The sequence below is a fragment of the Streptomyces sp. AC555_RSS877 genome (assembly GCF_019049245.1).
Taxonomy (GTDB): domain Bacteria; phylum Actinomycetota; class Actinomycetes; order Streptomycetales; family Streptomycetaceae; genus Streptomyces.
Genome location: NZ_JAGMUK010000005.1, coordinates 113,414 through 171,084 on the forward strand (window position 1 = coordinate 113,414; position 57,671 = coordinate 171,084).

The window sequence follows — 57,671 nt, forward strand, 5'->3', positions numbered from 1 at the left end:
CCTTCATCTCGCCCGCGGCCTTGTTGGTGAAGGTGATCGCGAGGATCTGGCCCGGATGCACGTTCCGCTCGCCCAGGAGGTGGGCGATGCGGTGGGTGAGCACGCGGGTCTTGCCGGAGCCGGCGCCGGCCACGATGAGCAGCGGGGTGCCGTGGTGCACGACCGCGGCGCGCTGGTTCTCGTTCAGCCCGTCCAGGAGCGCGGCCGCGTCCACCACCGGGCGCGGGGCGCCGTCACGGTAGTACGCGTCCCGGTCCGGCGGCACGTCGAACTTCCCGCCGAACAGATCGTCCGGAACCGGCTCCGGTACGTGATCGTCCTCGGGGGGTGGCGGGTGTTCCTCCTCGTGGGCCCGGGGGGCCTGGAGGTTCGCCAGGAAGCTGTCGTCAAAGAGGCTGCTCATCGCTCTCCGAGTCTAGGGCGCCCCACTGACAGCCCGCCGCCGCCCCGAGAACATCGCCTGATTCGGCGGGCGCAGTGGCAGAAAAGCTTGCGGAGTGGGCGGGACAGGCGACTCACCGTCCGCAAAGGTGTCATTACGGTCCGCGATCGGGGCGGCCAAACCAACGGACCTGTATACCGCAGCAGACCACTCCGGATTGGTCACGGTATACGGCAGCCTGACCCAAGGTCACGAAAATGTATCGGGCATATCGAACATCAACCTTCACAGGGGCCACACCAGTTGGCTACCGTGCCGAGCAGGCCGTACGACCCCCTCCGGCGAACGTCGCCGGGCCGCGCGGCCTCCGCCGAGTCCGACGCGCCGCCGCGCGCCCGGAGCCGGGGACCCACCGACCTTGGGGTGAATCGGCCCGCATCCCCACCGGGAAGGGCCGTAGGGCAAACCTTCCAGCCACCCGCCCGAACCCGACAGCTAACTCGGTAGGCGGAACGTGGAAGGAGTCGCCTCCCTTGGCGTCGCACCGCAAGTCGCGTCCTTCGGGCACGCGCGTAGCAGGCATACGGACCCCCGCCCTCGCCACGGCCGCCCTCACCTCCGTGGCCCTGCTGTCCCAGACGGCCAACGCCGCCCCGTCGGCCGACGACAAACCGAGCCTCGAAGAGGTCGAGAAGAAGGTCGACGACCTGTACCGGCAGGCCGAGTCGGCGACCGACAAGTACAACGCGGCCGAGGAGAAGACCGCCAAGCAGCGCAAGCGCGTCGACACCCTCCTCGACGACGTCGCCAAGCGCACGCAGAGCCTCAACGAGGCGCGGGAGGAACTCGGTTCCTTTGCCGCCGCCCAGTACCGCAGCGGCGCCTCCACGCCCGACACGGCGACCTTCCTGCTCGCGGACTCCCCGCAGGACTACTTCGACCAGACCCAGTTGATGGGCCGGCTGACCAATCGCCAGAAGGGCGCGGTCGACGACTACGTCACCGAGCAGTCCGCGACGATGAAGAAGCGCCAGGAGGCCACCGAGAGCCTTCGGACGCTCACCGAGTCGCAGGGCGAACTGAAGACCTCCAAGGCCACCGTCCAGAAGAAGCTCGCCGAAGCCCGCGCGCTGCTGTCCCAGCTGACCGCCGAGGAGAAGGCACGGCTCGCGGCGATCGAGCAGAAGAAGCAGCAGGAGGCCGCGGCCAAGGCGGCGGAGCTGGCGCGGCAGCAGGCGGCGGAGCAGAAGGCCCGGGAGGCGGCGGCGGCTCAGCGGGAGGCGAACGGCACCTCGTCGAGCTCGTCCCCCTCCGCCTCCCCCTCGACCTCCACCGCCACGGACCCCTCGTACGCCACCAAGGCCGAGAAGGCGCTCGCCTTCGCCCGCGCCCAGATCGGCAAGCCGTACGTCTGGGGCGCCACGGGCCCGGAGTCCTACGATTGCTCCGGCCTCACCCAGGCCGCCTGGAAGGCCGCCGACGTCGACATCCCGCGCGTCACCTACGACCAGGTCAACGCCGGCACCACGGTCTCCCTCTCCGCCGCCCAGCCCGGTGACCTGGTCTTCTTCTACGACGACGTCACCCATGTCGGCCTCTACATCGGCAACGGCATGATGATCCACGCCCCGAAGCCGGGCACGTACGTCCGCGAGGAGTCGATCTTCTACGACGGCGAGTCGTCCATCCACAGCGTGGTACGGCCGGCCTGACAGGACGCTCCGGGGGGCCGGCGGCCTATGCCGCCGGCCCGGGCCGAGGTCACGTCCACAGCACCGCGATGAAGATGTTCGCCGTCGTCAGCAGACCCACCAGCCCGAACAGCCCCTTCTCCACCTTCTCGTCGTCCCGCTTCACGTAGACGAGCCCGAGGATCACGATCAGCAGGGCCAGCTTCACGCCGATCTTGATGTTGTTGACGGGCTGGTCGTCGGCCTGGTTGAGGCCGACCAGGATGACGCCGGTGACCAGCATCGTCAGCGCGCCGTGCAGCATCGCCGGGACGAAGCGGGCGGTGCCCTGCCCCATCGCCTTCATCTGCGTGAGGAAGCCGCCGAGCAGCGAGGCGATGCCGATGATGTGCAGGCCGACGAAGAGATGGATGAGTACGTCCATGAGGCCGGAGCCTAATCAGGCCCTCGGGCGCCCTCCGACACCGCCCCATCCCAACCACCTCTCCCGACCCTGCCTCGCCTCGGCAGATCTTGCATATATGCGACCCATAGCACCCGATCGCCCTCACTGGTCCGAATTCGGCACATCGGTCATCGCTCTGCGTGAAGTCGACGGGGCCGACCGCGGATCACGGTCACATACGGTCACCCGGTGGTCAGCTCGGAGAACTTCCGCACATCGCGTTACCCCGCCGTCACGGTCAGGTTTAGCGTCCTCCCTCAGGTGACCGGCTCCCCACCGCCGCCCGGACCAGGGGCGGCAGTCGGCCACCACCGCCGAGAAGGTCCGGCGGCGGTCCGCTCCCCCTGTGCGGGTCGTCGCCGGACGCGTGACCGCTCGGGTGGCCGTACGTCCGCTCCGCTTGGCGTTCGTACGGACAAGGCGGTCGTACGAGTCGTACGGAAGGACGTGCAGTCCACGTGGCAGCGCACCGCAAGCCCCGGCAACGCTCGGCCGGCGGCACAAAGGCCCGGACGGCGGCGACGATCGCCCTCGCGGGCGCGGCGACCGCGACCGGCTTCGACGGGACCGGACACGCCGAGCCTCAGCTCACGCCGGCGCAGGTCAAGGCGAAGGTGGACAAGCTGTACCAGGAGGCGGAGGTCGCCACCGAGAAGTACAACGGCGCGAAGGAGAAGGCGGAGGCGGCCGAGTCGCGGCTGTCGAACCTGCGGGACGAGGCGGCGCGCAGGACGGAAACCCTCAATTCGTCCCGGGACGCGCTGGGTTCCATGGCCGCCGCCCAGTACCGCGACGGTGGCCTCGACCCCGCCCTGCAGCTCGCCCTCTCCGACGACCCCGACCAGTACCTGGACGGCGCCGAGTTCGCCGAACGGGCCGGAAACCGCCAGGCCTCGTCGGTAGCGCGCGTACGCGAACAACTGCGGGAGCTCGAGCAGCTGCGCGGCGCCGCCCACATCGAGCTCGCCTCACTGCAGTCCCGCCAGGCGGAGCTGAAACGCCACAAGAAGACGATCAACGGCAAGCTGGGCACCGCCCGACAGCTGCTGTCCCAGCTGCCCAAGGAGCAGCGCGCAGGGCTCGGCGAGGGGGACGCGGCCCGCGCCTCCCGCTCGTCGACAACCGCCCGGGACGGCCTGACGGCCCCAGGCTCAGCCACCGCTCAGGCCCCCAACTCCCGCGCCGCGGCCGCCGTCTCGTACGCCTACTCCAAGCTCGGCAGCCCCTACGTCTGGGGCGCGACCGGCCCGGACGCCTTCGACTGCTCGGGCCTCATGCAAGCCGCGTACCGATCCGCCGGCATCTCCCTCCCCCGCACCACCTACGCCCAGATCGACACCGGCACCCGCGTCTCCCGCTCCGAACTACTCCCCGGCGACCTGGTGTTCTTCTACTCCGCCATCAGTCACGTCGGCATGTACATCGGCGACGGGCAAATGGTCCACGCGCCCAACCCGTCGGCGCCGGTGCGGATCGCTCCGATCAGCGAGATGCCGTTTGCGGGGGCTACTCGGGTGGTGTGAGCGACCGGCGATCGAAATCGCCTTTCCGGCTCCCCCTCTTCGGCCCGGGAGGGTGGCGGTGGGCAGCTCGGGCGCGCTCACGGCAAAGCGGGCGCTACACCAGCCTCCGTGCCGTCGCCCACCGGGTCAGCTCATGTCGGTTGGAGAGCTGCAGCTTCCGCAGCACCGCCGACACATGGGACTCCACCGTCTTCACGGAGATGAAGAGCTGCTTGGCGATCTCCTTGTACGCGTACCCGCGCGCGATCAGCCGCAGCACCTCCCGCTCGCGCTGGGTGAGGCGGTCGAGGTCCTCGTCGACCGGGGGTGCGTCCGTGGAGGCGAAGGCGTCCAGGACGAAGCCGGCGAGCCTCGGGGAGAAGACCGCGTCGCCTTCCTGGACTCGGAAGATGGAGTTGATCAGGTCGGCGCCTGTGATCGTCTTCGTGACGTAGCCCCGCGCGCCGCCGCGGATCACGCCGATCACGTCCTCCGCCGCGTCCGACACGGACAGGGCGAGGAAACGCACCGGCTGCTCGGCGTCGGACATCAAGGGGGCGCAGCGGCGCAGGACTTCGACGCCGCCGCCGCCCGGCAGGTGGACGTCGAGGAGGACGACCTCGGGGCGGGTCGCGGTGATGACGGTGACCGCCTGGTCGACGTCCGCGGCCTCGCCGACGACCTCCACGCCGGTCTGCTCGGTCTGGCCGATCTCGGCCTGGACGCCCGTACGGAACATGCGGTGGTCGTCGACGAGGACCACGCGTACGTGGCGCCCGCCCGTGCCTCCGGCCGTCGTCTCCATGGGCTCCGCGTTCCCCTCGGTCGGGTCGCTCATCACGTCTTCTCCGCCCTCTCCATCTCCAGTTCGACCTCCGTGCCGCCGTCCGGCACCGCGCGCAGTCGCGCCGTGCCGCCGTTGCGCTCCATGCGGCCGATGATCGATTCTCTGACGCCCATGCGGTCGGCGGGTATCGAGTCGAGGTCGAAGCCGGGGCCGCGGTCCCGGACGGACACGAACACCGTCTTTCCCTCGACTTCGGCGAAGACCTGGACTGCGCCGCCCTCGCCACCGTACTTGGCGGCGTTCACCATCGCTTCGCGTGCGGCCTGCATCTGTGGCCCGATTTTCTCGTCGAGGGGGCAGTCGCCGACGACGACCACCTCTATCGGGACGCCGTGCTTGTCCTCGACCTCCGCTGCGTTGTGCCGCACCGCGTCGGCGAGGGTGGTGGGTTCGTCGGCCTCGTCCTTGCCGGTGCCCTCGGGCTTGTAGAGCCAGGTGCGCAGGTCGCGCTCCTGGGCGCGGGCGAGGCGGCGCACCTCGCTCGCGTTCTCCGCGTTGCGCTGGATCAGGGTCAGGGTGTGCAGCACCGAGTCGTGGACGTGGGCGGCGACCTCGGCACGCTCCTGGGCGCGGATGCGCATCAGGCGCTCCTCGGAGAGGTCCTGGGTCATGCGCACCAGATAGGGACCGGCCAGGAGAGTTATGCCGACGAGGACCGCGAGGGCCGCCTGCAGGACCGAGCCGAGATGGGCGGCGGAACCCTGCAGGACGAAGATGCCGGAGACTCCCGCGGTGACCAGCAGGACGCCGGCCACGCCACGCAGCAGGGTGAGTGTGCGCCTGCGGCGGCCGGCCTCGACCCAGCGGGCCCGGCGGGCGTTGTCCGCCTGGCGCCAGACGAGGGCGACGCCCGCGCCGACGAGGACGACCGGCCAGAGGTAGGCCTTGGCGCCGCTGCCGAGGTTCACGTTGCCAACGAAGACCATGGCCACGACGACCATGAGGAGCAGGGCGACGATCTGGCCCTTGTCCGGCCGGCGCGTGACGAGTCTGCGGCGGCCGTCCGCCGAGGTCTCGGTGGCGACGAGGGACGGGGGCCTCTGACCGCCGACGCCACCGACGCCGAGCGGTACGAAGAACCAGAACGCGGCATACAACAGGGCGCCGAGGCCGTCGGCCATGAACAGGCCGACGAAGACGAGCCGCACCCAGATCACCGGCAGACCGAGATGTCCGGCGAGCCCCCGCGCCACGCCACCGAGCCAGCGTCCGTCGCTGCTGCGGTAGAGCTTGCGCGGAGGCCGCGGTTCGACGAGTGGCGCTGCTGCGGCTTCCGGCATGCCACCGATGTTCACACGGCGCGAGGGCCGGGGCATCAGGGTTGTGCCCCGAGACTCCCCTGATCTTCGGCGGGCGGGCCCGTCGAACGCTTCCCCGGCGCCGGCTCAGGGCAGATATCAGGGTCCGGCCAGGGTCGTACCGACTGCCGCGGCGGCGGTGCGGCAGTCACCATGGACCCATGACCGATCACGAGCACGCCGCGACGGGTCCGGGACCCGGCTCCGGCCCGCGCCCCCTGCCGGGCGCCGGGCCGCAGGATGCCGTGCCCGCCGCGGATGCCGCACCCGCGGCGGGGCCGGATCCGCACGCGGACGCCCCGGCCGGCTCCGGCGAGGCCTCGCGCGCGCATGTGCGGGCGCAGGAGGAAACAGAGGCTTCCGCGGCCGGGCTGCCCCACAAGTTCCGGCGCGACCGGCCGCACAAGCTGCTGGCCGGCGTGTGTGCGGGATTGGGGCGGCAGTGCGACATGGATCCGGTGATCTTCCGGATCACCCTCGCGGTGCTCTCCGCGACGGGCGGCATAGGCCTCCTCTTCTACGGCTTCGCATGGCTCTTCGTCCCGTACGACGACGAGGACGAGAACGAGGTGCGCAAGCTGCTGACCGGCCGCGTGGACGGCCAGGCGCTGACGGCCGTGCTGTTCGCCCTGGTCGGTTGCGGGGTGTTCCTGACGCTGCTGAACAACGGCGGGGTGCTGACCTTCGCCGTCGTCCTCTCCCTGGTCCTCTCGGGCGCCGGGTACTGGTCGCGGCAGCGCGGCGCCCCCGACACCGATCCGCTGTCCGCCCAGGCCGTCGCCGACGCTCCGCCGGAGGCCCAGGCGCCGCCGGTGCCCGCCGCCTACCCGTCCTGGTGGCGCGACCCCATCGTCAAGGACGGCACGCACGTGGGCGGCACGGGCTATCTGTGGGGCCCCGAGGACTCCGGGGACCCCCGGGACCGGGACGTGGCGGCGGCCGTCAACATCGGCCTGGGCACCTCCTGGCGCACACGCGTGGACATACGCACCCCGTACACCCCGCCGCCCAAACCGCGCGGCCCTCGCTGGATCGGCGGCTGGGTGCTCCTGTTCGCCCTGCTCGCGGGCGGCCTCGGCACCCACCTGACGTGGGAGGACCACACCCTCGGCACCAGCCTGCAGACCGGCCTGGCCTGCGCGCTGATCGTCCTCGGCGTGGGCATAGCGATCAGCTCGTTCCTGGGACGCACGGGGGCGGGGTCGGTCTTCCTGGCGATCGTCACGGCGGGTCTGCTCGCCGGGGCGGCGGCCCTGCCCGGGGACATCAACACGCACTGGGAGCGCACGACGTGGCGGCCCGCCGCCGTGGCACAGGTCGAGCAGCAGTACGACCTCGGCACCGGCGTCGGCATCCTGGACCTGAGCCGGCTGGACCTGGCGAAGAGGCAGACGGTGGCCACACAGGCCGACGTGGGCATGGGGCGGCTGCTGATCATCGTGCCCGCGGACGTGACCGTGAAGGTGAGCATCGACGTGGGAGTGGGCGACATCCAGTTGCCGGGCGACGACGAGCAGGACGTGGACGTGGCACCGGGCAAGCACAAGGAGGTGACCCTGACACCGGCGGCCGGCGTCAAGGCCACCGGGACACTGGACCTCGATCTCAGGGTCGGCATCGGACAGGCGGAGGTGAGCCGTGCTACGTCATGAGTTCCAGCCCGGAAGGCTGGTCGCCGGATTCTTCCTGATCCTCGCGGGCGTCATCTACGCCGGTGACGCGGGCGGCACCTGGGAGACCCCGTGGTTCGTGGTCATCCCCGTCGTCGCCAGCGGCCTCTGTCTGGCGGGCGCGGTGGGAGTGCTGACCCGGGCCATACGCAGACGCCGCGCGGTGAGCCGTACGGCCCCTGCCGGGACGCAACCGGTGGAACCGCGCTGACGGGGACGGCGCGACAGGAACACCGCCCCGCCGTCAGCGGCAACCGGCGCCGGCCCCGCACACGCACACCCGCACCCGCACCCGCACCCGCACCTACCGGTAGTCCCCCACTCGCCGTCGTCGCCGTGCCTGTAGGGCCGTGTCGAGGGAGAGGACGGGGGCGCCGGCGAGGACGAGGGGGATCCAGGCCATCAGGTAGGGGAGGTCGTTGCCGTAGTAGTAGGGGTCGGAGGCCCAGCTGACGGTCAGCCACAGGCTGAGTGAGATCAGCGCGCCGCCGAGCGCGGCGAGGCGGGTGAGCAGGCCGATCAGGGTGCCGATGCCGACGGCGAGTTCACCGAAGGCGATGGCGTAGCCGAACCCGACGGGGTTCTCCAGGGACAGGTCGACCAGGGCCGGGATGGCCGAGGAGTCGCGCACGGTGCGCATCAGGTCGCCGACCGAGCCGGAACCGGAGTCCTGCATGAAGGCGCTGTCGGTGAGTTTGTCCAGGCCGGCGTAGATGAAGGTGACGCCGAGGAAGACACGGAGCGGAAGGAGGGCGTAGCGGCTGGCGGTGTCCCGCCAGTCCGGGCCGCCGTTGGCGTAGGGGGAGTGCCTGTCCGTACGGATGCCGTGAGTCATAGCTGCTAGCCGCCTCTCGCCCGCCGTGCCGTGACCCCTCAGGTGACGATACGTACGACAGGGAGGTCCCGCTCAATCCCGTCGTGACCGGTTGCGCCCCTGTCGCGACCAGTTTCTCCGACTTGACCTCGTTCGGCCATGCCCACGACACCGAACGGCCCATGAATAAAAAAGGCCGCTCCCCTGCCACGGCAGACCCGCACGGATCAGTCGGTCACATCGATCGCGTACCGGTTCGTCTCGACGCCCGCCGCCGTCACCACCTGGACGTCCACTCGGCCGGGCTCCACGTCCGCCGGGACCGGCACGGTCAGTACGGCGTCCGTGGGGTTGCTGAAGCCGCCGGTCACCGGGACCAGGGGGACATGCACGTTGACCGGGCCGATGCGGACGACCATCCGGGACAGCCGGTCCGCGCCCTGCGCTCCCGGCGGCACGAACGCGGCGCCGCGGATCTCGATGTCGTCGCCCGTGCGGATCGGCCCGTCCAGGTCGCCGGCCTCGCGGGCACGGACGACGGAGAGGATCACCGGCCGCCCGCCCTCCGCGTACTTCCCGGCGAGGTAGGTCGCGGCGGACACCAGGACCACCACCGCGAGACCCCACGGCAGGTCCGGCAACTGGTCGGGGCGCCGGGCCAGCCGTACGGCAGCGAACAGGAGGGCCACCGTGTTGATGACGACGTACTGGATGTCGGCGAAGGTGCCCCGGCCCGCGTCGTCCGTCAGCAGGTCGGCGGCACGCGGCCGGTCCGCCCGTACCTTCTGCAGCCGCTGCCCGAGCACGCGCAGCCCGACCACCCGCCGTACCAGGACGGCGATCGCGCACACCACGGCCAGGACGGTCACCACGCCGGCGGCACCGGCGAGCTCGAACCCGGAGATCAGCGCCTCGCGCTCGGGGTGTTCGGACGCCGCCGCCAGGCGGCCCACCAGCACGAGTACGGCGTACGCGACGAACAGCACCCAGCCGATCGCGACCGCCCGTGACGTGGAAAGGCGGTTGTCCTCGCCGATCAGTGGCGCCAGCGCCCCGCCGCGTGCCCGGTGGAACCACGAGGCCGCGGTCAGCGCGCCGGCCACCACCAGGGCGGCGAGCAGTCCGGCCGTGCGGGCCGAAGTCCAGCCCGCGCCGATGGCGGTGAGCGCCTGCACCAGCAGGAGCAGCAGGACCAGCGCCCACACCGTGCCCGCCGTACGGCGCCACAGCCGCGCCAGCCAGGCCTCGCCCTCGGCCCGGCCGCGTTCGGCGACGAGGTCCGCGGACTGGGTCAGTTCCTCCGAGACCCACTGCCGGGAGGCGGAGGCCGAGTGCGCCACCGCCGCCGGAAGTCCCTGTCCGGCCGCGAACTCGTCCCGCATCAGCAGGAATTCGGCGACCGCCCTACGGTGTCCCGCACGCGCCCCGTGGGGACAGTCCCCGCAGGTGCAGCCACCTCCGTGCGCGCTCCCGTGCGCGCCCGAGTCCGCGCTCTGTCTCGCCTCCTGCACCGCCACGCCCGATTCCCCGCCTTCCCCGCCATTTTGTGCCTCACTACACCCGTGCGATGAGAGCGAATTGTGCCCTACGGAACACGGTCCGTGCCGGGCAGGTCCGGTCAGGGCGGGGGAAGGGCGGTTCGCCGTGTTGACCCGGCTGCGAGAATTCGTCCATGGCCGAGATCATCCAGCGCGACGGGACCTGGGCCTTCGACGGGAGCACGGTCAGGATCACGCCGGGACTCCACCGCTCCGTGCCGCTGTTCCGGCAGACGTACGGCGAGATCGCCGTGCCCCTGGAGGCCATCGCTGGCGTCGCCTTCGAGCCCGAACGCAAGCGCGGCCGGCTGCGCATGCGGCTGCGCGAGGGCGCCGACCCGCTCCTGCGCGCGACCGGGGGCCGCCTGCCCGACCCGGCCGATCCGTACCGGCTGCTGGTGGAGGTGGACCGGGCGGGGGTAGCGGAGTACGTGGCCGAGGAGATCCGCCGGTCGCTGCTGCTGGACCAGATCCCCACGGAGCCGACCAAGGCATACCTCCTGCCAGGACCGCCGGTCCCGGTCTCGGTCCGCTCCTCCGACGGCATGGTCTCCTTCGACGGCACCCGGGTCCGCATCGACTGGGCCGACACGTCCGACCGGGTCAAACGGGCGACCGGTCCCCGCATCATCGACCTCGGCGATCTCGTCCAGGTCGAATGGCTGCCCAACTCCGGTTACGAGGACGGCTTCCTGCGCTTCCTGACCCGCGAGACCACGTTCTCCAAACTGCCGCCCGAGAAGGACCCCTACGCCCTGGACCTGTGGGGCAGCGCCCGCCGCGACCTGCTCACGGCCCTCGTCGCCACCGCGGTCACGGCCCGGCTGCCGCACCCCTCCGCCCGCGCGGCCGTCGAGAGCGGTGAGCAGGCCGCCCGGCGGCCGCTGACGGCGACCGTCCCGCCCCAGGCCGACCATCACGACGTACTCCTGCGGCGGCTGCGGGAGCTGGGCGAGCTGTACCGGGACGGGGTGCTCACGGACGAGGAGTTCGCGATGACGAAGGCCGCCGTCCTCCGAGGATTCTGACGCCCCCGGCTCGGCAGCCTCAGCTCAGCAGATCCGGCTCGCTGCGGCTGATGTCCTGCCACATCGGCTGGTAGTTGATCCACGCCACCAGGTCCCCGCCCAGCTGCTCCCGGGTGGCCACCGCCGCCTTGTGGTCGATCAGGACGGGCCGTCCGGCCGCCTTCGCGGTGAGCTGGACCTGGCAGGACCGTTCCAGGGACAGGAACCACCAGGCCGCCGCGTCCACCGAGTCGCCGACGGTCAGCAGCCCGTGGTTGCGCAGCACCAGCGCCTTGCGCGTGCCGAGGGCGGTGGCGATGCGGCGGCCCTCGTCGGCGTCGACGGCGACGCCGGTGTAGGCGTCGTACAGGGCGTGATCCTCGTAGAAGGCGCAGCTCTCCTGGGTGATCGGGTCCAGGAAGTCGCCCAGGGCCGACAGCGCGCGGCCGTGTACCGAGTGGCAGTGGGCGACCGCGACGACGTCGGGGCGGGCGGCGTGCACCTGGACGTGCACGGTGAAGGCGGCCTGGTTGACGTGGTAGCGGCCCTCGATGACCTGGCCGTCGGAGTTGGCGAGGACCAGGTCGCTCACGGTGACGTGCTTGAACGGTATCCCGAACGGATTGACCCAGAAGCAGTCGCTGTACTCCGGGTCGCGGGCGGTGATGTGTCCGGAGACCCCGTCCTCGAAGCCGAGCCGCCCGAAGATCCGCAGGGCGCCCGCGAGCCGTTCCTTGCGGTGCCGGCGTTCGTCGTCGACCGATTCGTGCATCGGTGGCATGGCGAACCGGAGCCGGTCGGTGGGGAGCGGCGGGGGTGGAGTGGGCCCGGCTTCGGGCGTCCCGTGCATGTGTCGTCCTCCGGCACTGGGTTGGTTTACGGGCGGAAGTTACCGTCGGTCAGCGCGGGAGAACAGCGCTGGTGGGTAAAGATGGCGCACCCGGGCCGATACCCGACAGAAGATGTCGCGTATCGCAGGAAGACTGGCTGTTATGAACTGGGCAGCTTTCTCCGCCGCGGAACCCGACCTGGCCAAGACCGTCGAAGAACGGTTCGGCGCCTACACCCACCACATCCTCGCGACCCTCCGCAAGGACGGATCGCCGCGCACCACCGGCCTGGAGGTGCGCTTCCTGAACGGCGAGCTGTGGCTGGGCATGATGCCGGGCTCGCTCAAGGCGCTCGACCTGCGCCGCGACCCGCGGTTCGCGCTCCAGGCGAACCCCGGGGAGGGCACCGGCATGGGCGGCGGCGACGTGCGGATCAGCGGACGGGCGATCGAGGTGGACGATCGGGAGGCCAAGGCCGGATACGTCGAAGAGGTGGAACCGCCGGAGCCGCTCCACCTCTTCCGCACCGAGCTGACGGAGGTCGTGCGGACCTCCGTCGAGGACGACACGTACCTGGTCGTCCAGGTCTGGACGCCCGGAGCGCCGGTGCGCACGCTCAGGCGGACGTAATCCCGGGTACTACTCCCACTCGATGGTGCCCGGGGGCTTGCTCGTCACATCGAGCACGACCCGGTTGACGTCCGCGACCTCGTTGGTGATCCGCGTCGAGATCTTCGCGAGGACGTCGTACGGCAGCCGCGACCAGTCGGCGGTCATGGCGTCCTCGGACGAGACGGGGCGCAGGACGATCGGGTGGCCATAGGTGCGGCCGTCGCCCTGGACGCCGACGCTGCGAACGTCCGCGAGCAGGACCACCGGGCACTGCCAGATGTCGCGGTCGAGGCCGGCGGCCGTCAGCTCCTCGCGGGCGATGGCGTCGGCGTCACGGAGCAGGTCGAGCCGCTCCTTGGTCACCTCGCCGACGATACGGATGCCCAGGCCGGGGCCGGGGAACGGCTGGCGCTGGACGATCTCGTCCGGCAGGCCGAGCTCCTGGCCGACCATCCGGACCTCGTCCTTGAACAGCATGCGCAGCGGCTCGATCAACTGGAACTCGAGGTCTTCCGGCAGCCCGCCCACGTTGTGGTGGGACTTGATGTTGGCGGTGCCGGTACCGCCACCGGACTCGACCACGTCGGGGTAGAGCGTGCCCTGGACGAGGAACTCCACCGCGGGCCCCTCGTCCGCGAGGATCTCCGCCTGCGCCTGCTCGAAGACCCGGATGAACTCCCGGCCGATGATCTTCCGCTTCTCCTCGGGGTCGCTGACCCCCTTGAGCGCGGTGAGGAAGCGCTCCTCGGCGTCCACGACCTTCAGCTGGACGCCGGTGGCCGCGACGAAGTCCTTCTCGACCTGCTCGGTCTCGCCCTTGCGCATCAGACCGTGGTCGACGTACACACAGGTCAGCTGGGAGCCGATGGCCTTCTGGACGAGGGCGGCGGCGACGGCGGAGTCCACGCCGCCGGACAGGCCGCAGACGGCGCGCTTGTCGCCGACCTGCTCGCGGATCGCGGCGACCTGCTCCTCGATCACGTTGCCCGTGGTCCAGGACGGGGTCAGGCCCGCACCCCGGTAGAGGAAGTGCTCCAGCACCTGTTGGCCGTGCGTGGTGTGCATGACCTCGGGGTGGTACTGGACGCCGTACAGCTTCTTCTCGTCGTTCTCGAAGGCGGCGACCGGGACGACCTCCGTGGAGGCCGTGACGGAGAAGCCCTCCGGGGCGGCGGAGCAGGCGTCGCCGTGCGACATCCACACCGACTGCTCGTCCGGGGTGCCCTCGAAGAGGGTGGAGGACGACCGGGAGACATGCAGCGGCGTACGGCCGTACTCACGGGCGCCGGTGTTGTCGACCGTGCCGCCGAGGGTCTGCGCCATCAGCTGGAAGCCGTAACACATGCCGAAGACGGGGACGCCGGCCTCGAAGATCTCGCGGTCGAGGCGGGGGGCCTCGTCGGCGTACACCGAGGAGGGACCGCCGGAGAGAATGATCGCCACCGGGCTCTTGGCGAGCATCTCCGCGACCGGCATGGTGCTCGGCACGATCTCGCTGTAGACCCGTGCCTCGCGGACGCGACGGGCGATGAGCTGGGCGTACTGCGCGCCGAAGTCGACGACCAGGACGGTGTCGGGGGCGGGGGTCGCTGATGACACGGGGGCCTTCCGGCGGTGGGGCGGGGTCTCTGTGTGACCCGATTCTACCGAGGTGGGCGGGGGTGGGGACCCGGGCGTCTGAGATGTACGGACCGACGCCGAAAAGTTCCGTGGCATACTGACCGCATGCTCACGCACCCGACCTTCCTCTTTACCTATGGCAACCGGCCCGCCGGCTGCCATGGTCGTGCTGCTTGAGCAACTGACAAGCGACTTCCCAGGCGCCCCGGGCCGACAAGGCCCGGGGCGCCTGTCGTTTTCCGGGTCGTGTCGCTCCGGGTCATCCCGCACCCCTTGCCTTTCCCACCCCATGAGGAGCCCCGACATGACCGCCATCGACGTGACCGGCGCCCGTACCCCCGAGGCCGCCGATGTGATCTCCGGCGCGCGTGAGCGCATCGACGCGCTGGACGACCGGATCATCGGACTCATCCAGGAACGGATGGCCGTGTCCGCCGTCATCCAGGAGGCGCGGATCACCTCCGGCGGCCGGCGCGTGAACCTCTCCCGCGAGATGGACGTCCTGAACCACTACAGCCAGGCGCTGGGCAAGCCCGGTACGTCCCTCGCGATGACGCTGCTCGAACTGTGCCGGGGTCGCATCTGAGTTCGGTCCCGCTCTCACCCGTACGGCGCGTGACCGCGACGCGAAGCGCTTCGTTGGTCGTGGTGTCCGTGCCAGCCAGGGGCGGGCCCGAAAGAACCACGCGTGGCTCGCTGGAGCGATGAGACGTACGGATCGTGCCGTGCGTCGTGGGACCTCGCTCCGGACAAGTGACCGGACGGCAGGGGACAGCAGCCCGGTCACCCAAGAGAACGGTCGGCTCCGGGGACGCCCGGGGCCGGCCGACGGGACGTCCAAGTCAAAATGTCAGAGTCGGAATGTCCAAGTCTGAGTCAAACGGTTGCGGCGGCCGCATCCATCGAGCACGATGCCAGGAAAGCCCCCGAAGTCCCGCCGTTGACAACTGCATGGGCACATCGCCGTACTGCCAAAGGTCGAGACCAACCGTGCGCCCCGAATGCGCCGGGGCGCCGACCGAGGGCACACAAGGCAAGCGGCGCAACCCCCCGGCGCCGCTCCCCAGGCACCGACGCTGCCCTGACGTCGGTGCTGATGAAAGAAAGGAAGGGCCCCGCGGCTTCGGCCTGCGGGGCCCTTCTCATGCACTGCGCTCATGCCCGCGCTCATGTGTTGCTCGCCCGCTGCGTCGGCGCCGGGCGTCAGGTTCGCGATGCCCTCCCGCACGTTCCGTCCTCGCCGATGTCACGGCTGCGGTCGTAGGGATCGACGGTCGGGCCGCTCGCCGGTTCGTCCGCGGGAGCGGTCGACGGGAACTCCGGGCGCAGATAGCCGTCGTTGATCTCGCAGGACGTGTTGCCGACGTCCCGGTCGAAGTGCAGGACGTTCAGGCGGCCGGGGGTGGACACGTAGCGGGCGGGGTCGAGGAGTTCGACGTCGAGGACGCGGCGCACGACGGTACGGGTGACCTCGGTCGAACCGTCGGTGCGGACGACCGGGTAGACGAAGGTGTAGTCGGCGTGCACGGCCACCCCGTCCTGGTCGCCCTTCTCGAAGGTCATCCTGCCGCGCGTCTTGATCACGTCACCGACGAGTCGGACGTCTGCCGGGTCGAAGCGGCTGAAGAGGTCCAGCGGGTCGTGTTCCTCGTCGGGCGCGCGCAACGACCGGTTCAGGCCGTCGACGAACTCCGGCTGCTTCGGGTCGAGCACCGCGAGCGCGGCCTCGGGGCGTTCGCCGCGTACGGTCTTCGGGTCCAGGTTCGCTCCGACCAACAGCTTCTTGGTCAGCCGGAGCGCCAGGTCGACCCGGTCCTTCGACAGCCCGCCGACGGCCTTCGCCTCCGGCAGGACGATGCCGGCCGCCCCGTCGGCCCACTGCCGCGCCGGGGAACCGGCGAACGGTTCGTCCAGGGTGGGGGTTTCGAAGTCCGCGGCGGCGGGCGGCGTGGTCGGGGCGGCGGTCTCCTCGCCCAGAGGCGAGGCCGCGCCGGCGTCCGGTGTCCCCGTGCCGAAGGGGTCACCCGGCAGCAGCGAGGGCTTCAGCGCCACGACGGCCACGGCGACGGCGAGGGGTACGCCGATGACCGCCCACCGTCGGCGGCGCCGAGTCGCGCGTCCGTGCGTCTCCTCCCAGGCCGGACCCGTGCGCCAGCCGGCGGGAAGCTCGCCCCGCGCCTCCTGCTGCCGCAGCCGCTCGGTCACCATGCGAGCGCGGGCGGAGGGCTCCTTCGGGGCCGCGGCACGCGCGTCGCGTTCGCTGTCCTGGACGAACTTCTGCCACGCCTCGTCGGTGATGGAGGAGGAGTCCTCCCCCTCACCCGAACCGGATCTCGGCTCTTCGGACGATCTGTCGACCACGGCGCCATGCGCCTTTCTGCGAGTGGGTTTCCGAGCAGCTGAGCGTACGTCAGCCCCCATCGACCCCAGGCAGTGATCCAGGTCACATAAGAATCCTGTGAAGTGGAGGGCAACCATTCGCAGGCTTCGCGGATCAAACCATGCGAATCAAGGGCCACACCCGCGTCCCACACGCGGAGGCCTCTCAAGCTGCTGCCGCCCGCGGCACACCGGAATTTCGAGGTTTGCATGAAGCTTCGCCGTGCCATGGCCGCAGCGGCCGCGACGGCCGTCATAGCCCCGCTCGCCCTGCTCTCCGCGCCCGCCGCGTTCGCGACGGACGGGACTCCGGACACGTCGACGAGCAGCCCCGCGGCCGAGGAGACCACGCCCTCCGCCGACGCGAGCACGCCGGCCGCGGACACCAGCACGCCCGCCGCCGACTCCAGCACCCCGGCCGCGGACCAGAGCACGCCGGCCGCCGACTCCAGCACGCCCGCCGCGGACACCAGCACCCCGGCCGGCGACGCGAGCTCCCCGGCCGCCTCCGCGTCCGCCTCCACCTCCGCCTCCCCGAGCGCCAGCGCGAGCGCGCCCGAGGACGAGGACCCGGAGCTCTGCGTCGACGAGGACGGCAACAGCACCGCCGAGCTCAGCGACGACGTGACCAGTGGCCTGTCCGGGCTCCCCGAGACGATCGTCGCCGGCAGCGGCTGGACCGGGTTCGCGTTCAACGTCTCCAACCACGGCGACGACGAGATCAAGGACATCAAGCCGCTCATCGGCGTCGCCGCGATCGGCTGGGACGACGCGGCGGACTACTCCGGCGAGATCAAGGTCCAGGTCTTCAACACGGCCACCCACTCGTGGGACACGATCGCGGACGCCGCGGGCGAGGGTGGCACCTTCCCCTCGTTCTCGCTCGGCGCGGGCCGGTCGATCTCGTACAAGCTGCGCCTCAGCGTCAGCGGCAAGGTGCCGGACTCCCTCGGTCTGACCGGCGGCCTCGCCGAGTACGCGGACGACGAGGGCTGCTGGGTCGCCGACGACCCGAACGGCTGGGTCTACTTCTTCGACATCCTCGCCGCCGGCTCCGACGCCGGTGACCCGAACGACGCCAAGCCGCAGGGCGGCAAGACGGACCTCACGGACGTGAACGAGGTCTCCGCCACCGGCACCCTGGCCGAGACGGGTTCGAGCTCGGCGCTGCCGATGATCGGCCTCGTCGGTGGCGTCGCGGTCGTCGCCGGTGCCGGTGCGGTGTTCGTGGTGCGGCGCCGGAAGTCCGGTGCACAGGCGTAAAGCCCGACAGGCTGAGTAAGGCCCGGTAAGGCTTGCAAGAACAGAGAAGGACCTGCGCTCGGAGGGGGGTGCAGGTCCTTCTCTTTGTGTACGGCGGTCCGCTCGGGGCTACTTCTTCGGCGGCACCGCCGGTATCCCCAGGAACGGCAGCTTCAGCGCGCCGAAGGCGTCCGCCGGGACCGCCGGGGACTTCGGCTCGACCGGCTTGAGGCGTTCGTACGTGGCGCCCTGCGCCGGACGCGGGTCCGCCTCGCCCTTGTTGGGCCAGTACGACATGGCGCGCTCGGCCTGGGCGGTGATGGTGAGGGAGGGGTTCACTCCCAGGTTCGCGGAGACCGCGGCCCCGTCGACGACCGAGATGCCGGGGTGGCCGTAGAGGCGGTGGTACGGGTCGATGACGCCGGTGTCGCGGGAGGAGCCGATCGGGCAGCCGCCGAGGAAGTGGGCGGTGAGCGGGGTGCCCATCAGTTCGCCGACGTTGGAGCCGGCGAAGCCGTTGATCTCGGCCGCGATGGCCGACGCGCCTTCCGAGGCCGCCTTGATCTGCTTGGGGTTCGGGGACCCGTGGCCCTGGCGGGCCGTCAGCAGGCCCTTGCCCACGCCGTCCGGTTTCAGGTACGTCGTCAGGGAGTTGTCCAGCGACTGCATCACCAGGCCGATGATGGTCTTCTCCGACCAGCGGCGGTTGGAGAGGGAGCGCAGGACCAGGCCGGGGTGGCGGGCCGCGTTGCGCAGCCAGGCCAGCACGCGGGAGGAGCCCTCGGCGTAGGGGACCTGGAGGATCGACAGGCTGCCCATCGAGTTGGAGCCCTTGCCGTAGCGGACCGGCTCGATGTGGGTGTTGGCGTCCGGGTGGATGGACGAGGTGATGGCCACCCCGCGGGTGAAGTCGACGTTCCGCTCGCCGGTGATCTTGCGGTAGCGGCGGTCGCTGGTCTGCGCGCCGACCAGCGCCTCGGAGTTGGTGCGGGTCAGCTCGCCCAGCTTGTCCGACACGTAGGGCAGTTGACCGCCCGTCTTCATCCGGTGCAGGAGGGTCTGGGTGCCGTAGGTGCCGGCCGCGAGGACCACCCGGCGGGCCTTGAAGGTCCGGCCCCCGCGCTTCTTCCGGTCGGTCGGCAGCGTGGCCACCGCGTAGCCGCCCTGCGAGTCGTCCGTGACCGAGACGACCGTCGTCAGCGGGTGCACGACCGCGCCCGCCTTCTCGGCGAGGTACAGGTAGTTCTCGTTGAGGGTGTTCTTGGCGCCGTGCCGGCAGCCGGTCATGCACTCGCCGCACTCGTTGCAGGCCTTGCGGGCCGGGCCCACGCCGCCGAAGTAGGGGTCGTCCACCTGCTCACCGGGTTTGGCCTTCGAGGCGCCGTCGGCGTCCTCGCCGTCCCCGAAGAACACGCCGACCGGCGCCATGTGGAAGCTGTCGCCGACGCCCATCCGCTCGGCGGCCGCCTTGAGGTGCACGTCGGTCGGGGTCATCGTCGGGTTGAGCCGTACGCCGAGCATGCGCCGCGCCTGGTCGTAGTACGGCGCCAGCTCCTCCTGCCAGTCGGTGATGTCACGCCACTGCGCGTCCTCGAAGAACGGCTTCGGCGGTACGTAGAGGGTGTTGGCGTAGTTGAGGGAGCCGCCGCCGACGCCCGCGCCGGCCAGGACCATGACGTTGCCCAGCAGGTGGATGCGCTGGAGGCCGTACATGCCGAGTTTGGGGGCCCAGAGGTAGTTCTTCAGGTCCCAGGAGTTCCTGGGGAGGGTTTCGCGTGTGAAGCGGCGGCCGGCCTCCAGGACGCCTACGCGGTAGCCCTTCTCCGTCAGACGGAGGGCGGTGACCGAACCACCGAAGCCTGATCCGACGACGATGACGTCGTAGTCGTAGGTGTCCTGGGGCACGTGCCGGCTCCTCGTTGAGTGTGCAGTGCGGATGATTCGTGGCTGGTCGCGCAGTTCCCCGCGCCCCTGGGTCGGCTACCTGAAGCGGAACGCCTTCATCAGGCGCAGGCTCCTGCTCATGAACTGCGCGTACTTCTCGTCGTCCATCCCCAGGGACGGGGCCATCGGCAGCAGGCGCTGCTGGGCCACCGTCTGGGCCTCGGTGTACTTGAGGATGCCCTCGGAGCCGTGGCGGCGGCCGAGGCCGGATTCCTTCATGCCGCCCATCGGGGACTGCACGCTGCCGTAGGCGGGGGCGTAGCCCTCGTTGACGTTCACCGTGCCGGTGCGCAGACGGGCGGCGACCTCGCGGCCGCGCCGGCCGTCCTTCGTCCAGACCGAGGAATTGAGACCGTACGGCGTGGAGTTGGCCTGCTCGACCGCCTCGTCCTCGGATGCGAATCGGTAGATCGAGACGACCGGGCCGAAGGTCTCCTCGCCGCACACGGCCATCGGCGCCTCGACGTCGTCGAGGATGGTCGGCTCGAAGAAGTACGGGCCGATGTCCGGGCGGGCCGTCCCGCCGGCGAGGACCTTCGCGCCCTTGGCGACGGCCTCCTCGACGTGCCGGGTGACGGTCTCCAGCTGCCGCTCACCGACCAGGGAGCCCATGTCGGCGCCGTACGCGAGGGACGTGCCGAGGCGCATCGCCTTCGTGCGGGCGGCGAAGCGCTCGAGGAAGGCGTCGGCGATGGACTCGTGGACGTACAACCGCTCGATGGATATGCAGAGTTGGCCGGCCGAGGAGAAGCAGGCGCGGACGGCGCCCGCGGCCGCCTTCTCGATGTCGGCGTCCTCCAGGACCAGCATCGCGTTCTTGCCGCCGAGTTCGAGGGAGACGCCGATCAGGCGGGCGGCGGCGCCCTGGGCGACCTCGCGGCCGGTGCGCGTGGAGCCGGTGAAGGAGACGTAGTCGGCGTGCTTGACGACCTCGGGGCCTATGACCGGGCCCTCGCCGAGGACGACCTGGAAGACGTCGGCGGGCAGACCGGCCTCGACGAGGAGGTCGCGGGCCCAGAGCGCGGTGAGGCAGGTCTCCGTGTCCGGCTTCATCACGACCGCGTTGCCCGCGACGAAGGCGGGGAGCGCGTCGCCGACGGAGAGTTCGAGGGGGTAGTTCCAGGGGGCGATCTGGCCGACGACACCGCGCGGGTGGCGCAGTTCGGTGACCTTGGTGAGGGCCGGGACGGCGCCCGCGTGCCGCTTGGGCTTCAGATACGCGGTGGCCCTGCGACCGTAGTGCCGGGCCGCGACGGCCACGGCCTGCACCTCTTCGTGGGCGTGCAGGCGGGCCTTGCCGGTCTCCAGCTGGATCAGGTCGAGGACCTCGGCCTGGCGTTCGAGGATCAGGTCGTGGAAACGCAGGAGCACGGCGGCGCGCTGCCGTACCGGCGTCTGCGCCCAGACCGACTGTGCCCTACGGGCGGCGTCGAAGGCCTTCTGCACGTCCTCGGGCGTCGACTCGGGCAGGTCCGCCAGCTTCTCACCGGTGAACGGCGTGTGGTTCGCGGTCCGTCCGGATCCGGCCACGCCCTTGGTGAGCTGGGCGACCAGCTCCGGGGTGACCACGTCGGCCGCGGTGCGGGCGCCCTCGGGGGCGGGGGCGATGGGGTTCGTGCCGGTCTTGGCCGGGGCCTGCGCGTCCGTCATGAGCCGCAGGGTATGACGTGGGGAAGGCTTTGTGTACCCGTCGGTAATAGTGATTCACCGAGTGCTGACACGGTGCCAGTGGTCGCTGGCAGGGAATGTGCTGATCAGGGCGTTGGCCGGTGGCGACCGCCGGGAGTTCAGTCGCTTGCGTCACTTCCGATCTCGAGACGGCCACGGGCCGCCTTGAACACCGCCGTGCCCTTCTTCTCGTCCGGCGTTCCCTTGGGCATGTCGACGCGCAGTTCGTACATGCGGCCGTCGTCGGTGCGGATCACCAACTGCATGACCCGGGTGGGGCGACCGTCCCGGTCGTACGTGGTGTCCGCGAGCGCCGCCTCGTAGCCGTGGAAGCTGGTGCGGGTCCTCTGCGTGCTCGCGTCCGCGTCGCGGCTGCCCCAGGTGTCCTGCGCCGCCTGCGCCTGGGCCATCGGGGAGCGGGGAGCCTTGCCCCACTGGGTGAGGCGGACCTGGACGGTGTCGTCGAGGTCGTGGACGACGAAGCGGAGCGGGTCCTCGGCGCCGCCGTCGCGGGCGGTCTCCTGGTAGGCGACGGGGAGGGCGAGGGTGGCGTCCATGGCCGGCTCGGGGTGGGTTGTCCAGGAGGCGGTGGGGGCGGGAGTGGGTGTGGCGGTGGGAGTGGGGGCGCGGGTGGGGGTCAGTTCCGTGGCGGAACCGCTTTCGGTCTCGGTGAGGTACGTGGAGGTGCCCAGCCATATGCCGCCGACGAGGAGCGAGGTGAGGAGCGCGGCGGGGAGGGGAAAGCGGGGGCGGCGCTTCGGCTTCGGGGTGGCGGCGGTTCGTGGTTCGGGGGCGGGGACTGTCGCCGGTGCGGGGCCGGGTTCGGGGGTCGGCTCCGGCGGCCTTACGGCATCCCCCAGCCGTACCGTCCCGGCGTCCTCCGCCAACTCCCTGAGCCCCGAGGCGTCCTGCTTCTCCGTCTCGGGCTCCTCCCCGGAGGGGCCCGGCACCGGCCACCCCTTCGCCACCGCTTCCAGCGCCGCGGCGACCTCCGCCGCGTCCGGACGCCGCTCGGGCTCCTTGTCCAGCAGCCGCACGATGAGTGGCCCGAGCGGACCGGCCTGCTTGGGCTCCGGCGTGTCGGAGGCGAGGATCGCGGCGAGGGTGGACTCCAGGGTCGTACGGCGGAAGGGCGACAACCCCTCTACGGCGGCGTACAGCAGCACACCGAGCGACCACAGGTCGGAGGCGGGGCCGGCGGGGCCACCCCGGCCGGACATCCGCTCGGGTGCGATGAACTCCAGCGAGCCGATGAACTCGCCGCTGACGGTGAGGGACTCCTCACCCTGTACGTGGGCGATGCCGAAGTCGGTGAGGACGACGCGGGAGTGCGGGCCGAGCAGGACGTTGGCCGGCTTGACGTCACGGTGCACGATGCCGACGGAGTGCGCGGCGCGCAGGGCGCCGAGGACGGCGAGGCCGATGCGGGCGGACTCGGCGGTTTCGAGCGGCCCACGCTGAAGCACTTCGTGGAGAGACTCGCCGCGGACCAACTCCATGACGATCCAGGGCAGTCCGTCCTCCTCCTCCGCGACGACGTCATGGATGGTGACGGCGGAGGGGTGGTCGACGCGGGCGGCGGCACGAGCCTCGCGGTAGAGCCGGTGGGCGGCCCGCTGATGACTCTCGTCCTCGGGGTCCCCGGGCAGCCGCGGCTGCTTGACGGCGACCTCCCGCCCGACCACCTCGTCGACGGCCCGCCACACGGTGCCCATCCCACCGGACCCGATCCGCTCGACCAGCCGGTAACGCCCCCCGACTATCCGGCCCTTGCCGCCTCCGGAGTCACCGTCGTTGCTCATGCCCCATGAGTACCGTGCGGGGTGGCCGCTTGTCGACGCGGCTCAGTCCGACTCGGCAACCGGCATCACGCGAACGAGGAGTGCTACGCCTCGCGCCGGTCACCGTCCGACGATTCGAGCCGTTGGCTCGAATCGGTTCACAGCGTGTCGACGTCGAGGTTCGAGATCGCCGTCTTCGCCACCTCGCGCCCCCGCTCCGTGAAGTCCCCCTTGCCCGGATAGCCGATGGAGAGCTCGTACATGTCGCCGGCGGAGGTCTTGTAGTAGAAGATCCGCAGCTCGCGCGGGCGCGGGTTCTCGGTGTCGTCGGTGGTGTAGACGACGGTGTTCTCCGCGGCCTTCCTGCCCTGGTACGTCGCGTTATCGGGCTGGGTCTTCAGCTTCTCGGCGGGCATGTTGAGCTCGTAGCTGCCGCTCTGCTTGAACACGCCGTCGTCGTCGTACATCTCGGCGGCCGCGGAGCCCGCGATCTCACTGCCGGTGTCCTCGGCCTTCTTGGCGAGCGACAGGCTGATCCAGATGGCCCCGCTCGCATCGGTGTACGTCACCCAGTGACTCTTGTCGGACTCCCGGTCGGGCACGGACACCTTGTAGGTGTCGGGCACCGCCAGGGTCGCGGCGACGTCCTTCACCGGCACCGTCTTCCAGCCGTCCGGCAACGGTCCCGCGAAGGGGTCCGCGATCACCAGATACGCCGCCACCGCCGCCGCCACGACAGCGGCACCGAGGCCTGTCAGGGTCTTGCGGCCGAGCCGGACGCCGCCGGGGGCGGGAGCGCCGGTGATCTGGACGACCTGCGTCGGGGCCGGAGCCGGAGGGTTGGCGGTGCGCTCCAGCAAATCACGGACCTGGGCGGCGTTCGGGCGGCGGGCCGGGTCCTTCTGGAGCAGCCCGTTGATGGCCTCGGCGAGCGGGCCCTGCGCCGAGGCGGGCGGCGCGGGAGCCGCGTTGAGGACGGACTGCAGGGTCGCCGGGGTGTTGCTGCGGCGGAACGGGGAGACACCCTCCGTCGCCGCGTACAGGACCACGCCGAGGGACCACAGGTCGCTGGCCGGGCCGGGGCGCTGGCCCAGCACCCGCTCCGGCGCGATGTACTCGGGCGAGCCGACGAACCCGCCGGTGTCGGTCAGGTTGGTCTCGCCCTCGATCTGGGCGATGCCGAAGTCGGTGAGGACGACCCGGTCGTGCCGGCCGAGCATGACGTTGTCCGGCTTGACGTCACGGTGCAGGATGCCCGCCGCGTGCGCGGCCTCCAGCGCGCCCAGCACCTCGAGGCCGATTTTCGCCGCATCCCGGGCCCCCAGGGTGCCCTCCTGCAGCGCGTCGCCCAGCGAACGGCCCCGCACCAGCTCCATCACGATCCACGGCTGGCCGTCCACGACCGCCACGTCGTGCACGTTCACCACGGCGGGGTGGTCGAGCCGGGCCGCCGCGCGGGCCTCCCTGCGCATGCGTTCGAAGGCGTTGGCACGTTCGCGGTCGGGAAGGTGATCCGGTACGCGGGGCTCCTTGACGGCGACCTCGCGGTCCACCGTCTCGTCCTTGGCCCGCCACACCGTACCCATGCCACCGTGCCCGAGCTTGGCGAGCAGCCGGTAGCGGCCGGCGATCAGCCGACCGGTGCCGGGGTCCTGGGCAGGCTGCGGCTCCGGCTGGGGCGCGGTCTGCGGCGGGGTCTGCGGCGGGGCGGCCTGCGGCGGCACGACCTGGGTGGGCGCCGCGTACGGGTTGTCGGGGTGCGGCACCGCCGGGTGCGGGTTCGGCGGTTGCAGACCGAAACTCGTTGGCTCTTCGGATCCGTAAGGGGCTCCCCCGTTGCTGCTCATGGGTCCATCAATATCGCGCCAAGCGCTTCCGCTTCCACCTCTGGCGCTTTCCGGTCACAGACCCGTGACTCAGGTTGCCGCTTATCTGCCCTTTATTCGCGGTTCGTGGGGGCGGAGGAGGAGGCGGAGGCGGAGAGGCCGGCGGAAGGGCTGGACGAGGGGGGCGTACTCGACGTCCCAGACGTACGCGGCGCACTCGGGGAACTCGGGGAACTCGGGGAACCCGACGCACCGCTAGAGGGCGGCGCCGAACTAGTGGGCACCGGCACCACGCCCCCGCCGCCCTCCCGGTCCATCAGCAGGGCCGCCGCCGACACGCCCGCCCCCGCCATCGCGGTGACCAGCAGCGCGGCGACCAGCACGCTGCGTCTGGAGTACGCGTGGCGCTCCTCTGTGCCGAATCGTTTCGTCGCGCGACCCGTCTCCAGGAAGACGAGCAGCATCCGCTCCGCCTCCCCCGCGTCGAGCCGCCGCCCGGGATCGCGTTCGAGCAGGCCCTGGACGACGGGCAGGATCGGCGCGGCCTGCGCGGGCGGCCGTATCTCCGCGGAGACGACCGCGTGCAGGATGCCGCCCAACGAGTCGCGCCGGAACGGCGATTCGCCGCTCAGCGCGGTGCACAGCAGCGCGCCCAGCGACCAGAGGTCGGAGGCGGGCCCGGTCACCGCCCCGGACATCCTCTCGGGCGCGGTGTACTCGGGCGAGCCCACGAAGGCCCCGCTCTCGGTGAGCGTGGAGGCCCCGGCGACCTGGGCGACGCCGAAGTCGGTGAGAACGACACGGCCGGGGCCGACGCGGTCGAAACCGTCGCGGTCGGTGCCGTTGCTGTTCGGGGTGCCGTTGCCCCGGCCGATGCCGTTGGGGTGGCCGGTGCCGTCAAGGCCGTTGGTGATGCTCATGCCGTTCCCGCCGGCGCCGTTCTCCTCCAGCAGGACATTCGCCGGCTTGATGTCACGGTGCAGGACCCCTGCCGCGTGCGCCGCCCGCAGCGCGCCCAACAGGGCGAGGCCGATCCGGGCGGCCTCGACGGCGTCGATCGGGCCGCGTTCCGCTATCCGGTCGGCCAGCGAGCCGCCGTGGATCAACTCCATGACGATATAAGGGCGTTCACCGTCCTCGACCACGTCGTGGACGACGATGATGTGCGGATGGCTCAACTGGGCGACCGCACGCGCCTCGCGCAGGGTGCGTTCGCGCTGCCGACGGGCCTCGTCCGCGGAGAGCGTGTCGTCCAGGGGAAGTTCCTTGACCGCGACCTGCCGGCCGAGCAACTGGTCGGTCGCCCGCCAGACGACCCCCATGCCACCGCGCCCGAGCCGCTCCTCGAGCCGGTAACGACCCGCGATCACACGGACGTTGTCCCCCTCGGTCCCCATGCGCCTCATGATGCCGCACCGGACGAACCCCCTCCGGGTCCGCGACCGGCCATTCCCGGGGGGCGCGTGTCAGCCGGTCCCCGGCTGCCACCCCTGCAGTACCGCAGTGAACTGCTTGCGCGTCTTCGCCCAGCTCTCGATCGGCGACGACATGTAGATGGCGTACTCGACGCCGTCCCGAGCGCGGTACGTCTCCTCGATGGCGCGGCGCGGACCGGGGGACGGCGGCGCGTCCTTGGCCTGCGCGGTCCACGTGTACTCCCACAGGGAGCCGTCGCGGTCGCGGTAGACGTTCCTCTCCAGCCTCACCCGGTCGTAGTCGACCAGCCGTCGGAGTTGCTCCTCCAGGTCGAGCTGGTGGGCGTACGGGTCGCCGAAGTCCGGCGATTCGTCGACGGCGATGCGGACGAAGTGCTCGCCGCCGTCGGGTGAGTAGTCGATCTGCTCGATGCCGCCCTCGCTGCTGTAGACCGACCGCTTCCAGCCCCTGGGCAGAGAGAGGCTGAAGCCCGCGGGGTCGTCGACGGAGACCCAGGTCGGCGCACCCGTGCGGCTCGGCAAGGCGGACGCCCCGGCGTCGGCCGCCTGCCGCCGTCCCTCGTCCCATCCCTGCACCCACACCGCCGTACCTCCACCGATGATCGCGGCGAGGGCGACGACAAGGGCGAGGGTACGCAGCCGACGGCGCCCGGGCGGGCCCGCCGGCGCGGCGACGGCGGCAGGGTGCGCCGGTCCGCCGACGGGCGTCACACTGGTCGCCCCCGTCACAGGGGGATACGGCGTCCCGGTGACCGGCGTACCCACCCCACTGCGCGCACCACCGTGCGCCTGACCTTGCGCACCGCTGTGCCCCCCACGATGGGCCCCACCTTGCGCACCACCGTGGACCCCACCTCGCGGACCGCGGTGCGTCCCGCCGTACCCCCCGACGCCCGCCCCCGTGCGGAGGCCGGTTCCGGCCCCGGTGTGGGGCCCCGTCCCGTCCCGGGACCCGGACTCGACCCCCACGTGCTGCGTCGGCACGTACGCCTGCGCAGCGCTCGGCCGCCGCCCCTCCGCCGCCTCGGCGAGCATCTGCTCGGCCTCGGCCATGTCGGGCCGCAGGGCTGGGTCCTTGTGCAGCAGGGCGGCGATGACCGGCCCGAGCGGGCCGGCGTACTGCGGCTCGGTGGGCTCCTCGTCGACGACGGCCTGCATGGTGGTCAGAGGCGTGGTGCGGCGGAACGGCGATCTGCCCTCGACCGCCGTGTACAGCGTGGCGCCGAGCGCCCACAGGTCGGAGGAGGCTCCCGGGTCGTGGCCGCGGATCCGCTCGGGGGCGAGGTAGTCGACCGAGCCGACGATCTCGCCGGTACGGGTGATGGCGGTGTCGCCCTCCACCTGCGCGATGCCGAAGTCGGTGAGCAGGACGCGGCCGTCGCGGCCGAGCAGGACGTTGCCGGGCTTCACGTCACGGTGCAGGACGCCGGCGGCGTGCGCGGCGCGCAGCGCGCGCAGCACCCACAGGCCGATGCGGGCGGCCTCCGTCGGCTCCACCCTCCCCTGTTCCTTGACCGCGTCGGCCAGCGAGTGGCCCTCGACCAGCTCCATCACGATCCACGGCCGGCCGTCGTGGTCGAGCACGTCGTGCACGGTGACGACGGCGGAGTGGTTGATCCGGGCGGCCGCGCGCGCCTCCGCCCGGGTGCGGGCGAGAAGGACCGTCCGGTCGCTCTCGGAGACGTAGAGCGCGGCGGTGAGCTCCTTGATCGCGACGGCCCGGTGCAGCACCTCGTCGTGGGCGCGCCAGACCCGGCCCATGCCGCCCCTGCCGATCGGGTCGGCGAGCCGGTAGCGCCCCGCGACGAGCTGGCCCTGCATCTGATTCACGTTGCCCCGCAATGCTCTTGACAGGGTCAGACTAAGGACCCGCCGGTACCGAAAGGAACCAGGGGAGCACCAAGGAGACCGCACTGTGACGGTTGTCGCTTCGAGAGGCGAAAGTAAACCAACGAGCAGCCGGAGGCGTCCGCCGGCCGCCGCTTCCGGCCCGGAATTCAGCCGGTGACCTGATAGGTCTGCGCCGCCTGCTCGTACAACCGCGTCACCTCGTCCCGCTCCGCCTCCGGGCCACGCACCTGCACCACGTGGTACTTCCCGTCGATCAGCAGCGCCAGATTGCGCACGAACAGCTCGCGCCCGTCGTCGCCGGTCCAGGTGAACTGTCCCTCGGCCATGGTCCGACCGCCCACCTGGATCGTCTTCAGCCCGGTCGCGGTGGCCCAGCTCGAGTCGCGGTACGGCTGCAACTCGGGCTCCTTCTCCCGCTGGTACACCATGGGATCGCTGCCATCCTCGGCCGCGCTGTCCCGCCCCGGTACGACGATCAGCTCGAAGTTGCCGTGTGCGTACACGATCTGCCCGCGCCCGTTCTCCGCCGTGCGCTCCCAGCCGTTGGCCACGGCGACCCGGAAGCCCTCCGTGTCCTTGCGCAGGGTGAAGCCGTCGGCGACCTCGGGCCCTTCGGTCTGCGGCTCGGTGGAACCCGCGGACGTCGAGGGACTGCCCTGGGACGGCCCGGGCGAGGTCTGGTCGGGCCGCGGCTCGCTGCTCGCCTCCGGGGACTGCTCGGGCGCCTGGCTCACCTCGCCGGCGGTGCCGGTCCGGTCCCCGGCGCCCTGGTCGTCCGGGTCCGCCTTGGGCATGAAGAACATGGCGTACGCGACCGCCCCGGCCAGCACGAGCAGGATCAGCACCAGCAGGGTCCGCCCGAGACTCCTCGGCGAACGGGCCTGCTCCCGCGCCCGTTTGTGCCGCCCGTGCGCACTCGTCGCGGGCAGCCCGGCCCGCCGCCTGCGCACCAGCTCGCCCCGACGGCGTACGACGGGCAGGCGACTCCTGTCGGCGGGCGGCGCGGCCACGACGTGCGCGCCGGCCTCCGGCTCGGGCGCCGAACGCACCAGTGAGCGCAGCCAGCCGCGCAGTTCCTCGAAGTCCAGCCGCTCGGTCGGGTCCTGCCGCAGCAGCGACTCGACCACCGGCCTGAGCGGCCCGCACTCCTCGGCGAACGCGGGCGGCTCCGCACACACCAGCTGCACCAGCTCGGCCGTCGACTCCTCCGGGTACGGCGCATGCCCCTGTACGGCCCTGAACAGCAACGCCCCGAGCGCCCACAGGTCGGTCTGCGGCCCGATCGGCGCCGCCAACTGCCAGTTCTCGTGCACCGGCCCGGCCTGCTCCGGGGCCCACCGCTCCGTCACCGGTCCCACCACGGCCATCCGCGCCTGGCGAGCCCGCTCGGCAGCCAACGCGGTGGTCGGCCCCCGCCGCACGGGCGCCCTCGCGGCCAGGTCGTCCCACCGGCCGGTGGGCGCACCGGAGGCACCGGGAAGCGCGGGCGCTGAGGGGCCGTGAGCACCCGGGCCCGCGACGCCGCCGGCCGACGGGACCGGAACACCGGCCGCGGTCGCACCAAGCCCCGCCGACGGGACACCACCGGCCGGCGCGCCGGGCGACGGGGTGACCCCACCGACCACGCCCCGCGGCGCGGCCCCATGCCAGGACGCGGGACGCACGCCATAGGGGTCGGCAATCTGCCCCGGGGGCACACCCCCGGACGCCTCCCGCCCACGGTGCCCGCCGGGGTACGGCGTCTGCGCCGCCCCGTTCCCAGCGGGGTACGGCGTCCGCCCACCCTGCGCACCGGGATACGGCGACTGCTGCGCACCGTTCGCGTGTGCGGCCGGGTCACCCTCGGGCGCGGGGCGGGCCCCGGGCAGTGCCGCCCGGCCGCTCTGCTGCGCCTCCTGCACCCGGGCCGCGGCCCGGGCCCCCGCCCGGTACGCGGCGATCGCCCCGGCCCGCGCCGCCCTGACGTCCGCACCGCCGTCGACGTCCCGCCGGGCAACCGCGGCCGAAGCTCCTGCCTCGTTCGCGCTCCCCGGCTCCGCCCCGGCAGCCGGAAGCCCTCCGGCCTCCCGCGCCTCGATGGCGGCCCGCCGAGCAGCCTCGGGATCCGCCGCACCGAGGCCGGTACCGCCGGCGCCTCGCGCACCGCCGGGCCCGACCGGGACGGCGCCACCAAATCCACGACCACCACCGGGCCCGACGGACACACCGGTGCCACCAACTCCACGGACCCCAGCGGCACTACCGCCTCCACCAGGCCCGCCTACGCCGCCGTTTCCTCCAGCGGTCCCGGCACGACCAGTGCGCCCACCACCCTCAGCGCCCAGAGGCCCGCCAGGTCCACCAGGCCCTCCCGGCCCGGGCCCGTCACCGAACTCCCCGCCCCCGGCGTTCCATTCCGCCTGTTCGGACGGCACCGGGTCGTACCCGCACAGCGCTTCCTCCGCCGCGCCGACCGCGAGGCCGGTCAGCATCACACGGCCGTCGTCGCAGACGAGCACCGTGCGTGCGGTGATGTTCCGGTGCACCCAGCCGTGCGCGTGCAGCACTCGCAGCGCCATGAGGACATCGGAGGCGACCTCGGCCGCCCGGTACGGCGTGAGCGGCTTCTCCGCGAGCAGCGCCGCCAGTGGCCGCGCGGACACCAACTCACTCACTATCCACAGCGAACCGCCGTCGGCGAACACGTCGAAGACCTGGTCGAGCCGAGGATGGTCGGGAATCCGGGCCGCGGACTGCGCGGCCTCGACGGCCCGTCGTACGGCCGGATCCGTGGGCCGCCGCGCCGCCGAACCCGCCGGGGTCCGCCGCGCTCCACGGGTCCGGAGCCCCTGAGGATCCCGCGCCGTGAATCCCTCCGGCAGCCCCTCCGCGTCGAGCACCTCCGCCTCGACGACCTCGGGCAACGGCACCTGCCTGACCAGGACTTCCTGCCCGCTGTAGGTGTCGAAGGCCCGGCTCTCGGTGAGTTCGTACTCGTCGGAGGGCGGCAGCGGCAGGCGGTAGCGGTCGGCGAGTACCCGTCCCGCATAGTCGTCCACGTTGCCTCCCCCGGCCGCCCGGTTGGTCAATTCCGTTCGCCTCGCGGCCCGTTCCGCCAATTTCCCGGCTGCGTACGGTCCGCAAGCACTCACGATACGTGCCGGAGGCAACTCACCAAGAGGGGATTCCAGATCTCACGCCGCAAACGAGAAACCGAACAAGATGTCGATCACGCCGCTCGCAGCCTCACGACTTCGGTGTGAACGTGTCGGCCAGCGTCTTCCAGGTGCCCTCACGCAGGTCGCTGTCCCACTGGGCGTCCTTCGCGGTGTACATCAGCGCATACCCGAGTTGGTCGTTGACGACGAAGCCCCGGTCGATCGTCCGGTACGTCGTTCCGCTCTCCGAGTAGGTGAACTCCCAGTCGGCCGTGTTCCAGCCGCGGTAGTCCACCTTCTCTATTCGGATCCTCTTGTACTGAGAGCGTGTCATGTACCGTTCCTGGCTCTTCCAGTCCGCCACCGGGTCACCCTTCGGCGTGGACGTCCAGGCCACGAGCAGTTTCTGTCCGTCCGGCCCGGTGAAACGGTCCCCCGCCGATCCCGTCGACTGGAACTTCCACCCGGCGGGCAGCCCGATCGAGTACCCCTGGCTTCCCCTGTGCGTCGTCTCCGGCGCGTTGCCGGAACCGGAACCGGAGGAGCCCTCGCCCGAGCCACTGCCTCCGGACGCGCTCGCTTCGGCGCTCGACGTGTTCCCGGACCCGGCCGCCGCGGACTCGGTGCCCGAGCCGTCGGTACGGGTACCGCCGCTCTCGTCCTCCTTGGTGCCGGCACTCGCGCCGGCACTGGCCGACGCCTTGCCGCCACTGCCCGCGGCCCCGTCGGAACCCCCGCCGTCACCGAGCGTGAGGGCCAGTACGGTGCCGATCACGGCGAGCACCACGACCACCGCGATGACGACCAGCGTCCGCCGCGGCACGACATCCGTGAGCGGCGCCCTCGGCACGGGCCTCGGCGGCAGATCCGGCGGCGTCATCACGGGCCACCCGGAGCTGCGCCCACCCGTGGATGCGTTGGCACCCGCGCCACTCGCAGCAGCGCTCGCGCCCTGAGCACTCCGGTCGCGAGGACCGGGCACCCCGCCGGAAGCCGATCCCGATGCCGAGCCCGATCCCGATCCGGAGCCCGAACCGGCCCCCGCCGCCCCACTCGACGAGGCCTTCCCCGACGAGCCGGCCCCTTCGGCAACCGACGCGCCCTTAGAACCACCGGCCGCCCCGGCGCCCGCCGTACGGCCACCGCCCCCAGCAGCGGACGCACCACCGGATGGTGACACTGCGGTCCCCTTGCCGTCCGCACTCGAAGCAGCCGGGTCGGCAGCGGACTTGGTCCGGGAAGCGGCCGCGGAAGAAGCCGCGGCACCCGCCGCCCCGGCGGCCTTCCGCACGGAACGCAAGGCCCCGCGGAACCGCTCGCCGGCCTCCTCGCCCCGCTTGCCCCGGTCCGCCCGCTCATCGGGCTGCGGGGGCAGCGGCACGACCTTCGTCGCATCCGGTGCCTGCTCCGGCTCGGCCGCCTTCGGCTCGGGCGCGTGGATCACGGCCTGGAGCATCGCTCGCGCGCCGTCGTCGTCGAGCCGCTTGGCGGGGTCCTTGTTGAGCAGTCCGTAGATGACGTCCTTCAGCGGCCCCGCGTTCTTCGGCTCCTCCAGCGGCTCGGTCATCACCGCGGTCAGCGTCGCGATCGCCGACCCCTTGTCGTACGGCGGAGCACCCTCGACCGACGCGTACAGCAGCCCGCCCAGCGACCACAGGTCGGCCGCCGGTCCAGGCTTGTGCCCGCGGGCCCGCTCCGGGGAGATGTAGGAGGGCGCGCCGACGAGCATGCCGGTCGAGGTGATGGACGGGTCGCCCTCGACCTGGGCGATGCCGAAGTCGGTGAGCACGACCCGGCCGTCCTCGGAGATCAGCACGTTCGACGGCTTCACGTCACGGTGCAGGATGCCCTCGCGGTGTGCGGACCGCAGCACGTCGAGGACCGCAAGGCCGACCTCCGCCGCCCGCCAGGGCTCCAGCAGGCCGTCCTCCCGGATGACCTCGGCGAGTGACTTGCCCTCGACGAGCTCCATCACGATCCACGGCCGGTCGTCCTCGTCGACGACGTCGAAGACCGTCACCGCGCTGTTGTTGCGGATCCGCGCGATGGCCTTGGCCTCGCGCAGCGTGCGGGTGATCAGCCGACGCTTCTCGTCCTCGTCGATGTTGGTCGGGAACCGCAGCTCCTTGACGGCGACCGTCCGCCCCAGGGTCTCGTCCTCGGCACGCCACACCGTGCCCATGCCACCGCGGCCGAGCACACCTCCCAGCCGGTACCGCCCGGCGAGAAGACGCCCGCTGTTGTCCTGACGAGTGTCTTGACGGGATGTGCCCGCCCGCTCCGCCTCCGACATGCGTCCCCTCATGCAACCCGCCCTGACAGAGCCTCCATTGTCCCTCACCCGACAAGTGCCCAACGCCCAGGGTGCCCCTGACGGCACCGGCAGCCCTCCGCGCGGGGTCCCGGTGAAGCCGCCGTCCCCCGCCCTGCATGATGGGCCCCGACAAGGGAGGACCCGCGCGATGCCACCGCTTCGGACGCTGTCGGCCGTGCCCATGTGCCTGGCAGTCCTCGCCCTGGTCCCCGCCGCCTCCTCGGCGCCGATGGCCCCGCCCACGGACGCGGTCCTTCCGCTGCTGGTCAAGCGGGGTGGCACCCCCGCCGCGGCCCTCCTGGCCCGCGAGGAGACCGGCACCCGCTATGTCCGGAGCGGTCCGGGCATAGCCCGCGCCGACCACTTCCGCGCCGGCAGCATCACGAAGACGTTCATCGCGACCCTCGTCCTGCAACTGGCCGCCGAAGACCGGCTGAAACTGTCCGACACGGTGGAGCAGCACCTGCCCGGCCTGGTGCGGGGAGCGGGCAACGACGGCCGCGCGCTGACCCTGCGCGCCCTGCTCACCCACACCAGCGGCCTGTACGACTTCACCGCGGACACCAGCGGCGTCGTCCCCGTCGCCCCTCTTCAAGCCGTACGCATCGCGCTCACCCACCCCCCGGCCGACCCCGGCCGCTACTCGTACTCGAACACCAACTACATCCTGCTCGGCCTGGTCGTCGAGCAGGTCACCGGCCACTCGTACGCCATCGAGGCCGAGCGCCGCATCATCGCTCCGCTGGATCTGACGGGCACCTCCTTCCCCGGCTCCCGCACGACGCTCCCCTCACCGCACGGCCGCGCCTACGACGCCGACGGAACCGACGTCACCGAACTCGACCCGCGGGTGGCCGGCGCCGCCGGCGAGCTGGTGACCACGCTCGCCGACCTGGACCGCTTCTACGCCGCCCTGCTCGGCGGACGGCTCCTGCCCCCGCGCTGGCTGCGCGAGATGCTCGACACCCGCACCGCACACGGCTCGTACGGCATGGGGCTGTTCCCGGTGAAGCTGCCGTGCGGCACCACGGTGTGGGGGCACAACGGCCGCATCACCGGCAGCTACGTGCGCACCGCAGCCACGGTCGGCGGCCGCCGCGTCCTCACCTTCCGCGTGAACACGACGGCGGTTGCAGATCCCGGCCTCGAACCCCGGCTGCTCGCTGCCGAGTTCTGCCCCCGCACCCCGTAGAACGGCCGGGTTCCGAACGAAGATCCCGATTCGCGACACTCGTTCGAGTGACGCTCGCCCACCACCACCAGCGCCCGGCGCCCGGCGGCGGGGCCACGGCTCGCGGCCGCGGCTCGCGGGCGCTCCCGAGCTCGGCGGCTCGCGGCGGCACACGCCACGGCCACCGGATGCGCGGCACGCCCCGAACGCCCTACAACGGCACGATGTCCGGCGCCCCCAGCCGCGCCGCGTCCGCCGTCAGGTCGTCCGGCTGCCGCTGCGACTCCCGCTCCGCCTCCACCCGCTTCTCGTAGTGCTGGACCTCGCGTTCGATCTGGTCCTTCTCCCAGCCGAGCACCGGCGCCATCAGCTCGGCGGCCTCATGGGCGCTGCGGGTGCCCCGGTCGAAGGTCTCGATGGAGATGCGGGTACGCCGGGTCAGGACGTCGTCCAGGTGCCGGGCACCCTCGTGCGAGGCGGCGTACACGATCTCGGCGCGCAGATAGTCGTCGGCCGCGTGGAGGGGTTCGCCGAGCGAGGTGTCCGAGGCGATGAGGTCGAGCACCTCCTCCGCCATCGTGCCGTACCGGTTCAGCAGGTGCTCCACGCGCACCACGTGAAGGCCCGTCCGCGCGGCGATCCGCGCTCGCGCGTTCCACAGCGCCCGGTAGCCCTCGGCGCCGAGCAGCGGGACGTCCTCCGTCACGCATTCGGCGACCCGCATGTCGAGCCCGTGCACCGCCTCGTCCACCGCGTCCTTGGCCATCACCCGGTACGTCGTGTACTTGCCGCCGGCGACCACGACGAGCCCGGGCGCCGGATGCGCCACGGTGTGCTCCCGCGACAGCTTGCTGGTGGCGTCCGACTCGCCGGCCAGCAGGGGCCTGAGACCCGCGTACACGCCCTGGACGTCGTCCCTGGTCAGCGGCACCGAGAGCACCGAGTTGACGTGCTCGAGGAGATAGTCGATGTCGGCGCTGGACGCGGCCGGGTGGGCCTTGTCGAGGTCCCAGTCGGTGTCCGTCGTACCGATGATCCAGTGGCGGCCCCACGGGATGACGAACAGGACGGACTTCTCGGTGCGCAGGATCAGGCCGCTCGATGAGGTGATCCGGTCCTTGGGCACGACCAGGTGGATGCCCTTGGACGCCCGGACGTGGAACTGCCCGCGCTCCCCCACCATCGCCTGGGTGTCGTCGGTCCACACCCCGGTCGCGTTCACGATCTGCTTGGCGCGGACCTCGTACTCCCCGCCGCCCTCGACGTCCTGCACCCGGGCGCCGACCACGCGCTCGCCCTCGCGCAGGAACCCGGTCACGCGCGCGCGGTTGGCGACCTTCGCGCCGTACGAGGCCGCCGTACGCACCAGGGTCGCCACGAAGCGGGCGTCGTCCATCTGGGCGTCGTAGTACTGCAACGCGCCGACCAGCGCGTCCTTCTTCAAGGCGGGCGCGACCCGCAGCGCGTGACGGCGGCTCAGGTGCCGGTGCAGGGGCAGGCCCCGGCCGTGACCGCGGGCCATAGACATGGCGTCGTAGAGAGCGACACCCGATCCGGCGTACACCCGCTCCCAGCCCTTGTGCTGGAGCGGGTACAGGAACGGCACCGGCTTCACCAGATGCGGAGCGAGCCGTTCCAGCAGCAGGCCGCGCTCCTTCAGCGCCTCGCGGACGAGGGCGAAGTCGAGCATCTCCAGATAGCGCAGGCCGCCGTGGACCAGCTTGCTGGACCTGCTCGACGTGCCCGAGGCCCAGTCGCGCGCCTCGACCAGGCCCACGGACAGGCCCCTGGTCACGGCGTCGAGCGCGGTGCCCGCGCCGACCACTCCCGCGCCCGCCACCAGCACGTCCAGCTCGCGCTCGGCCATTGATGCGAGTGACTCGGCGCGTTGCGCCGGGCCCAGTGTCGCTGTCCTCACCGCTGCCTCCCGCTGTCGGTCGTGCCGGCTCACCCCGGAGGGGTGGCCCGGTTCGTATCCCCCATGCCCAAATTCTGACCGGCTTGCCCGAGTTCAGCCACCAGTGGCCCCAGCCTGTGGACAACCTTCACGACGTGCGGAACAACGCTCACGGACCCACAGGGAGACACACGTAATAAATCCCGCGTATCGGTCATATTTACTCCTAGTCTGACATTGCGCTCGCCCATCCTGTCCACAGGGCTTGCACACCTGTCCCGCTTCGGCTACTGGGAAGGACGGTCCACGCCATGCCCGCAGATCTCGCCGTCATCGGACTCGGCCCCTACGGACTGCCCCTGGCCCAGGCCGCCGTCACCGCCGGCATCCCCACACTCGGATACCGCACCGGCCCTGAGCCGGGCTCCCTCAGCCCCGCCGAAGTCCGCCGGATGCTCTCGGGGGGCTTCCGGCCGACCACCTCCCCGGCCGAACTCGGCCGGGTGCGCACCGCGGTCATCTGTGCCCCCACCCCACAGGGCGCGGACGGCGGACTCGACCTCGGCCAGGTGGAAGCGGCCGCCCGCACCCTGGCCGCACACCTGCGCCCGCACACCACGGTCATCCTGGAGTCGCCCGTCCCCCCGGGCACCACGGAGGGCTTCCTGCGCCCCCTCCTCGAAGAGGGCTCCGGACTGCGCGCGGGCCGCGACTTCCACCTCGCCTACTCCCCCAGCCGTGTCGACCCCGGCAACCGCGACTTCACCCCCGCCAACACCCCCAAGGTGATCGGCGGCCTCACCCCCGCCTGCACCGAGTCCGCCGCCGCCTTCTACGGCCGTCTCACGGACAAGGTGGTACGCGCGCGTGGACCGCGCGAAGCGGAGACCGTGCAGCTCCTGGAGAGCAACTACCGGCACGTCAACATCGCCCTCGTCAACGAAATGGCCGTCCTGTGCCACGACTTGGGCGTCGACCTCTGGGACGTCATCCGCTGCGCGGAGACCAAGCCGTTCGGCTTCCAGGCCTTCCGCCCCGGCCCCGGCGTCGGCGGCCACGCCGTCCCCCAGGACCTCGCCGGCCAGTCCGGCCGCACCCTGCGCATGGTCGAGCTCGCCCAGCAGGTCAACCACCAGATGCCGCGTTACGTCATCCAGCGCGCCGCCACCCTCCTCAACGAGCACGGCAAGTCGGCGCGCGGCGCCCGCGTCCTCCTCCTCGGCGTCACCTACAAGCCCGACCTCGCCGACCAGCAGTCCACGCCCGCCCGAGAGATCGCGACCCGCCTCATGGAGCTCGGCGCCTCCGTCAGCTACCACGACCCGCACATCCCGTCCTGGAACGTCCTGGACCGCCCGGTCCCCCGCGCGGACTCCCTCTACGAGGCCGCCGCCGAGGCCGACCTGACGATCCTCCTCCAGAACCACCGCACGTACGACCTCCAGGGCCTGTCGGTGAAGGCCCAGCTGCTGCTGGACACGCGGGGGGCGACGCCGACCGGGGCGGCCCATCGAATCTGAGGGCGAATTTCCGGGTGAACCGGGCAGGGGTGCCTGCTACTGTTCGGCGACTCGTCGCACATGCGTGCGCGAGTCCGTCGCACTCTCGTGCGCACACCACACCGCTCGTTCATCGGTCCCGCGAGGGACATGGGGGGATTTCTGTCATGACCCAGCCAACGCCACCGCCGCAGCCCGCCGAGGGCAACCCGTACGCCCAGCAGCCGGGCGCCATGCCGCCTGCCCCGGCCCCGTTCGCCCCCGCGCCGCCCGCCCCGGCCCGCGGCAACGTCGCCCTCGGCCTGGTCGTCGCCGTCGTCGCGGCCCTGGTCACCGCCGGCATCTACGGCGCCATCGTCGGCGCCACCGAGTACGAGATCGGCTACGCGGCCGTCGGCGTCGGCTTCCTCATCGGCCTCGCTGCGGGCAAGCTCGGCGGCCCCCACCCGGTGCTGCCCGTGGTGAGCGCGGTCCTGTCCCTCGGGGCCGTCTACGCGGGCCAGCTCATCGGCATCGCCATGATCGGCGCCGACGCGAGCGGCATGTCCGTGATGACGATCTTCACGGACCACTTCGACCTGGTGACCAAGAGCTGGAGCGAGGAGGCCGACGTGCTGACGTTCGTGTTCCTCGGCGTCGGCGCGTTCGCCGCGTTCTCCGGCGCCAAGAAGGCCGCCGCGTAACGACGTACCGCGTACATACCCGGTCCGTACCCGGAAGGGGCCGCCCACCTGATGGTGGGCGGCCCCTTCACGTACTACGGGGACTACGCGAACTACCGCCGGTGCACCGAATCCGCCACCGTCACCTCAACCCGCTGGAACTCCTTCAGCTCGCTGTACCCGGTGGTCGCCATCGCCCGCCGCAGCGCTCCGAAGAAGTTCATCGAGCCGTCCGGGGTGTGGGACGGGCCCGCGAGGACCTCCTCGAGGGTGCCGACCGTGCCGAGGTCGACCTTCTTGCCGCGCGGCAGTTCCTCGTTGACGGCCTCCATGCCCCAGTGGTGGCCCTTGCCGGGTGCGTCCGTGGCGCGGGCCAGCGGGGAGCCCATCATCACCGCGTCGGCGCCGCAGGCGATGGCCTTGGGCAGGTCGCCGGACCAGCCGACACCGCCGTCGGCGATCACGTGCACGTACCGGCCGCCGGACTCGTCCATGTAGTCGCGGCGGGCCGCCGCCACGTCGGCGACCGCCGTCGCCATCGGGACCTGGATGCCCAGCACGTTGCGCGTGGTGTGCGCCGCGCCGCCGCCGAAGCCGACCAGGACGCCGGCCGCGCCGGTGCGCATCAGGTGCAGGGCCGCGGTGTACGTGGCGCAGCCGCCGACGATCACCGGGACGTCGAGTTCGTAGATGAACTGCTTCAGGTTCAGCGGCTCGTGCGAACCGGAGACGTGCTCCGCCGAGACCGTCGTACCGCGGATGACGAAGATGTCCACGCCCGCGTCCACGACCACCTTGGAGAACTCGGCGGTGCGCTGCGGGGAGAGCGCCGCCGCGGTGACCACGCCCGAGTCGCGCACCTCCTTGAGGCGCTGCCCGATCAGCTCTTCCTTGATGGGAGCGGCGTAGATCTCCTGGAGGCGGCGGGTCGCGGCCTCGACCGGCAGGCCGACGATCTCGTCCAGCAGCGGCTGCGGGTCCTCGTGCCGCGTCCACAGGCCCTCGAGGTTCAGCACCCCGAGTCCGCCGAGCTCACCGATGCGGATCGCGGTGGCCGGGGAGACGACCGAGTCCATGGGGGCGGCCAGGAAGGGCAGCTCGAATCGGTAGGCGTCGATCTGCCAGGCGATCGAGACCTCCTTCGGGTCCCGCGTACGGCGGCTGGGGACGACGGCGATGTCGTCGAAGGCGTACGCCCGGCGGCCGCGCTTGCCGCGCCCGATCTCGATCTCAGTCACGTGTGTGGCCTTTCCCTGATGCGTTTCAGCGTCTTCCAGTATCGCCGACGGGTACGACAAGGGCGGCCCCGGATACCCCGGAGCCGCCCCCTGCCTGCCTCACGCGCGCGTGCGGGTCACTTGCTGCGGCTGTAGTTCGGTGCCTCGACCGTCATCTGGATGTCGTGCGGGTGGCTCTCCTTGAGGCCCGCCGAGGTGATCCGGACGAACCGGCCGTTGTCCTGGAGCTCGGGGACGGTCCGGCCGCCGACGTAGAACATCGACTGGCGCAGGCCGCCGACCAGCTGGTGGACCACCGAGGAGAGCGGGCCGCGGTAGGGCACCTGGCCCTCGATGCCCTCGGGGACGAGCTGCTCGTCGGAGGCGACGCCCTCCTGGAAGTAGCGGTCCTTGGAGAAGGACTTGCGGTCGCCGCGGGACTGCATGGCGCCGAGCGACCCCATGCCGCGGTACGACTTGAACTGCTTGCCGTTGATGAACATCAGCTCGCCCGGCGACTCCTCGCAGCCCGCGAGCAGCGAACCGAGCATCACCGTGTCGGCACCCGCGACCAGCGCCTTGGCGATGTCGCCGGAGTACTGCAGGCCGCCGTCGCCGATGACCGGGACGCCGGCCTCCTTGGCGGCGAGCGCGGCCTCGTAGATGGCGGTGACCTGGGGGACGCCGATGCCGGCGACGACACGGGTCGTACAGATGGAGCCGGGGCCGACGCCGACCTTGATGCCGTCGACACCGGCGTCGATGAGCGCCTTGGCACCGTCACGGGTGGCGATGTTGCCGCCGATGACGTCGACGCCGGTCGAGTTCGACTTGATCTTGGCGACCATGTCGCCGACCAGGCGGGAGTGGCCGTGGGCGGTGTCGACGACGATGAAGTCGGCGCCCGCCTCGATCAGGGCCTGGGCTCGCTCGAAGGCGTCACCGGCCACGCCGACCGCGGCGCCGACCAGCAGACGGCCCTCGCCGTCCTTCGCGGCGTTCGGGTACTTCTCCGCCTTCACGAAGTCCTTGACCGTGATCAGGCCCTTGAGGATCCCGCCGTCGTCGACCAGCGGAAGCTTCTCGATCTTGTGCTTGCGCAGCAGTTCCATGGCCTCGACACCGGAGATGCCGACCTTGCCGGTGACCAGCGGCATCGGCGTCATGACCTCGCGCACCCGGCGCGTACGGTCGGTCTCGAAGGCCATGTCGCGGTTGGTGACGATGCCGAGCAGCTTCTTGTTGCCGTCGGTCACCGGGACGCCGCTGATGCGGAACTTGGCGCACAGTGCGTCGGCCTCGCCGAGCGTGGCGTCCGGGTGGATCGTGATCGGGTCGGCCACCATGCCGGACTCGGAGCGCTTCACCAGGTCGACCTGGTTGGCCTGGTCCTCGATGGAGAGGTTGCGGTGCAGAACGCCGACACCGCCCTGGCGGGCCATCGCGATCGCCATGCGCGACTCGGTGACCTTGTCCATGGCGGCGGACAGGAGCGGGATGTTGACCCGCACGTTCTTGGAGACGTACGAGGCGGTGTCGATCTCGTCGGGTGCCATGTCCGACGGGCCCGGCAGCAGCAGCACGTCGTCGTAGGTCAGCCCGAGGGTCGCGAATTTTCCGGGCACTCCGTCGACGTTGGCAGTCATGACACCTTCCCCAAATGGCCTTGCTCGGTGCGGATGTCCATGCTAACGGGAAGCTCAGCTCCCGAATTCCACGGCTCCGGATGACTCCGGGCTTCGTATGTTCGTACGGATTTCCGCGGACGCCTGTTCATGTCCGGCGCAGGCCTGGTCATCCGGGGCAGTACCCCGGCGGGCCCTACTGCTCGGCCAGCGCCCGCAGTCTGCTCAGGGCCCGGTGCTGGGCCACCCGGACCGCTCCGGGTGACATTCCCAACATCTGGCCGGTCTCCTCGGCCGTGAGGCCCACCGCGATGCGCAGCAGCAACAGCTCCCGCTGGTTCTCGGGCAGGTTGGCCATGAGCTTCTTGGCCCATTCGGCGTCGCTGCTGAGCAGCGCCCGCTCCTCGGGGCCGAGCGAGTCGTCGGGCCGCTCGGGCATCTCGTCCGAGGGGACGGCCGTCGAACCGGGGTGACGCATCGCCGCCCGTTGCAGGTCGGCGACCTTGTGCGCGGCGATGGCGAAGACGAACGCCTCGAAGGGGCGACCGGTGTCCTTGTAGCGAGGCAGGGCGAGGAGGACCGCTACGCAGACCTCCTGGGCCAGGTCCTCGACGAAGTGCCGGGCGTCGCCGGGAAGGCGGGACAGACGGGTGCGGCAGTAGCGCAGGGCCAGGGGGTGGACATGGGCGAGCAGGTCGTGTGTGGCCTGCTCGTCCCCGTCGACGGCGCGATGCACGAGCCCGCCGATCGCCCCGTGGGCAGTGCCCGCCTCGTCGTCGCGCATCGGTCCATGGTGCCTTGAGGGCATCCGATGCGTGGCATCGCCCTGGTCGTTGTGCACCGAAGCGTTATGAGCAGGTGCGCCGGAACTCATCCCTTGCGCCCTCCCCTCCCGCTCGATCGACTCGTCCCCGAGGAACTCCACACCTCAAGGATGCGGCATCCGCGGCGAAACGAGCAGCGGGCACCCGGTGGACCCCGTCGCCACCCCCGCCCGCCATGCGGCAGGCGGGGATTTCCGTACCCCCGCTACGACACACCCAGCCCTGCTCAGCGCACCAGGCCCCAGCGGAAACCGAGCGCCACTGCGTGCGCGCGGTCCGAGGCGCCGAGTTTCTTGAACAGCCGCCGGGCGTGCGTCTTGACGGTGTCCTCGGAGAGGAACAGTTCGCGGCCGATCTCGGCGTTCGAGCGGCCGTGGCTCATGCCTTCGAGGACCTGGATCTCGCGCGCGGTGAGCGTCGGCGCGGCGCCCATCTCGGCGGAGCGCAGCCGGCGCGGGGCCAGCCGCCAGGTCGGGTCGGCGAGGGCCTGCGTGACGGTGGCGCGCAGTTCGGCGCGGGAGGCGTCCTTGTGCAGATAGCCACGGGCACCGGCGGCGACCGCGAGCGCCACGCCGTCGAGGTCCTCGGCGACGGTGAGCATGATGATGCGCGCACCGGGGTCGGCGGACAGCAGCCGCCGGACGGTCTCGACGCCGCCCAGACCGGGCATGCGTACGTCCATCAGAATCAGGTCCGAGCGGTCGGCACCCCAGCGGCGGAGGACTTCCTCGCCGTTGGCCGCCGTCGTCACGCGCTCGACACCGGGCACGGTCGCGACCGCGCGGCGGAGCGCCTCTCGGGCAAGCGGGGAGTCGTCGCAGACGAGGACGGATGTCATGACCGTCCTCCGCAGCTGATGCACGTCACCTTGAGCCTCCAGGCTGGTACGAAATCGTCACCTGTGCGGTCGACCGTCTCGGACGCCTGCCCGAGCCCTTGTTGTTTCAACCGCCTCCGCACTCTCAACGACGGTCACTCGAAAGAGTTACGGGGCCTTGTGCCATCTTCGGCACTCTACGTGAGGGCGCGGACACGGTGCAGACATGCGCGGTGGACCCACAACGTTTCATCACAACCCATGCCCCATTTAGACCCTTTTCTTCCCATTTCTTAGTGTCTGAGGCTAGATTCGCAATGAGTCATATTTTCATCTCCTTAGATCGTAGATGTACGGTCGTGGACACCGTATCCGCCCAGAACGGCTACAAGGGGTCACGCAATGGCAGATTTCTCCCGCCTTCCCGGACCGAACGCTGACCTGTGGGACTGGCAGCTCCTGGCCGCCTGTCGAGGGGTGGACAGCTCGCTCTTCTTCCATCCGGAGGGTGAGCGCGGTGCGGCCCGGAGTGCTCGCGAGAACTCGGCCAAGGAGGTCTGCATGAGGTGCCCGGTGCGCGCACAGTGCGCGGCGCACGCGCTGGCGGTGAGAGAGCCGTACGGCGTCTGGGGCGGGCTGACCGAGGACGAGCGCGAGGAGCTCATGGGGCGGGCGCGCCACCGGCTGGTGTCCGCGTCGGCCGGGGACGGCCCTTCGAGCAACTGAACAACCGAACGACCGCACAACTGAAGGAACGTTTCTGCGGGATGGGCACGCGCACGCGTGCCCCTAATTTTTGCTCCGGGTGCACCGGGTGCACGTTCTCGGAGCGCGCGTCAGCGTTTCGCGGCGCGCGTCAGCTGGTCCAGGGTCGCCGCCACCGCCGGCACCTGAGCCAGGTCGGGCAGCGTGAGCGCGACGATCTCCCGCCGGACCGCCGGTTCCAGCGTCACCGTGCGAGCGCCCCGTGGCCGTACGGACTCGACGGCGAGCTGCGGCAGCACGGCGACGCCGAGTCCCGCGCCCACCAGGCCGACGACCGCCGGATAGTCGTCGGTCGCGAAGTCGATGCGGGGCGTGAAGCCGGCGCTCTCGCACACCTCGACGAGCTGACCGCGGCAGCGCGGGCAGCCCGCGATCCACGGCTCCCCGGCGAGCTCGCCGATGGAGACCGACTCCGCGCGCGCGAGCCGGTGCCTCTCGGGTACGAGAGCGACCAGCCGGTCGGTCAGCAGGGGGCGTACGACGAGGTCGTCCCACTCCTCGGCGCCCGCCGCCCCCTCGTACCGGAAGGCGAGCGCCAGGTCGCAGTCGCCCTCGCGCAACAGGGCGACGGACTGCGGCGGTTCGGCCTCCTCCAGGAAGACCCGGGTGCCGGGGTGTTCGGCGCGCAGGGCCGCGAGGGCCGTCGGTACGAGGGTGGAGCTGCCGCTGGGGAAGGAGACCAGCCGGACCCGTCCGGCGCGCAGGCCCGCGATGGCGGCGACCTCCTCCTCGGCCGCGGTGAGCCCGGCGAGGATCCCGGCGGCGTGCCGCACCAGCGCCTCGCCGGCCTGGGTCAGCCGCATCTCGCGGCCGCTGCGGATGAGCAGGGGCGTGCCGACGGACGCCTCCAGTGCCTTCATCTGCTGGCTGACGGCGGGCTGGGTACAGCCCAGTTCGCGCCCCGCCGCCGAGAAGGAGCCGGTGGTGGCGACGGCGCGCAGCACGCGGAGATGACGGGCCTCGATCACGGAGTCGAGCATAAGCGGGCCTTGGGGGCGATGCCGAATAATGCGTCGCCGCTTTGCCGCCCGCGCCGTACCGTGCCGCCATGAGGCTTCTTTCTGTGAACCTGGGCCGTCCGAAGGCCGTGCCGTACACGGACAACCCGGAAGGCTTCACCGGCATCGACAAACAGCCGGTGCGGGAGCCGGTGCGGGTGTCGGCGCCCGGCCCCAAGGGCATCGGCGGCAGCGGGCTCGCCGGGGACGCGGTGTGCAAGCGGCAGCACCACGGCGGCGACGACCAGGCGGTGTACGCGGTGGCGCGCGAGGACCTCGACGACTGGGAGCGTGAGCTGGGACGGGCACTGCCCCACGGCTCCTTCGGCGAGAACCTCACCACTGAGGGCATCGACGTCTCCGGCGCGCTGATCGGCGAGCGCTGGCGGGTCGGGTCCGAGGTGGTGCTGGAAGTCAGCAGCGGGCGGATCCCGTGCGTCACCTTCCAGGGCCATATGGGTGAGGAGCGGTGGGTGAAGCGGTTCACGCAGAAGGGAGCGCCGGGTGCGTATCTGCGGGTGATACAACCGGGCGAGATCCGTGCCGGGGACCCCGTCGAGATCGTCCACCGCCCCGACCACGACGTGACCGTGGCCCTGGTGTTCCGGGCGACCACGACCGAGCGGCACCTGCAGCCGCGGCTGCTGGTGGCGGGAGAGGCGCTGCACCCGGAGATACGGGCCTGGGCGCGGGAGTACGCGGCGAAGAACGGAACCTGACGAGCGTTCACGGGCCCGCCCCTCGCCACGTCTTCACGCAGCGGGAGCCCCTGTGCTGAGAGCGGACGCGCACAGTCCGGGTCATTAACCTTGCGCCATGACAACGGCTCTCATCACGGGTTCCACCGCGGGCATCGGCGCCGCCTTCGCGCGACGGCTGGCGGCGGACGGGCACAACCTCGTCCTCGTCGCCCGCGACACCAAGCGGCTGCGGGAACAGGCGACCGAACTGCACGACCGGCACGGCATCGAGGCGAAGGTCCTCACCGCCGACCTGGCGACCGACGACGGCATCGAAGCGGTCGCCGCCCGGCTGGCCGACCGCAAGAACCCCGTCGACCTGCTGATCAACAACGCGGGCTTCGGCAACAAGGGCCGCTATCTCGACGTGTCCATGGCCGACGAGCTGATGATGCTCAAGGTGCACTGCGAGGCGGTCCTGCGGCTGACGTCGGCGGCGACGGAGGCGATGCGGGAGCGGGGCCGCGGGGGCGTCGTCAACGTCGCGTCGGTGGCGGCCTTCCTGCCGCGCGGGACGTACGGCGCGTCCAAGGCGTGGGTCGTGCAGTTCACGCAGGGGGCGGCGAAGGACCTGGCGGGGAGCGGGGTCCGGCTGATGGCGCTGTGCCCGGGCTTCGTCCGTACGGAGTTCCACCAGCGGGCCGGGATGGGAACGGACAACATCCCGGGGTGGATGTGGCTCGACGCGGACAAGCTGGTCGCGGCGGCGCTGGGGGACCTGGCGCGCGGGAGGACCGTGTCGATTCCGGATCCCCGGTACAAGGTGATGATGGGGGTGGTGAAGGTGATGCCTCGGGGGGTGCTGGGTGGGATCAGCTCGCGGACCGGGCGGAAGTACGGGCCGCAGTAGGCACTGCACGATCACCACGGCGGGCCGTCTTCATGGCGAGCGCCTCCCGACCACGAGCGGCACCGCACAGGGCAGGGACCACACCACCGCTGTGCGGCTGCGGTGGCGGGTTCAGTCGGCCAGTTCCCGCTCGTGGCCGACCAGTTCGGGCGGGGCGATCCTGCGGACCTGTTCCCAGTAGGCCGAGCGCACCTGCGGGGCTGTTTCCCCCACCAGCTCATGGCGTCATGATGCCAAACCGGCAGGAGGCGCCGAGGGGTCCTGGTGGGAGAATGGTGTTGTTCAGCCGGACCCAGGGGGGCCGGAGGCGGTGTCATGACGTTTGTACAGCTCATCGACTGCAGGACCAGCCGGTTCGAGGAGATGAATCGGCTGATGGACGCCTGGGTCGAGCAGACCCGGGGGAAGCGGACCGCGACGCACGCGGTGGTGGGGAAGGACCTGTCGGACGCGTCGCACTTCGTGGAGATCGTGGAGTTTCCGTCGTACGAAGAAGCGATGCGGAACTCGAATCTCCCCGAGACCGAGCGGGTCTTCCGCGAGCTGGTCGCCCTGTGCGACGGGATGCCGACCTTCACCGACCTGGACGTGGTGCGCGACGAGCAGCTCAACCGCGGGGTCGCGCGGGAGTTCTTCGTGGATGCCGGGCGGGGCGAGGCTGAGGGCATGTTCGAGCGGTTCACGGACGACTACGTGGATCATGATCCCGCCAATCCGCAGGACCTGGGCCTGCGCGGGGCGCGCGAGGAGTACGCCGGCTGGCGGCGGTCCTTCGACTTCTCGTTCCGGGTGGACGACCAGGTCGCCGAGGGGGACCGGGTGTGCACGCGGTGGACCTGGACGGGGCGCCACAAGGGCGAGTTCCTGGGGATCGCGGCCACCGGGCAGGAGGTCGCCATGACGGGGACGACCTGGCACCGGTTCCGGGACGGAATGATCTGCGAGGGCTGGTGGCAGTACGACCGTGCGGGTCTGCTGGAGCAGTTGGGGGCGGTCACTCAGACCCCGTGACCCGCGAAGGGGAAAACCCCCGCTCCCTTCGGGGAGTGGGGGTTCCGTCTGCCGCCTCATCTCGCCCCGCCCTGATACATGGATCAGATCTCCGGTTCGAGCACCGTCAGCCGCAGCAACGCAGCGACTGCGGGCACCGTGGGGACGGCGTACCACCACCGGTGCAGCCACTGTGCCCTGACGAACATCCACGTCAGCAGGGTCAATACGAGCGAGAGGGCCAAGCCGATACCGGCCGCGACGCCGGAATTGGTGACGGCTTGCCGGTCCCACGGGCCGTCCGGCTCGACCATGTAGGACGTGAGCACGACATAGCCCGTCACCAGAGCTCCAAGAGCGACCACTACTGCGCACACGGCGGCGGCGATCCAGCTGGAGGATCTCACCCTCCGGCCCTCGCGCACGTCCGCCGTCGGGCTGGAACTCGTTTGAGCGCCTCCTAGGCCCCGCACACACGCCGAGGCCCGGCATCCTCGCGGGGTGCCGGGCCTCGGTGGTGTGCCGTGCCTTAGTGGGAGTGGCCGTGGGAGTGACCCCCGGCGGCCGGCTCCTCTTCTTCCTTCTTCTCGACGACCAGGGTCTCGGTCGTGAGGAGGAGGGAGGCGATGGAGGCGGCGTTCTCCAGGGCGGAGCGGGTGACCTTGACCGGGTCGATGACGCCGGCCTTGACCAGGTCGCCGTACTCGCCGGTGGCGGCGTTGAAGCCCTGGCCCGCCTCGAGCTCGGCGACCTTGGAGGTGATGACGTAGCCCTCCAGGCCGGCGTTCTCGGCGATCCAGCGCAGCGGCTCGACGACCGCGCGGCGGACGACCGCGACACCGGTGGCCTCGTCGCCGGTCTTGCCGAGGCCGCCCTCGAGCACCTTGGCGGCGTGCACCAGAGCGGAGCCACCACCGGAGACGATGCCCTCCTCGACCGCGGCGCGGGTCGCGGAGATGGCGTCCTCCAGGCGGTGCTTCTTCTCCTTCAGCTCCACCTCGGTGGCGGCGCCGACCTTGATCACGCACACGCCGCCGGCCAGCTTCGCGAGGCGCTCCTGGAGCTTCTCGCGGTCCCAGTCGGAGTCGGTGTTCTCGATCTCGGCCTTGATCTGGGCGACGCGGCCCGTGACGTCCGCCGAGTTGCCGGCGCCGTCGACGACGGTCGTGTCGTCCTTGGTGACCGTGACGCGGCGGGCGGAGCCCAGCACGTCCAGGCCGACCTGGTCGAGCTTGAGGCCGACCTCTTCGGAGATGACCGTGGCGCCGGTGAGGACCGCCAGGTCCTGCAGCATCGCCTTGCGGCGGTCACCGAAGCCGGGGGCCTTGACCGCGACCGCGTTGAAGGTGCCGCGGATCTTGTTCACGACCAGGGTCGACAGGGCCTCGCCCTCGACGTCCTCGGCGATGATCAGCAGCGGCTTGGAGGCACCCGCCTGGATGACCTTCTCGAGCAGCGGCAGCAGGTCCTGGATCGAGGAGATCTTGCCCTGGTTGATGAGGATGTAGGGGTCCTCGAGGATGGCCTCCATGCGCTCCTGGTCCGTCACGAAGTACGGCGACAGGTAGCCCTTGTCGAAGGCCATGCCCTCGGTGAAGTCCAGCTCCAGACCGAAGGTGTTGGACTCCTCGACGGTGATGACACCGTCCTTGCCGACCTTGTCCATCGCCTCGGCGATGAGCTCGCCGACCTGCGAGTCCTGGGCGGACAGCCCGGCCACGGCGGCGATGTCGGACTTCTCGTCGATCGGGCGGGCGGTCGCGAGGAGTTCCTCGGAGACGGCCTTGACCGCGGCGTCGATGCCCTTCTTCAGGGCGGCCGGGGAGGCACCCGCGGCGACGTTCCGCAGGCCCTCGCGCACCAGCGCCTGGGCGAGCACGGTGGCGGTGGTGGTGCCGTCACCCGCGATGTCGTTGGTCTTGGTCGCCACCTCCTTCACCAGCTGGGCACCGAGGTTCTCGTACGGGTCGTCGAGCTCGACCTCGCGGGCGATGGTGACGCCGTCGTTGGTGATGGTGGGGGCGCCGAACTTCTTGTCGATGACGACGTTGCGGCCCTTGGGGCCGATCGTCACCTTGACCGTGTCAGCGAGCTTGTTGACGCCGCGCTCGAGGGCGCGACGGGCGTCCTCGTCGAACTTCAGGATCTTCGCCATGGGAGCGTGAGCCCTCTCGGAAATCTAGGTGAAATTAGCCGCGCCCCCGGCGCCCGGCTCATGTGATCGCGGGGGGCCAGGGGCGCAGCTCAAGCAATGTGCTTCGCGGTGAGGCGAAGCGAGGTGAATTACTTCTCGATGATCGCGAGCACGTCGCGGGCCGAGAGGACGAGGTATTCCTCGCCGTTGTACTTCACTTCGGTGCCGCCGTACTTGCTGTAGAGCACGATGTCGCCGACGGCGACGTCGAGCGGAAGACGGTTACCGTCCTCGAAGCGGCCCGGGCCCACGGCCAGGACGACGCCCTCCTGGGGCTTCTCCTTGGCAGTGTCCGGAATGACCAGGCCAGAGGCGGTGGTCTGCTCGGCGTCGAGCGGCTGGACCACAATGCGGTCCTCGAGCGGCTTGATGGCAACCTTGGAGCTGGTGGTCGTCACGATCCGACCTCCCCCTTCGGAGATCTCACGGGGTTAACTGTCTGAGGTGGCGACCAGGTGGATCCGTCGTCGCGGGTGCCGGACCTGCCCGTCGCTAGTTGGCACTCTCCAGGGGGGAGTGCCAGGTCCGAGACTATGACTGTGATTAGCACTCGGTCAAGCGGAGTGCCAATCCCGTGCGGCGCGGCGGCGAGGTTTGCCCCCGGCGTTCGCCCTCGGGGCGCCTGCTGCGGATGCCTTCCTCGCGTCGGCCGTGGCCTGCACCGGCACCGGAAAGCCGGCCTAGACGTAGTCCTCCAGCCGTCCCACCGTCAGCCCTCTCCCCTGGATCTCCCCCAGTACTCGGATGGTCCGTTCCGTCAGCGTGTCGTCGGTCGGCTCACCCGAGGGCACCGAGACGATGTCGCCCGGCCGCAGGCGGCTCGCGCCCTCGGTGAAGGCCAGCTCGCCGTTCGCCGCCGAGGCCCGCCACAGGACGACCGCCGAGAGGCCGCAGTCGGCGGCGGCACGCAGGGTGGTGGCGTCGTACGTGCCGTAGGGCGGGCGGAAGAGGCGGGGGCGGATACCGAAGCGGGAGCGGAGTTTGTCCTGCTGGCCGCAGATCTCGGCGCGCTGTCCGGCGTACGGCAGCCCGCGCAGCGCGGGATGGTCGAGGGTGTGGTTCTGGATGCTCGCGCCGACCGACCGGAGGCGGGCGAAGTGGCCGTATCCCGGCCCGACGACACTGTCCGTGAGGAACATGCTGACCGGGAGCCGCAGTTCACGGACCAGGTCGACGAAGCGCGGGTCCTTCTCGGCGCCGTCGTCGTAGGTGAGGAAGACGACCCGGTCGGGGGTGCGGACGCGGTCGAGGACGGGCGGGAGGCCCGGGCGCGCGGCGGCGGGCCGGACGGCCGGCTTCGGGGCCGGACGCAGCGGGGCCGCGAGCCCCCATCGGCGGTACGGCCGCTCGCCCACGCCTTCGGGACCGTACGACCCCGCCCGCTGGGCCGCCTTCTCGCCCGGCCGTTCGGTGGGGGCGACGGACTGGGCGCAGCCGGTGAGGAGGGTGGCGGCGAGGACGCCGGCCGTCAGCGCCCGCCACTTCACAGGTAGTCCTCCAGGCGGGCCACGGCATACCCCTCCTTGGTGATCTTGTCCAGGAAGCGGCGGATCATGTCCGGCATGGTGCCCTTCCAGATCTCCGGGCCCCGGAAGTGGCTGAGGACGATGTCGCCGGGGCGGATCTCCCGGTCCCACTCGCGGTACTCCCAGCGGTCGACGAAGATCTCCTCGTTCCACAGGGGCGCGTACTTGATGCCGCAGGACGCGGCGGCCCGCAGGGTGGCCTCGTTGTAGTTGCCGTAGGGCGGGCGGAAGAGGGTGGGGCGCCGGCCGTAGCGCTTCTCGATCACGTCCTGCATGCCGCAGATCTCGCGCTTCTGGCGGGCGTACGACAAACCGGGCAGGTAGGGGTGACGGAGGGTGTGGTTGTTGAGGGCGACCCCGGCGTCCTGCATCTTCTTGAAGTAGCCGTAGTCCTCCTTGATCAGGTAGTCGCTGAGGAAGGCGGTGTACGGGATCTTCAGTTCGCTCATCATCCGCAGGAACGCCGGGTCCTTCTCGGCGCCGTCGTCGATGGTGAGGAAGACGATCTTCTGCTTGGTGGGGACCGTCGTGAAGACCGGCGGCAGATCGGCGTGGCCGTCCACCTCGAAGCCCTTGCGGGTGGTGATCGTCGGTTTGACGGCAGGCGGGCGCGGGGGCAGGAGCGGGACCGTCCTGAGGCCCCAGCGTTTCGCCGCCGCCACCCTGGCCTGGTGCGCGGCCCTCAGTTTGGCCGCGCCCCCCTCCTTCGCGCGCTGCTGGCCGAGGGCCGGCCGCACCTCGGCACCGCCGCCCTGCGCACAGCCGGAGAGGAGGGCCGCGACGGCGAGCACGGCGATACCGGGCCGGACCGTCACCGCTGACCGTTTTTTGTATGCTTGTCCTACTGTTCGCATGGTGCCGGATCCTCGCAGGACGCCGCCGCGAACCCGGGCCGACACCGCCACCGGAGGCACACCGTCCACCGACTGGCCCACAATGATCCGGTGAACGACCTTGCCCCCCTCCTCACCCCCGAGGGCCGCGCCCTCCTCGACGCGGTGCGCGGCACCGCCCCCGCCGACGAACTCGCCGTCGCCACCCGGCTGCGCCGCGAGCACCCCGCCGAACTGGTGTCGGCGGCGCTCGGGCAGGCGCGGCTGCGGCAGCGGGCGGCGGCGAAGTTCGGGGCCGAGGACGCCGGGCGGATGTTCTTCACGCCGAACGGCGTCGAGCAGTCGACCAGGGCGAGCGTGGCGTCGTACCGGGCCGCGCGCTTCCGGGCGCAGGGCGTGCGGTCCGTCGCCGACCTGTGCTGCGGAATCGGCGGGGACGCGATCGCGCTCGCCCGGGCGGGAATCAGGGTGCTCGCCGTGGACCGGGACCCGTCGACGGCGGCGGTGGCCCGCGCGAACGCCGACGCGCTCGGGCTGGCCGACCTCATCGAGGTGCGGGAGGCGGACGTCACGGAGGTGGAGACCGCCGGCTGCGACGCCGTGTTCGTCGACCCGGCGAGGCGTGGCGGGCGCGGCCGGATCTTCGACCCCGAGGCGTACTCGCCACCGCTGTCCTGGGCCGTCCAGGCCGCCCGTACGGCGTCCCGCGCCGCCGCGCTGAAGGTCGCCCCGGGCATCCCCCACGAGGCCGTCCCCGCCGAGGCGGAGGCGGAGTGGATCTCCGACGGCGGGGACGTCAAGGAGGCGGTGCTGTGGTTCCGCACCGAGCCGGGGGCGGTACGGGCGACCCTGCTGCCGGGCCCGCGGACGCTCCTCGGCCGGGGCCTGCCCGACCCCCGGGTCCGGCCCGTCGGCCGGTACCTGTACGAGCCCGACGGCGCCGTCATCCGCGCCCACCTGGTCGCCGAGGTCGCCGAGGAGCTCGACGGCGGGCTGATCGACCCCACGATCGCCTACATCACGGCCGACGAGCGGCACGTGACCCCGTACGCCTCCGCGTACGAGATCACCGACCGACTGCCGTTCAACGTGAAGAAGTTGAAGACCCTGCTGCGGGAGCGCGAGGTCGGCATCCTGACCGTGAAGAAGCGGGGCTCCGCGGTCGAGCCGGAGGAACTGCGCCGCAAGGCCCTGCCCAAGCAGCACGGGCCGAACTCGGCGACCGTGTTCATGACGCGGGTCGCCGGGGCGCCGACCATGCTCGTCGGGCACCCCGTCTGACTCAGGAAGCCCCGGCCTCGGCCGCCCGCCTCAGCAGCAGTTCCCGTTCCCGCGTGTTGTGCGTCAGCTCCGCCGCCCGCAGGAACTCCGCCCGCGCCGGAGCCGTACGGCCAAGACGCATCAGCAGATCGCCCCGCACGCTCGGCAGCAGGTGGTAGTCCCGCAGGGCAGGTTCGGCGGCCAAGGCGTCGACGATCTCCAGCGCCGGGCCCGGGCCGTCCGCCATCGACACGGCGACCGCGCGGTTGAGTTCGACGACCGGGGAAGGGGCACGGGCGGCGAGCAGGGCGTACAGGGTGGAGATCGTCCGCCAGTCGGTCTCCTCGTAGGAATGCGCCATCGCGTGGCAGGCGGCGATCGCGGCCTGGAGGGCGTACGGGCCCGGGGCGCCCGTGGCTTCGGCGCGGCCGAGGGCGGTGATGCCGCGGGCGATGAGCATGCGGTTCCAGCGGCGGCGGTTCTGGTCCTTGAGGAGGACGGGCTCGCCGTTCGTGCCGGTACGGGCCGCGGACCGGGACGTCTGGAACTCCAGCAGGGCGGTCAGGCCGTGGACCTCGGGTTCCTTCGGCATCAGGGCGGACAGCACGCGGGCCAGCCGCAGGGCGTCCTCGCACAGGCCCGGGCGCAGCCAGTCGTCGCCGGCCGTGGCGGCGTAACCCTCGTTGTAGATCAGGTAGATGACGTCGAGGACGGAACCGAGGCGGGCCTCGCGGTCGGGGCCGTAGGGGACCTCGAAGGCGATGTTCCTGGCCGCCAGCGTCCGCTTCGCGCGCACGATGCGCTGGGCCACCGTCGCCTCGGGCACCAGGAACGCGCGGGCGATCTCGGGCGTGGTCAGGCCGCCGAGCAGACGCAGGGTGAGGGCGGTGCGGGCCTCGGCGGACAGGACCGGGTGACAGGCGGTGAAGACGAGGCGGAGCAGGTCGTCGTCGATGTCCTCGGGGTCGGCGGGCTCCTCCGGCGGGACCGCGTCCGTGAGGTCCCGGCCGATCTCGGCCAGCTTGCGGGTGTAGTTCTCCCGGCGCCGGATCAGGTCGACGGCGCGGTGCCGGGCGGTGGCCGTGAGCCAGGCGCCCGGGTTGTCGGGGACACCGTCGCGCGGCCACTGTTCGAGGGCCGCGACCAGCGCGTCCTGGGCCAGTTCCTCGGCGATGCCGACGTCCCGGACGATGCGGGCGACGCCCGCGATGATGCGGGGCGACTCGATCCGGAAGACGGTTTCGACGGCTCCGCGCGGGTCTTCTGCGGCTCCGCGCGGGTCGGCGGTGGGCTGTGGTGTCACAGCCCACCATCAGACACCCGCACCGGCGTGCCGCCAAACGCTCAGCCGACGCTCAGCCCTCGGCGATCTCCCGCACCTCGCACGTCACCGTCCAGTGCTCCTCGTGCACCTTCAGGAACCGCTTGGTCCACTCGATCGCCTCGGCCTTGTCCTTGGCCTGGACGATCGCGTAGCCGCCGACGACTTCCTTGGCCTCCGTGAACGGCCCGTCCGTGACGGAGAGCTGCCCGCCCTCCCAGCGCACCCGGCTGCCCTGCGCGGTCGGCGTCAGCCCGGCGGTGTCCAGCAGGACCCCGGCCTTCGTCATCTCGTCGATCAGCTCGCCCATCCGCTGCATCAGCTCGGGGCTGGGGCCCTCGGCGGGGGCGGTGGACTCGTCGATCTGGACCAGGGAGAGATAGCGCGGCATGGTGCCCGCCTCCTCGTGTCGTGGACCGGGCTGTTCCCGGCCTCTCACCCCTGCGTCGATCGGGCGGCACCCGGATCGACAGGGCCGAGGAAGATCTTCGAGGTTTTCTCACGTGGCCGCTCAGCGCAGCGATTCCCTCAGCGCAGCGATTCCCACAGCTCGCCCGCCTCCGGCTCCTCCGCCACCACCCGGTTGCGGTCCGAGGGTGCGGTCACCACCGGCATCGTCACCGTCGTCACCTGGTCCGCCGACAGACGCTTGAGGCTTTCGCCCAGGCGCATCAGCTCGGTCAGGGAGTCGAGGCCGGTGTCCGTGGTGAGGCTGCCGGTGACCGCGTCGGCGACCCGGTACAGCTTGGCGGGGTCGGACAGCAGGTTCGTCGAGGAGATCTGTTCCAGCAGGGCCTTCACCAGCATCTGCTGGAGACCTATGCGGCCGAGGTCGCTGCCGTCGCCTATGCCGTGCCGGGTGCGGGCGAGCGCGAGGGCCTGGTCGCCGTCGAGTTCGTGGGTGCCGGCCGCCAGCTTCAGGTGGCTGTCGTCGTCGTCGATGTCCTGGTCCGTGGTGACGGTGACCCCGCCGAGCGCGTCCACCAGCTTGGTGAAGCCCGCGAAGTCGATCTCGATGTAGTGGTCCATGCGGACGTCGGTGATGGACTCGACCGTCTTGACCGCGCACACCGGCCCGCCCACCGCGTACGCGCCGTTGAACATCGAGTTGTACGCCACCGCCGTCGTCCCCCCGGACGACCGCGGGCAGGACGGCCGGGTGACGAGCGTGTCGCGGGGGATGCTGACCACGGTCGCCGTCGTACGCCCCGCGTCGAGGTGCACCACCATCGCCGTGTCGGACCGGGCGCCGGAGCTGTCGCCGCCGCCGAGCTTCTGGTTCTCCTCGCCGCTGCGCGAGTCCGAGCCGAGGACCAGGATGTTCAGCGCCTCGGTGGGCGGCGGGGAGGCGGTGGCCGACGCGGAACCGGACGGCGTCGGTGTCGTCACCGCCTTCGCGGGGCGGTCGTCACCAAGCGCGTTGTTGATGTCGACGCTCTTGATGTTGCTGTTGAGGTGCCAGTAGGCCCAGCCCGCCGCGGCGGTACCCAGCACCAGTGCGCCCGCGAGTGTGAGACCGGCGGCCTTGAGCGCGCTCGACCGCCGGCCCCTCCGTCTGCCCTCGTCGCCGTTCTCTTCACGTCCGGTCACGGGAGGAACGTAAGTCCGAATTATTAGGAGAATGTTAGGGACGGGATCGAGGGACGGTTTTCTTCGGAAAATCTCACTTTTCTCAGGGCAGTCTCATCCCAGTGTCACCACCGGCACCGGATTGCTCCCGCTCCACGACGAGTTGAACCCGAAGGTGACCGACCCGCCGTCCGGAACCGTCCCGTTGTAGGAGGCGTTGGAGCAGCTGACCGCCGTACCCGTCTGGGTGCAGGTCGCGTTCCAGGCCTGGGTGATCCGCTGGCCGGCGCCATACGTCCAGCCGACCTTCCACGACGACAGCGCCGCCCCCGAACAGGCGATCCGCACCTGCCCGGTGAAGCCGGCGTTCCACTGACTGGCCACGCTGTACGTCGCCGTGCAGCCCTCTGTGGACTGGCTGCCGCCGAGCGCCTGAGCGATCGCGTGGTACGCCGGTTTCGGCGCGTAGTTCTCGTCGTACGGCGTCGCCGCGCCCTGCCCCGGGAAGGTGTCCGGGATCCAGGAGTCGGAGTCGGTGAAGCCCCACACCGTGACGCCGACGCACCGGGCCACCGCCACGCACGCGCCGACGACCGCCCTGTAGTCGGCGGCCTGCTGGGTCAGCTTCGCGTTGTCGGACGGCAGCTGCATCCGGATGTCCAGCTCGGTGATCGCCACGTCCACGCCGAGGTCGGCGAAGCGCTGGATGTTCTGCTGGAGCGTGGACGGCACCTGGCCGACGATGAGGTGGGCCTGGAGGCCGACCCCGTCGATCGGGACGCCGCGCTCCTTCAGGGACTTGACCAGGTTGTACAGGGCGGTGCTCTTCGCGTTGACGCCCTCGACGTTGTAGTCGTTGATGTAGAGCTTGGCGGCCGGGTCCGCGGCACGCGCGGCGGTCAGGGCCTGGGCGATGTAGTCGGCGCCGAGGCCGTTGTACCAGAGGGTCTGACGGTAAGTGCCGTCCTCGTTGAACGGCTCGTTGACCACGTCCCAGGTGGCCAGCCGGCCCTTGTACCGGCCGACTTCCAGCGCGATGTGGTCGTTCATCAGCCGGCTCAGCTGGGCCGCGGTCCAGG

General features: G+C 71.3%; 48 protein-coding genes and 1 riboswitch (2 of these 49 running past the window's edge). Of the genes, 16 read left to right on the forward strand and 32 right to left on the reverse strand.

Annotation, left to right across the window (positions count from 1 at the left end; translation table 11 throughout):
• Positions 1-403: the beginning of a DNA helicase PcrA gene (gene pcrA / locus KUM49_RS03400; protein ID WP_217235148.1), read on the reverse strand. The gene continues 2,084 nt to the left of window position 1, outside the view; the window shows 403 of its 2,487 coding nt (coding positions 1-403); it begins with the start codon at positions 401-403; the stop codon falls past the left edge of the window.
• Between the two features lie 351 nt (positions 404-754).
• Positions 755-908, forward strand: a riboswitch (cyclic di-AMP (ydaO/yuaA leader).
• 7 nt (positions 909-915) lie between these two features.
• Here pcrA and KUM49_RS03405 point away from each other — a divergent pair.
• Positions 916-2,094, forward strand: coding sequence for a C40 family peptidase (locus KUM49_RS03405; protein WP_217235149.1), 1,179 nt, complete (start codon positions 916-918; stop codon positions 2,092-2,094).
• A 49-nt stretch (positions 2,095-2,143) separates the two neighbouring features.
• Here the strand turns inward: KUM49_RS03405 and KUM49_RS03410 are convergent, their stop codons facing one another.
• Positions 2,144-2,497 carry a hypothetical protein gene (locus tag KUM49_RS03410; protein ID WP_217235150.1) on the reverse strand — a complete coding sequence of 118 codons (354 nt, stop codon included), beginning with the start codon at positions 2,495-2,497 and terminating at the stop codon, positions 2,144-2,146.
• A gap of 479 nt (positions 2,498-2,976) precedes the next feature.
• On the opposite strand from KUM49_RS03410, the gene KUM49_RS03415 reads away from it, so the two are divergent.
• Positions 2,977-4,041: a C40 family peptidase gene (locus KUM49_RS03415; protein WP_217235151.1), complete on the forward strand. Its 1,065-nt coding sequence runs from the start codon at positions 2,977-2,979 to the stop codon at positions 4,039-4,041.
• Between the two features lie 94 nt (positions 4,042-4,135).
• Here KUM49_RS03415 and KUM49_RS03420 read toward each other — a convergent pair whose 3' ends face one another.
• Both KUM49_RS03420 and KUM49_RS03425 read right to left on the reverse strand, forming a co-directional pair.
• Entirely contained in the window at positions 4,136-4,858 is a 723-nt protein-coding gene (locus tag KUM49_RS03420) for a response regulator transcription factor (RefSeq protein ID WP_217235152.1), read from the reverse strand.
• On the reverse strand, positions 4,858-6,183 hold the full coding sequence (locus KUM49_RS03425) for an ATP-binding protein (RefSeq protein WP_217235153.1): 1,326 nt from the start codon (positions 6,181-6,183) through the stop codon (positions 4,858-4,860). Before KUM49_RS03425 ends, KUM49_RS03420 begins: the two co-directional genes overlap by 1 nt.
• A 143-nt stretch (positions 6,184-6,326) precedes the next feature.
• Between KUM49_RS03425 and KUM49_RS03430 the strand changes: the two genes are divergently transcribed.
• Entirely contained in the window at positions 6,327-7,817 is a 1,491-nt protein-coding gene (locus KUM49_RS03430; RefSeq protein WP_217235154.1) for a PspC domain-containing protein, read from the forward strand.
• Entirely contained in the window at positions 7,804-8,046 is a 243-nt protein-coding gene (locus KUM49_RS03435; protein WP_217235155.1) for a hypothetical protein, read from the forward strand. Before KUM49_RS03430 ends, KUM49_RS03435 begins: the two co-directional genes overlap by 14 nt.
• A gap of 93 nt (positions 8,047-8,139) precedes the next feature.
• Here KUM49_RS03435 and KUM49_RS03440 read toward each other — a convergent pair whose 3' ends face one another.
• Both KUM49_RS03440 and KUM49_RS03445 read right to left on the reverse strand, forming a co-directional pair.
• The gene (locus KUM49_RS03440) at positions 8,140-8,670 is read right to left on the reverse strand and encodes a DoxX family protein (protein ID WP_217235156.1); all 531 of its coding nucleotides are present in this window, start codon (positions 8,668-8,670) and stop codon (positions 8,140-8,142) included.
• Between the two features lie 206 nt (positions 8,671-8,876).
• Positions 8,877-10,166, reverse strand: a complete 1,290-nt coding sequence (locus KUM49_RS03445; protein ID WP_217235157.1) for a hypothetical protein — start codon at positions 10,164-10,166, stop codon at positions 8,877-8,879.
• A 155-nt stretch (positions 10,167-10,321) separates the two neighbouring features.
• Between KUM49_RS03445 and KUM49_RS03450 the strand changes: the two genes are divergently transcribed.
• Positions 10,322-11,215 carry a DUF4429 domain-containing protein gene (locus KUM49_RS03450; RefSeq protein ID WP_217235158.1) on the forward strand — a complete coding sequence of 298 codons (894 nt, stop codon included), beginning with the start codon at positions 10,322-10,324 and terminating at the stop codon, positions 11,213-11,215.
• Positions 11,216-11,234: 19 nt separating this feature from the next.
• Here KUM49_RS03450 and KUM49_RS03455 read toward each other — a convergent pair whose 3' ends face one another.
• On the reverse strand, positions 11,235-12,044 hold the full coding sequence (locus KUM49_RS03455) for a class II aldolase/adducin family protein (RefSeq protein ID WP_217235159.1): 810 nt from the start codon (positions 12,042-12,044) through the stop codon (positions 11,235-11,237).
• Positions 12,045-12,186: 142 nt separating this feature from the next.
• Here KUM49_RS03455 and KUM49_RS03460 point away from each other — a divergent pair, with 142 nt between their 5' ends.
• Entirely contained in the window at positions 12,187-12,654 is a 468-nt protein-coding gene (locus KUM49_RS03460; protein ID WP_217235160.1) for a pyridoxamine 5'-phosphate oxidase family protein, read from the forward strand.
• Positions 12,655-12,663: 9 nt separating this feature from the next.
• Here KUM49_RS03460 and guaA read toward each other — a convergent pair whose 3' ends face one another.
• Positions 12,664-14,235 (reverse strand): glutamine-hydrolyzing GMP synthase, encoded by a 1,572-nt coding sequence (guaA, locus tag KUM49_RS03465; protein ID WP_217235161.1) that lies wholly within the window; start codon positions 14,233-14,235, stop codon positions 12,664-12,666.
• Between the two features lie 325 nt (positions 14,236-14,560).
• Here guaA and KUM49_RS03470 point away from each other — a divergent pair, with 325 nt between their 5' ends.
• On the forward strand, positions 14,561-14,842 hold the full coding sequence (locus KUM49_RS03470; protein WP_217235162.1) for a chorismate mutase: 282 nt from the start codon (positions 14,561-14,563) through the stop codon (positions 14,840-14,842).
• Positions 14,843-15,459: 617 nt separating this feature from the next.
• Here the strand turns inward: KUM49_RS03470 and KUM49_RS03475 are convergent.
• Complete coding sequence (locus KUM49_RS03475; protein WP_308406534.1) at positions 15,460-16,617, reverse strand: hypothetical protein; 1,158 nt, start codon at positions 16,615-16,617, stop codon at positions 15,460-15,462.
• A gap of 228 nt (positions 16,618-16,845) precedes the next feature.
• Here KUM49_RS03475 and KUM49_RS03480 point away from each other — a divergent pair, with 228 nt between their 5' ends.
• Entirely contained in the window at positions 16,846-17,898 is a 1,053-nt protein-coding gene (locus KUM49_RS03480) for an LAETG motif-containing sortase-dependent surface protein (protein ID WP_217235163.1), read from the forward strand.
• A 108-nt stretch (positions 17,899-18,006) separates the two neighbouring features.
• Here KUM49_RS03480 and KUM49_RS03485 read toward each other — a convergent pair whose 3' ends face one another.
• From KUM49_RS03485 to KUM49_RS03520, 8 genes are all read right to left on the reverse strand, one after another.
• Positions 18,007-19,782, reverse strand: a complete 1,776-nt coding sequence (locus tag KUM49_RS03485; protein WP_217235164.1) for a GMC oxidoreductase — start codon at positions 19,780-19,782, stop codon at positions 18,007-18,009.
• A 75-nt stretch (positions 19,783-19,857) separates the two neighbouring features.
• Positions 19,858-21,471: a succinic semialdehyde dehydrogenase gene (locus KUM49_RS03490; protein WP_217235165.1), complete on the reverse strand. Its 1,614-nt coding sequence runs from the start codon at positions 21,469-21,471 to the stop codon at positions 19,858-19,860.
• Positions 21,472-21,608: 137 nt separating this feature from the next.
• Entirely contained in the window at positions 21,609-23,291 is a 1,683-nt protein-coding gene (locus KUM49_RS03495; protein WP_217235166.1) for a serine/threonine-protein kinase, read from the reverse strand.
• A 137-nt stretch (positions 23,292-23,428) separates the two neighbouring features.
• Positions 23,429-25,117 (reverse strand): serine/threonine-protein kinase, encoded by a 1,689-nt coding sequence (locus tag KUM49_RS03500; RefSeq protein WP_217235167.1) that lies wholly within the window; start codon positions 25,115-25,117, stop codon positions 23,429-23,431.
• Between the two features lie 92 nt (positions 25,118-25,209).
• Entirely contained in the window at positions 25,210-26,493 is a 1,284-nt protein-coding gene (locus tag KUM49_RS03505; protein WP_217235168.1) for a serine/threonine-protein kinase, read from the reverse strand.
• A gap of 69 nt (positions 26,494-26,562) precedes the next feature.
• The gene (locus KUM49_RS03510; protein WP_217235169.1) at positions 26,563-28,353 is read right to left on the reverse strand and encodes a serine/threonine-protein kinase; all 1,791 of its coding nucleotides are present in this window, start codon (positions 28,351-28,353) and stop codon (positions 26,563-26,565) included.
• Positions 28,354-28,529: 176 nt separating this feature from the next.
• Positions 28,530-31,421: a protein kinase gene (locus KUM49_RS03515; protein WP_308406535.1), complete on the reverse strand. Its 2,892-nt coding sequence runs from the start codon at positions 31,419-31,421 to the stop codon at positions 28,530-28,532.
• A gap of 187 nt (positions 31,422-31,608) precedes the next feature.
• The gene (locus tag KUM49_RS03520; RefSeq protein WP_217235234.1) at positions 31,609-33,813 is read right to left on the reverse strand and encodes a serine/threonine-protein kinase; all 2,205 of its coding nucleotides are present in this window, start codon (positions 33,811-33,813) and stop codon (positions 31,609-31,611) included.
• 169 nt (positions 33,814-33,982) lie between these two features.
• On the opposite strand from KUM49_RS03520, the gene KUM49_RS03525 reads away from it, so the two are divergent.
• On the forward strand, positions 33,983-35,026 hold the full coding sequence (locus tag KUM49_RS03525; protein WP_217235171.1) for a serine hydrolase: 1,044 nt from the start codon (positions 33,983-33,985) through the stop codon (positions 35,024-35,026).
• Positions 35,027-35,216: 190 nt separating this feature from the next.
• On the opposite strand, the gene KUM49_RS03530 is transcribed toward KUM49_RS03525, so the two are convergent.
• Positions 35,217-36,923: a glycerol-3-phosphate dehydrogenase/oxidase gene (locus tag KUM49_RS03530; protein WP_217235172.1), complete on the reverse strand. Its 1,707-nt coding sequence runs from the start codon at positions 36,921-36,923 to the stop codon at positions 35,217-35,219.
• 290 nt (positions 36,924-37,213) lie between these two features.
• On the opposite strand from KUM49_RS03530, the gene KUM49_RS03535 reads away from it, so the two are divergent.
• Positions 37,214-38,422, forward strand: a complete 1,209-nt coding sequence (locus tag KUM49_RS03535) for a nucleotide sugar dehydrogenase (RefSeq protein WP_217235173.1) — start codon at positions 37,214-37,216, stop codon at positions 38,420-38,422.
• A 146-nt stretch (positions 38,423-38,568) separates the two neighbouring features.
• The gene (locus KUM49_RS03540) at positions 38,569-39,084 is read left to right on the forward strand and encodes a hypothetical protein (RefSeq protein ID WP_217235174.1); all 516 of its coding nucleotides are present in this window, start codon (positions 38,569-38,571) and stop codon (positions 39,082-39,084) included.
• A gap of 92 nt (positions 39,085-39,176) precedes the next feature.
• Here KUM49_RS03540 and KUM49_RS03545 read toward each other — a convergent pair whose 3' ends face one another.
• From KUM49_RS03545 to KUM49_RS03560, 4 genes are all read right to left on the reverse strand, one after another.
• On the reverse strand, positions 39,177-40,301 hold the full coding sequence (locus KUM49_RS03545; protein ID WP_217235175.1) for a GuaB3 family IMP dehydrogenase-related protein: 1,125 nt from the start codon (positions 40,299-40,301) through the stop codon (positions 39,177-39,179).
• A gap of 116 nt (positions 40,302-40,417) precedes the next feature.
• Positions 40,418-41,926: an IMP dehydrogenase gene (gene guaB, locus KUM49_RS03550; protein WP_217235176.1), complete on the reverse strand. Its 1,509-nt coding sequence runs from the start codon at positions 41,924-41,926 to the stop codon at positions 40,418-40,420.
• Between the two features lie 175 nt (positions 41,927-42,101).
• A complete protein-coding gene (locus KUM49_RS03555; RefSeq protein WP_217235177.1) occupies positions 42,102-42,689 on the reverse strand; it encodes a sigma-70 family RNA polymerase sigma factor in 588 nt (195 codons plus the stop codon).
• Between the two features lie 266 nt (positions 42,690-42,955).
• Positions 42,956-43,567, reverse strand: coding sequence for a response regulator transcription factor (locus tag KUM49_RS03560; RefSeq protein ID WP_003948568.1), 612 nt, complete (start codon positions 43,565-43,567; stop codon positions 42,956-42,958).
• Positions 43,568-43,948: 381 nt separating this feature from the next.
• On the opposite strand from KUM49_RS03560, the gene KUM49_RS03565 reads away from it, so the two are divergent.
• Positions 43,949-44,272 carry a WhiB family transcriptional regulator gene (locus KUM49_RS03565; protein WP_217235178.1) on the forward strand — a complete coding sequence of 108 codons (324 nt, stop codon included), beginning with the start codon at positions 43,949-43,951 and terminating at the stop codon, positions 44,270-44,272.
• Between the two features lie 110 nt (positions 44,273-44,382).
• Here KUM49_RS03565 and KUM49_RS03570 read toward each other — a convergent pair whose 3' ends face one another.
• Complete coding sequence (locus KUM49_RS03570; protein WP_217235179.1) at positions 44,383-45,279, reverse strand: LysR family transcriptional regulator; 897 nt, start codon at positions 45,277-45,279, stop codon at positions 44,383-44,385.
• Between the two features lie 80 nt (positions 45,280-45,359).
• Here KUM49_RS03570 and KUM49_RS03575 point away from each other — a divergent pair, with 80 nt between their 5' ends.
• From KUM49_RS03575 to KUM49_RS03585, 3 genes are all read left to right on the forward strand, one after another.
• Positions 45,360-46,028, forward strand: coding sequence for an MOSC domain-containing protein (locus KUM49_RS03575; protein ID WP_217235180.1), 669 nt, complete (start codon positions 45,360-45,362; stop codon positions 46,026-46,028).
• 97 nt (positions 46,029-46,125) lie between these two features.
• Complete coding sequence (locus KUM49_RS03580) at positions 46,126-46,899, forward strand: SDR family oxidoreductase (protein WP_217235181.1); 774 nt, start codon at positions 46,126-46,128, stop codon at positions 46,897-46,899.
• Positions 46,900-47,214: 315 nt separating this feature from the next.
• Positions 47,215-47,910, forward strand: a complete 696-nt coding sequence (locus KUM49_RS03585) for an ester cyclase (RefSeq protein ID WP_217235182.1) — start codon at positions 47,215-47,217, stop codon at positions 47,908-47,910.
• Between the two features lie 83 nt (positions 47,911-47,993).
• Here the strand turns inward: KUM49_RS03585 and KUM49_RS03590 are convergent, their stop codons facing one another.
• From KUM49_RS03590 to KUM49_RS03610, 5 genes are all read right to left on the reverse strand, one after another.
• Positions 47,994-48,233 (reverse strand): hypothetical protein, encoded by a 240-nt coding sequence (locus tag KUM49_RS03590; RefSeq protein WP_217235183.1) that lies wholly within the window; start codon positions 48,231-48,233, stop codon positions 47,994-47,996.
• A gap of 185 nt (positions 48,234-48,418) precedes the next feature.
• Positions 48,419-50,044 carry a chaperonin GroEL gene (gene groL / locus KUM49_RS03595; protein WP_217235184.1) on the reverse strand — a complete coding sequence of 542 codons (1,626 nt, stop codon included), beginning with the start codon at positions 50,042-50,044 and terminating at the stop codon, positions 48,419-48,421.
• 128 nt (positions 50,045-50,172) lie between these two features.
• Positions 50,173-50,481, reverse strand: coding sequence for a co-chaperone GroES (gene groES, locus KUM49_RS03600; RefSeq protein ID WP_171145943.1), 309 nt, complete (start codon positions 50,479-50,481; stop codon positions 50,173-50,175).
• Positions 50,482-50,763: 282 nt separating this feature from the next.
• Entirely contained in the window at positions 50,764-51,570 is an 807-nt protein-coding gene (locus tag KUM49_RS03605) for a polysaccharide deacetylase family protein (RefSeq protein ID WP_217235185.1), read from the reverse strand.
• Entirely contained in the window at positions 51,567-52,463 is an 897-nt protein-coding gene (locus KUM49_RS03610) for a polysaccharide deacetylase family protein (RefSeq protein WP_217235186.1), read from the reverse strand. Before KUM49_RS03610 ends, KUM49_RS03605 begins: the two co-directional genes overlap by 4 nt.
• 90 nt (positions 52,464-52,553) lie before the next feature.
• Here KUM49_RS03610 and KUM49_RS03615 point away from each other — a divergent pair, with 90 nt between their 5' ends.
• On the forward strand, positions 52,554-53,723 hold the full coding sequence (locus KUM49_RS03615) for a class I SAM-dependent methyltransferase (RefSeq protein ID WP_217235187.1): 1,170 nt from the start codon (positions 52,554-52,556) through the stop codon (positions 53,721-53,723).
• A 1-nt stretch (position 53,724) separates the two neighbouring features.
• Here the strand turns inward: KUM49_RS03615 and KUM49_RS03620 are convergent, their stop codons facing one another.
• From KUM49_RS03620 to KUM49_RS03635, 4 genes are all read right to left on the reverse strand, one after another.
• The gene (locus KUM49_RS03620) at positions 53,725-55,005 is read right to left on the reverse strand and encodes an RNA polymerase sigma factor (protein ID WP_217235188.1); all 1,281 of its coding nucleotides are present in this window, start codon (positions 55,003-55,005) and stop codon (positions 53,725-53,727) included.
• A 52-nt stretch (positions 55,006-55,057) separates the two neighbouring features.
• Positions 55,058-55,414 (reverse strand): YciI family protein, encoded by a 357-nt coding sequence (locus KUM49_RS03625; protein ID WP_217235189.1) that lies wholly within the window; start codon positions 55,412-55,414, stop codon positions 55,058-55,060.
• A 137-nt stretch (positions 55,415-55,551) separates the two neighbouring features.
• Positions 55,552-56,613, reverse strand: a complete 1,062-nt coding sequence (locus tag KUM49_RS03630; protein WP_217235190.1) for an LCP family protein — start codon at positions 56,611-56,613, stop codon at positions 55,552-55,554.
• Positions 56,614-56,706: 93 nt separating this feature from the next.
• A protein-coding gene (locus KUM49_RS03635) for an endo-1,4-beta-xylanase (protein WP_217235191.1) crosses the window boundary here: on the reverse strand, positions 56,707-57,671 show its 3' portion. Its footprint extends 382 nt past the window's final position; 965 of the gene's 1,347 nt are visible here — the last part of the coding sequence; its start codon lies beyond the right edge, outside the window — the gene reads right to left on this strand; it ends in the stop codon at positions 56,707-56,709.

Excerpts from the sequence above, each read along its gene's own strand:
- KUM49_RS03410 (WP_217235150.1), bottom strand. The coding sequence starts at position 2,497 with ATGGACGTACTCATCCATCTCTTCGTCGGCCTGCACATCATCGGCATC.
- KUM49_RS03420 (WP_217235152.1), bottom strand. The coding sequence starts at position 4,858 with ATGAGCGACCCGACCGAGGGGAACGCGGAGCCCATGGAGACGACGGCC.
- KUM49_RS03425 (WP_217235153.1), bottom strand. The coding sequence starts at position 6,183 with ATGCCCCGGCCCTCGCGCCGTGTGAACATCGGTGGCATGCCGGAAGCC.
- KUM49_RS03430 (WP_217235154.1), top strand. The coding sequence starts at position 6,327 with ATGACCGATCACGAGCACGCCGCGACGGGTCCGGGACCCGGCTCCGGC.
- KUM49_RS03440 (WP_217235156.1), bottom strand. The coding sequence starts at position 8,670 with ATGACTCACGGCATCCGTACGGACAGGCACTCCCCCTACGCCAACGGC.
- KUM49_RS03450 (WP_217235158.1), top strand. The coding sequence starts at position 10,322 with ATGGCCGAGATCATCCAGCGCGACGGGACCTGGGCCTTCGACGGGAGC.
- KUM49_RS03455 (WP_217235159.1), bottom strand. The coding sequence starts at position 12,044 with ATGCACGGGACGCCCGAAGCCGGGCCCACTCCACCCCCGCCGCTCCCC.
- KUM49_RS03460 (WP_217235160.1), top strand. The coding sequence starts at position 12,187 with ATGAACTGGGCAGCTTTCTCCGCCGCGGAACCCGACCTGGCCAAGACC.
- KUM49_RS03470 (WP_217235162.1), top strand. The coding sequence starts at position 14,561 with ATGACCGCCATCGACGTGACCGGCGCCCGTACCCCCGAGGCCGCCGAT.
- KUM49_RS03480 (WP_217235163.1), top strand. The coding sequence starts at position 16,846 with ATGAAGCTTCGCCGTGCCATGGCCGCAGCGGCCGCGACGGCCGTCATA.
- KUM49_RS03490 (WP_217235165.1), bottom strand. The coding sequence starts at position 21,471 with ATGACGGACGCGCAGGCCCCGGCCAAGACCGGCACGAACCCCATCGCC.
- KUM49_RS03495 (WP_217235166.1), bottom strand. The coding sequence starts at position 23,291 with ATGAGCAACGACGGTGACTCCGGAGGCGGCAAGGGCCGGATAGTCGGG.
- KUM49_RS03500 (WP_217235167.1), bottom strand. The coding sequence starts at position 25,117 with ATGAGCAGCAACGGGGGAGCCCCTTACGGATCCGAAGAGCCAACGAGT.
- KUM49_RS03505 (WP_217235168.1), bottom strand. The coding sequence starts at position 26,493 with ATGGGGACCGAGGGGGACAACGTCCGTGTGATCGCGGGTCGTTACCGG.
- KUM49_RS03510 (WP_217235169.1), bottom strand. The coding sequence starts at position 28,353 with ATGCAGGGCCAGCTCGTCGCGGGGCGCTACCGGCTCGCCGACCCGATC.
- KUM49_RS03520 (WP_217235234.1), bottom strand. The coding sequence starts at position 33,813 with ATGTCGGAGGCGGAGCGGGCGGGCACATCCCGTCAAGACACTCGTCAG.
- KUM49_RS03525 (WP_217235171.1), top strand. The coding sequence starts at position 33,983 with ATGCCACCGCTTCGGACGCTGTCGGCCGTGCCCATGTGCCTGGCAGTC.
- KUM49_RS03535 (WP_217235173.1), top strand. The coding sequence starts at position 37,214 with ATGCCCGCAGATCTCGCCGTCATCGGACTCGGCCCCTACGGACTGCCC.
- KUM49_RS03540 (WP_217235174.1), top strand. The coding sequence starts at position 38,569 with ATGACCCAGCCAACGCCACCGCCGCAGCCCGCCGAGGGCAACCCGTAC.
- guaB (WP_217235176.1), bottom strand. The coding sequence starts at position 41,926 with ATGACTGCCAACGTCGACGGAGTGCCCGGAAAATTCGCGACCCTCGGG.
- KUM49_RS03555 (WP_217235177.1), bottom strand. The coding sequence starts at position 42,689 with ATGCGCGACGACGAGGCGGGCACTGCCCACGGGGCGATCGGCGGGCTC.
- KUM49_RS03560 (WP_003948568.1), bottom strand. The coding sequence starts at position 43,567 with ATGACATCCGTCCTCGTCTGCGACGACTCCCCGCTTGCCCGAGAGGCG.
- KUM49_RS03565 (WP_217235178.1), top strand. The coding sequence starts at position 43,949 with ATGGCAGATTTCTCCCGCCTTCCCGGACCGAACGCTGACCTGTGGGAC.
- KUM49_RS03575 (WP_217235180.1), top strand. The coding sequence starts at position 45,360 with ATGAGGCTTCTTTCTGTGAACCTGGGCCGTCCGAAGGCCGTGCCGTAC.
- KUM49_RS03580 (WP_217235181.1), top strand. The coding sequence starts at position 46,126 with ATGACAACGGCTCTCATCACGGGTTCCACCGCGGGCATCGGCGCCGCC.
- KUM49_RS03585 (WP_217235182.1), top strand. The coding sequence starts at position 47,215 with ATGACGTTTGTACAGCTCATCGACTGCAGGACCAGCCGGTTCGAGGAG.
- groL (WP_217235184.1), bottom strand. The coding sequence starts at position 50,044 with ATGGCGAAGATCCTGAAGTTCGACGAGGACGCCCGTCGCGCCCTCGAG.
- KUM49_RS03610 (WP_217235186.1), bottom strand. The coding sequence starts at position 52,463 with ATGCGAACAGTAGGACAAGCATACAAAAAACGGTCAGCGGTGACGGTC.
- KUM49_RS03625 (WP_217235189.1), bottom strand. The coding sequence starts at position 55,414 with ATGCCGCGCTATCTCTCCCTGGTCCAGATCGACGAGTCCACCGCCCCC.